Origin of the sequence: Sphingorhabdus sp., assembly GCF_046154385.1 — a bacterium.
GTDB lineage: Bacteria > Pseudomonadota > Alphaproteobacteria > Sphingomonadales > Sphingomonadaceae > Sphingorhabdus_B.
The window spans coordinates 1-45,650 of the sequence record NZ_JBJXFW010000053.1; the positions used below are offsets into that span (position 1 = coordinate 1).

Genomic DNA, 45,650 nt, shown 5'->3' on the forward strand with positions numbered 1-45,650 from the left:
GCTTTAGCAGACATTAGCGCCTCAAGGCAGTGAAACCCGCTTCTTGCAATAACTATGACAATGTCATACACTAATTCCATGTACAGCAGAACCACAAAACCCGTCACGGTAACCCTCGGTCCATTGACCGAAATGGCGCAATCGCGGGTGGCTTCGGGGCGTTTTGCTTCGGTGAGCGAGGTGGTCCGCGCCGGTTTGCGGGCGTTGGAGCGGGAAGAAGCCGCTCTCGATGCAATTTTGCAGGGGAAGGTAGAGGCGGCACTGGCGGACCCTGCCCCCTCGATACCGCAGTCGGATGTCTTTGCCGAACTCAAAGCAGTCCATGAAAAGCGCAAATCTGTGTGAAGAATTACAACATTACGTGGCGGCCACAGGCGCGCGGCGACTTGCTGGCATTGTATGAATGGATTGCGGATCAGGCTGATCCCGACACGGCCTATGAATATGTCTGCAAGATAGAGGCACATGCCGCGGCGCTTTCCGCCTATCCCGAACGCGGAACGGCTCGGGATGATCTCGCACCAGGGGTTCGCACTATCCCCTACCGCCGTCGTACCGTGATCGCCTATAGGGTCCTGGACGATATGGTCGAAATTCTTGCCATCGCCCATGCTGGACGCGACTTGGGACGAGTATTCGAGGAGGAACTATGACCACATATCGCCCCGAATTCGAAGCCGCGCTGCGCCTGTTTGCGCGGGTGAGTGAGGCTATGGATCGGCGGGGGTTGCCTCGTCCGGTGCTTGTTGGCGGGGCCGCCGCAGAGCTTTATTCGACCAGCGCGCTCACCACCGGTGATTTCGATTTCTGCTCGCCGTGCCAAGCGGAGCTGGAAGATGAAATGCAGCGATTTGGCTTCATCCGTCCCTCGGGCGCGGGATCGATGTTGAAGGGCTGGATTCACCCCGAGCTTCAACTCGGCTTTGAAACCGTTGCCGACGTACCGATGGATGGCAATGTGGATCGGGCGCATATTCGCCTGGTTAAACCGATTGGCGAAAGTGCACTGTTTCGCGTCATTTCGGTCGAGGATTTGATTGCCGACCGCATGGGCCAATATGCGTCCGGCACGGCGCGCGACCGGCTGTATCAGGCACAATTATTACTATCACTTCACCCCGACGCCGATATGGAGTATCTGGAGCAGAGAGTTCGCGAAGAAAGCGCAGGCGATTATGGCGTTGAAGACATTAAAAGCGGAACCTGAAACGGTCATCGACATGGCCGAACTTGGCGCGCGTGTGGCAAAGCGCAAGGCGCAGTTGGGGATCATCGACCCTGCCAACCCCGCACTCGTCAAAGGCCGCAACAGCGGCAAAAACCGTACAGAGAGCAAAAAAGCACTGCTCAAGGCAATCAAAGACACGGGCGGGAACTGGTAACTACCCACCTTTGAAATGTACGCAACCCCCTGCCACCCTCCCCGCATGACTGCGCGCGCATCTGCTCCGACGCTTCGCTTCCCCGCCTCCCCCGCTCTTAATCTAAAGCACCAAAGGATGCAGTTTCACGTTCGTTTTGAGTGTCTTTTGTTTCTGTATCATGGATAATGCTTGACTTGTCGGCAATGTTCCTGTATTGTTCTCATCGCCACCCGCCTTTGCGGAGTGCATGCTCTTTGAACCTGTTTATCCCCCCGCTTGGCCGACGGCGAAGAATTCCGGCGTCTGCGCGCGAAGCGGAAATGGCGCTTCGTCGGCTGCCTCCCGACAGGCGCTTAGCTGTCAACTTAGTGTCAACTTCCGCAACTCCTGCTGTCGTGAAATTCCGGGGACGCAATGCTAATTCGCACAATCGCCCCCTTCTCAACCCGTCCCCAATCGGCCACACCCTTCTTATGTCCGCCTATCGCCCCGAAGTGGCTTAACTCGCCCTTGAAATGAAGGGCTTCTGATGTCAGCGTCCGACTATGACCGTGCCTGCCTCCCCCGCCCCCTTCACCCGCTGCGCCGTTCAATTAAAGCAACAAAGTATCCATTTTCATGTTCGTTTTGCGTGCCTTCTGTATCTTTATCTCTGCGGCCCTCGCCAAGGTCATGGGACCCGTCTAAACGGGCGTATGTCACGCGGGCGTCATGTTTTTCTGTAACGCCGCCGATGGTTCATGAAGGAGAGTGCAATGCGTAAATCGTCTTCCCTGTTGCTGGCGACCTGCCTGATCGCCGCGCCTGCGCTGGCGCAGCTTGCGCCTCCTGCTCCTCCGCCCACTCCTGCCCCCGCCCCCGCCAAACCGCCGGTCACCACCAGCGAAGGCTATTTAAAGGCCGGTCAGGACGAACTGAAACGCTTGCAGGCGGACAAGCCCAACAACCGCAAGGCGCGCAATATCATCATCTTCATTGGCGACGGCATGGGCGTCAGCACGCTGACCGCTGGCCGCATTTTCGAAGGGCAGCAGCTTGGCCTCGACGGCGAATCCTTTGTCGCGCAGATGGACCGCCTGCCCCACACTGCTTTGGTCAAAACCTATTCCCACGATGCCCAAGTCGCCGACAGCGCGCCGACCGCCACGGCCATCGTCGCCGGGGTGAAGACCAAAAATGGCGTCATCGGCGTCGGGCCCGAAGCGATCGAGAATGACTGCGCCGCGACCGCGCCGTTCAAGGTGCCGTCGCTGTTCGAAATGGCCGAGGACAAGGGCTATGCCACCGGCATCGTGTCGACCGCGACCATCACCCACGCCACCCCCGCGTCAACCTACGCCCATGTGGCGCAGCGCGACTGGGAAGTGGATTCCAAGATGCCCGACGCGGCAAAGGCCGCAGGCTGCACCGACATCGCGCGGCAGATGGTCGAATGGCCGCATGGCAATGGCCTCGACGTCATGCTGGGCGGTGGGCGTCAGCATTTCCTGCCCGCGACCGCGACGGACCCTGAATATCCCAATGCAAAGGGCAAGCGCGCCGATGGCAAGGACCTGTCCGCCGACTGGAAGGCCGCCAACCCGAACGGCGCTTATGTGTGGAACAGCGAGAGCTTTGCTGCGGTGGACCCCAAAAAGACCGGCAAGCTGCTCGGACTGTTTGAACCGTCGCACATGCAGTTCGAAGCCGACCGGACCGCAGCGGGTGGCAAGGAGCCATCGCTTGCCGAGATGACGACCAAGGCGATTGCGATGCTGTCGAAAAACCGGAAAGGCTATGTCCTGATGGTTGAGGCCGGACGCATCGACCACGCGCATCATGGCGGCAATGCCCGCCGTGCGCTGCAGGATACGGTTGCGCTGAATGCGGCGCTGAAGGCGGCGATGGAGAGTGTCGATCTGTCCGATACGCTGATCGTCGTGACATCGGACCATAGCCATGTGTTCACCATCGCCGGCTATCCGCAGCGCGGCAACCCGATCCTGGGTGTCGTGTCCGATCCTGTCGGCACACCGACATTGGCCATGGACGGCAAGGCTTATACGACTTTGGGCTATGCCAATGGCCCGGGTGCCGTCTCCGCCGCCGAACGGCCTGATCCGGGCAAGGAAGATACCGAGGCGCTGAATTATCGCCAACAGGCGCTGGTCGGGCTGTCCTCCGAAACGCATGGCGGCGATGATGTCGTGGCGCGGGCGGCGGGGCCGAAGGCGCATCTGTTTAAAGGAACGATCGAACAGAACACGATATTCCAGATCCTGCGCGCGGCGTTGGGCTTGTAAGTTGGGGGCTTGTAAGTTGGGGGACTTGTAAGTCGGTGGTGTTGTCCCCAACTCATGTCATGGGTTTGGAGCCTGTGAAGGAAAGTTGAACGACAATGCGGAAACTATCGCTTCTGGCACTATCATGCCTCGCCCTTGCCGCCTGCGGTGAAGGGGGCGTGCTCGACGAAAGCGTCAAGACCACGGTGCGCGAACAATTGGTCGCCACCTGCACCGCCACGGCCGAAGGGCAGATACCCGAGGGGGTCACGGTGGACCTCAATCAGGTATGCGATTGCGCTGCCGACAAGGTGATGGACGGCAAGAGCGTCCAGGATCTGGTGACCAATCCGCCTACCAGCGCAGAGGATCTGCTTAAGGTTCGCGAATGCCTGAACGAAATGGGGCCGGTGAAGCTGGACCCTGTGGGCTAGGGCCGATGTCGGGGCAACGGGGCCAAGACAAGTTGCGCCCCGCTGCAGCCGCGCTATGGACGGAGCCGATGGGTAATTTAGCAGTAATCTTGCGGGATATGGCCACCCAATTGGCCGGAGTAAGCGCCACCCCGCGTCTCGACGCCGAATTGCTCGCCGCCCATGCGTTGGGGCTGGACCGATCTGAAATGCTGCTCCGGCTTGTCGACCTCGCTGCGCCGCCCGACCTTGCCGCCATGGTCGCCCGCCGGATGCACCATGAACCCGTGGCCTATATCACCGGAAGCCAAGCCTTTTGGGACCTTGACCTTGCCGTCACCCCCGACGTCCTGATCCCCCGCGCCGACAGCGAAAGTTTGATCGAGATGGCGGTGGAAAGCTTGGCCGGGCTGCAAAAGCCGACCCGCATATTGGATCTTGGAACCGGATCGGGTGCATTGCTGCTCGCCTGCCTGTCGGCCTTTCCCGATGCAGTCGGAATCGGAATGGATGCCAGCGCGGCGGCGCTTTCGGTCGCGGCATCCAACGGAAAGCGACTGGGTTTTGAAACACGGTCGCAATGGCTGCGCGTGAGCTGGCGCGATGCGCAATGGGCTGCGGAACTTGGGCGGTTTGACCTAATCTTGTGTAACCCGCCTTATATCGAAACCGATGCCGACCTGATGCCAATGGTCGCAGAGTATGAACCGCACTGCGCGCTGTTTGCCGGGGCAGACGGGCTGGATGATTATCGCATCCTCATGCCCTACATGCCGGCGTTATTGGCCGAAGGCGGCCTTGCGATCTTTGAAATCGGCCACACTCAGGCGCAATCTGTTAGCGATTTGGCAAGCAATGCGGGGTTATCCACCGAAATGCGCCGCGATCTGGCTGGCAAACCCCGCGCTTTACGCTTTTCGCTTGGAATCGGGGGTATGAACGGCTAGGACGCATAGTGCATCGCAGCAAAAACGCTCCGACCCGGGCCTTTCATGCGAAGCCGCCCCCAGCGCAGATGGAAATTTTCAAGATCGGGATGGATCTTGAACGAACCCGAAAGACTGGGTTCAAGGGGGCACCAAGCAACATTTTTTGTGAAGCAGAGGACAGGGCAAATCCTGATGAACACCAACAACCGGCAGCAGCAGAATAACAATAACCGGCGTCGCGGCCGAAACAACAATAACCGCCAGCAGAACAACAACCGCAGCGGTTTTGATTATCAAAACCAGATCGACAATCGCGCACGCGGCAACGCAGCGCAGATGCTGGAAAAATATAAGAAGCTGGCACAGGATGCCCAGTTTAACGGCGACCGCGTCAACGCCGAATATCATCTGCAATTTGCCGACCATTATTTCCGCGTCCTCGCCGATTTCCGCAGCCGTCAGGAAGCGCGGCAGGAACAACAAGGCGAACGCCGCCCCCGCGACGAATGGCGCGATCAGGACCGCGAAGGCAGCTATGACGAAATGGATTCCGGCGAGAATGCGGAGCGCGAAAGCGAGTCCGAGAACAATGCGGAAGAAGCCGAAGAACAGCCACGCCGCGAATCACGCGACAATCGCCCACGCCGGAATGACCGCCCAGAGCGGAACAATCGGGGGGATCGCGACGGCAACCGGGATAGCAATCGCAGCCCGCGGCGCCATCACAGCGAAGTGAATGACGACGAACCCGCCGGTCTTGATCTGGCAGTATTGCCACCTTCGATCGCCATCGCGTCTTCAGAAGAGACAGATGTAGAAATCGAAGCCGTCAAACCAGCCCGCAAGCCCCGTGCACGCCGTCCCAAATCGGCCAATGATGAAGAAACAGCAACAGCTGCGGAATAAGGCATTGCCTTTGTTAAGGCTCTGGTCATCGGGTAAAAATTAGATATTATCTCCATAACATTTTGGGGGAGGATACTATGCGCCATTTGCTGCTGATGGGATTCGGGGGCATAATCGCCGCTCCGGTGTTCGCCCAAAGCGTGCCTGTGTCCAATGTTGAAAAAACCGCGGAAACATCGGCACAGGGCGACGTTGCTGTTACCATATATCAGAACGGCCAAAGCCTTGTTCAGGATATTCGGCAGATGAGCCTTCCTTCGGGCCGTTCCAAACAGGAATTCCCCGACGTCTCTGCACAAATTCGCGCCGAAACCGTTACCCTGACAGGCCTCGGAATTGGGATCGTCGAACAGAATTTCGATTATGATCTGCTGACGCCGGCAAAATTGATGGAGAAAGCCGTCGGGCAGACAGTGACCCTGCTGCGAACGAATGTCGCGACTGGCGCAGAAACCCGCGTTCGCGCCAAAGTACTTGCGGCAAATGGCGGGGTAGTCCTGCAGATAGGCGACACAATCGAAGTGTTGCGCGATGACGGGCTTCCGGTGCGGGTCATCTTCGATAAGGTTCCACCAAATCTGCGCGCGCGCCCAACACTGTCCGTAACGCTGGAATCAAAGGGCGGTGTGACCCCTACAACATTGACTTATCTTACACCCGGTCTTGGCTGGACATCCGATTATGTGACATTGTTCGATGATGCAAAACAGACCATCGACGTACAGGGTTGGGTTACGCTTACCAACAATACAGGCACCGACTATACCAACGCCGACGTGCTGCTTGTGGCCGGCAACTCCAATCAAGGCGGCGTTCGGCGTGTTTATCAAACACCCTATAGCGGATCGACCGGCACAATTGACGAAGCCGGGACAGAATCAAACGACCGCGAACGGCTCGGCGATTATTATCTCTATCCGCTTGGCGAACGAACGACCATCGCGAATGCCCAGCAAAAGCAGGTCAGCTTTCTCGATGTCAAATCGGCTCCAGCGCGCAACACATATGAATTCAACAATGGCTGGTTGGCCACAAATGAAGCGGCGAGCGCCGCATCCGTCTTGAAATTCTCCACCTCAAAAGGCGGCGGGCTGGGCGACCAGCTGCCCTCGGGTACGATGCGGGTCTACATGCGCGACAAACGTGGAGACCCGCAATTCATCGGCGAAAGCCGCATCGAAGCTACACCGATGGGCAGCGCCATGTCGATCCGCACCGGCGAAGCATTTGACGTCAAAGTCAAAACCGTGGTGGAGGAACGCACGCGGATCAATGCCAACCGCTGGAAAACCCGTATGCGCTACGAAATCACCAATGCACGTGGTAACGCCATTACCGTTGACCTTGGCCAAAACGGGCTATGGGGCGATGTGCGGATCAGCGAGCAAAGCCAGGAAGGCAAGCGCGTATCCGCCGACCGCATCGAATGGAGTGTCCCGGTGGCGGCAAATGGCAAGGCGACCGTGACCGCCACATTCGACAGCCGCTACTAAGCCTGTGCGCGGGCTGGTTGCCCTTTTCGTCCTTGCGTCCGCAACCCCGATTGCGGCGCAACAGGTTGTGGTTTCAGAGGAACCCGAAGCCGTTTCGCTCACCGTTTATCGCGGCGAAAAATATGGGGGGCAGCCAATTGATCCCAACTGGCCCGCCGGTTACGCCCTTGTTACGGAAACTCGGACGCTCTCCATTCCGGCGGGCGAAAGTGTCGTGCGTTTTGAAGGCGTCGCGGAAGGAATGTTTCCCGAAAGCGCCATCGTCACGGGGCTTCCCAAAGGCGTCAAAGAAAAGAACCGGGACGCTCGGTTGCTGTCGCCGCTGGGCCTGGTGGACGCTTATCTAAAACGGCAAGTTACGATTATTCGCACCGACCGGGCGACAGGAAAAACGCGCGAATATACGGCGATGATTACATCCGCGCCAGGCGGGGCCGTAATATTGCAGACTGGCGACGGATATGAAGCCTTGCACTGCACGGGTCTGCCCGAACGGATGGCATTTTCACAAGTTCCTTCCAACCTTTCTGCTAAGCCGACTTTGTCGGTTGTTACGCAAAGCGACAAACCGGTATCCGTGAAAGTCACCCTCACCTACATGGCTGCGGGCTTTGATTGGGAAGCCAATTATATCGCGCAGATCCAGGACCGAGGAAAAGATGGCAAGGGCAAGGTTGATCTGTTCGCGTGGCTCACGCTCGCCAATGGCGGAAACCAGAGCTTTATCAACGCCAACACCATGGCCATTGCAGGAAAGCCAAACCGGGAAGGCAGCGGTGTTCCAGTAAAGCCGACAGGCGGTGGGCTGCAGTTGAAATGTTGGCCAAACCAGCGCACCCATGAAGTGCCATATAATCTCGGCTATATTCCGCCGCCGCCGCCGCCGCCCGTGCCAGTGGCTTATTTGGATGACGGGAGCGACAGCATTATCGTGACAGCACAGCGGATGCGGGGCGAGGCGCAGGCGTCTTTTTCTCCCGTTGCATTGGTGGTGGCAGAGCAAGAGGATTTGGGCGACCTCAAACTGTATCGAATACCGGAACCTGTTACGGTCAACGCCAAAGGTCAGAAACAGGTCGCTATGCTGGTCAAGCCGGGTGCGACCTTTGCGCATTATTATGCCGCTTCGGTCCAAAATTATGCCCTGCAAAGCACGCCAATGACGTTAATGTTGCGCGGCAAGAACACAGTTGAAAAAGGCCTGGGACTGCCGATGCCGCAAGGGCAAATGATGATTTTCGAAAGCAGCGAATTTGGTCCCCTGCTCGCTGGCGAATCATCGCTCGAGGATCGGACCCTGGGCGAAGATGTGGAGATTGCTGTCGGCAGCTCCTCAGAGGTCCGGATTCAAGTGAAACCGCAATCGGAGAAAGCCGATAATCAACGTTGGGAGGTCAAAATTACCAACGCACGCAGTTCGCCCGTCAACATCGAGGTCGAAGTGCCTTATGAGCTGCGCGGGAAATCCGCGGCGTTAACAAAGATTGACGGTGTGCCGACTTGGAAAGCTACAATCGCCGGAAATGACAGCGCTACTTTAGTGTACACTATCAAGCTCAGGCGCGACTAGACTTCGGGCAATGGCCGTGGCTTGTGCTGTTCGTCTAGGGCCACGAATGTAAATAGGCCTTCGGTCACTTTTACCTCTTGCTGCCCCCGTTCGCGGGTCGCGATCACCTCGATACGGATACCCATCGACGTCCGCCCACGCCGTTCAAGACTGGCATAAACGGAGATGATATCACGCAACAAAATCGGCGCGATAAATTCCATTTTTTCAATAGCAACCGTTGCACATGGTCCTTGCGACACGCGGCCTGCGATAATGCCGCCGGCCTGATCCATGACACCCAGCACCCATCCGCCAAAAATATGTCCATTGGCGTTGATGTCGCTTGGCCCCGGAATAACTCGCAATACCGGGTCCGAACGCTTGGGCAGGTTGCGGACATTGTCACTCAACGATCGGCTTCCTCTTCAAACAAATCTTCGATAGCTTCATCGTGGCCCGAACCACTGGAAAGAAAAACCAGTCCCATAAGTGCGGCCGTCAACATGATCGACGCAGTAATCGCGCCGGCCGTCGCGATGAAAAAATGGATCGAAACCATGCCGTTATTCCACCAGAAACTACCCAAAACCAAAATCGTCAGGAGCACGGTGACAAGAAACATCCAGCGCATCAATCGCCAATAGCGTTTCCACGCAAAGCTGGCATATTCGGGATCATCGAGGCGAGAGGGTCGAGTCATATTCTTGCGAAGCGCGCTTTATGCTATAAAGTCAAGATTGGGCAAGACGAGAGGAGAGCGGAGATGACAATTTCGGCGATTTTAAGTGGGCGAAGCGGCGATGTTTTTACGGCCAAACCGCACGAAAGCGTTGGTGACGTTGTTACCCGTCTGGCTGAAAACCGGATAGGCGCGTTGCCGGTAATCGACGGACAGACTGTCGTAGGCATTTTTTCGGAGCGCGATATCGTTTATGGCGTTGCCAAACATGGCGCGGCATTTCTTGCAAAAACCGTTGGCGAAACGATGACTGCACCGGCCATTACGGTGACCTCAGATTCAGCCATATTGTCGGCATTGTCGCTGATGACCAAACGCCGCATCCGGCACTTGCCAGTCGTCGACAATGACCGTCTATCCGGATTTGTATCCATCGGCGATCTTGTGAAGCACCGGATTGAAAAGATCGAATCCGAAGCAGCCGCGATGCGCGATTACATCAGCATGGCATAGATTACCGAAGGAATTTGGTTGTCGACTGTATCGCAGAAGGTTGTGAAGCTTCCTGTTGCGTTGTCACTGGATTAAACGATGTAACCGCGGCCGGTTTTGGCCCATATTTCATATTCCAGTCGACCAGATCGCGTTCATATTGGGCATACGCATCAAAGAAGCGGATGAAAATGCCATCCAGATCGTTCAGCCCGCCCATCGCATATTCAGGGAACGCAGCGACCGGAACCGTGTTTGCTTCAGTCACTTTACGCAGGGCCGCATCGCAATACTCGGACCGAATGGGCGGCAACGCAAAATAATTATAAAGATCGGTCAACTTGGTATCGCGGATACGTAACCCATTCTGACCGGGATATCGGGCGACATATTCACGATCGACGGTTTTGCTGCTTTTCGACAATTGCACTTTATGTGTGATGATGAATTTGTTGTATTGGGTGGCAATCTGGCCCCACACCGGGCCTTGGCAGTTCAATGCCGCAACATTTAGCGCAGACCGGAAATGCCATATTTGTTCGTCACGGCTGAGCCCCCTGTTGGGAGTAATGCGAACTCCATCCAAACCCAAAGCAGGAACCCGCATGGTCGTGGCGGCGTTACCCGGCGGGCGAGGCATGATCGGTGGCGGGGGTGGCGGAGGCGGAACGATGACTGGAGGAGGAGGCGCGACCACGACTTGTTTTGGAACGGGCGCACAAGCGGAAATGATTGCCACTGTGAATATTATAGCCGCAACATTTTTATAACCGCGACACATATCAAAATCTCCGACCAACTTCAGTTTTCACAACAGGATTTTGCCCCCAAAAGAAAAGCCCTGTTCGGCAAGCCGCGTAAAAAAATGGCCCGGCAGTTTCCTGCTGGGCCATTTATATATTTTCAACCTTAACCGAAGGTGACTTTTATTCGCGGTTGCCCAAAAAGCTGAGCAGAAACTGGAACATGTTGATAAAGTCCAGATACAGGTTAAGCGCACCCATGATCGCGGCTTTGCCAACCATGTCGGAACCACGCACCTGCAAATAAATGCTCTTGATCGTCTGCGTGTCGTAGGCAGTAAGTCCGGCAAAAATCAAAACGCCCGCTGCGCTAATCACCCAATGCATTGTGTCGGATGCCAGCCAGATATTTGCAATCGATGCAACAAGCAGACCGACAACACCCATGATCAGGAAAGTTCCCCAACCGCTAAGATCCTTCTTGGTGGTGTAACCCCACAGGCTTAGTCCCGCAAAAGCAGCAGCTGTTGCGAAGAACGTCTGGGCAATGGATTCGCCGGTAAACATCATGAAAATGCGCGACAAGGACAAGCCCATCAAAACAGCGAACGCCCAGAACATTGCCTGCAAGGCCGGTGTGGACAAACGGTTTTGACCAAAGCTCATCACCAGAACGATCGCCATCGGTGACAAAATGATAACCCAGCTCAAAAGGCTAGGGTTTAGCATCAAATTTTGCGCCAAGGCGGTCTGTGCGAAAAGCATTGCAACAATGCCTGTCAGCAAGACGCCTGAGGACATGTAATTGTAAACCTTTAGCATGTGTGCGCGAAGACCGGCGTCGACAGCGACATCACCGGCGCCCGTGCCAACACCTGCAAGACTTGACTGGGTCCCGGTTACCCGTGGATCGGACCACTGTGCCATGACAAAATTCTCCTCAAACCGCGGCACCATAGCCGCATGGACATGATATTGGATGAATTTGCTCCAATTTCAAGCAAAACACGACATAGAATTTTTCGATTTCATCCTGATACCAGCATCACCGGCTATTGGAATACGCGATGGCAATTCCGGTTGCGCCAAAACTTCGATCTGCTAGCCATGAGAATATGGAGCGAAAACAGCCCAAAAAGGAGAGTGATGTGAGTGATTTGGCGGGAAGCGCAAAACCGGACGCTGAAGCCGAACAGGCGCCCTTCCCACCCGCAGAGGCCAGCGGCTACAGCTGGTATGTTCTGGGTGTTTTGGTGGTTGTTTACATTCTCAATTTCATTGACCGCCAAATTCTCAGCATCCTCGCCGTCGATATAAAGGCGGACCTTGGGCTGACCGATGCAGATATGGGCTTTTTGGGCGGCGCGGCGTTTGCGGTATTTTATGCTCTTTTTGGTATTCCTTTGGGACGACTGGCGGACAATTGGAGCCGTGTAAAATTGCTTTCCGTTGGTCTGGCCTTATGGTCCTTGATGACCGCCTTGTCAGGCTTTGCCCGCAATCAGGTCGAACTCACAGTTGCCCGCATGGGCGTCGGCGTTGGCGAAGCGACGGCAAGTCCCACCGCTTATTCCCTGATTTCCGACTATTTTCCCAAACGTCAGCGGGCCACCGCCCTGGCTATCTACTCCTCCGGACTGTATATTGGCGGCGGTGTCTCCCTGTTCATCGGGGCATTGATCGTTAAAACATGGAACCAATTCTACCCCGATGGCGGTCCTTTGGGTCTCGTCGGTTGGCAGGCCGCGTTTTTGGCCGTTGGCATTCCCGGAGTCATTGTGGCCTTGTGGGTAGCAAGCTTGCGTGAACCCAAGCGCGGGGCCATGGATGGCTTGGAAACCAAAAGCTCGCCCGCCCCATTCCGGGCTTTTGCCAGCGACCTTTCGATGATTGTCCCGCCTTTTACAATCTTGGGTGCTTGGCAACGCGGGCCGTCGGCATTTGCGATCAACATAGCTTCCGGCGTTGCAATTGCCGCCTTTGCATATTCGATGATTCAATTGACCGGAAATTTCCCGCAATGGTCAGCGGTTGGGTTCGGATATTATGCGGTGTTTTCGTGGGCTTCGGCGTTGCGGGCCAAAGATCCTGCAACGTTTCGCTTAATATGGGGAACACCTGCGTTTATTTGTACAACATTGGGGTATGGACTGGTTGCATTGGCCGCATATGCGCTTGCCTTTTGGTCGGCGCCTTATGCCGAAATCGTTTTGAAATTACCCAAGCAGGAACTGGCGTTGGTACTTGGTGCCAACGGCGCCTTGAGCGGATTTCTAGGCGTGATTGTTGGCGGAGCGATCGCCGACAAATTGCGAGCGAAATTTCCGGCAGGCCGTATATTGGTGATCATACTTGGCGTCGTCGGTCCGATTATCCCGATTTGGGTTGGCTACACGACCGAAAGCACCACATTATTTTACGTCATGAATTTCTTGGCAGGCATGTTGGGTGCGACTGCATTGGGTGCCGCAGCAGCAACAACGCAAGACCTTGTCCTGCCCCGGATGCGTGGTACTGCAACTGCCGCGTTTTTCCTTGGCACGACGCTTGTCGGTCTGTCCTTCGGTCCATATATGGTGGGTCAGATATCGGACCTGACCGGAACAATGGTCGATGGCAAATTGGTCGGTAATCTGCGGATCGGTATCTTGTCGCTCATTGCGGTCACACCAATTGCCTTGACCTTGCTTATCTTCGCTTTCCGTCTCATCCCCAAAGCAGAGGCGAGCATCGTCGAACGGGCCCGCGACGCCGGAGAATTGATTTAATCGACTGATTAAATTCTGCTTGACGCTTGCGTCAACGCGCCGCATTGGGAAGATATTATCCTAAGGAGAGAGTCTGATGTCGCTCGATACTATTCCGCGCACCGCCTATAATGAAGACCATGAGGCGTTCCGCCAATCGGTCCGGCAGTTTCTTCTGAAAGAAGTCGCACCAAACGCGAAACAATGGCAAGAAGACGGAATAGTTCCCAAATCGATCTGGCCAAAGGCCGGTGAAGTCGGGATGCTCTGCCCCACTGTTCCGGCGGAGTATGGCGGTCTGGGCCTCGACTTTGGCTATAATGCGATTGTCGATGAAGAATCTGCTTATTACGGCGGTGCCGCCACGGGTTTTTCCCTCCAATCCGACATCGTCGTGAATTACCTCGTCAGCTACGGCAGCGAAGAACAGAAGAAACACTGGCTGCCCAAAATGATATCTGGCGAAGTCGTCACAGCTATCGCCATGACCGAGCCCGGCACCGGATCCGACCTTCAAGGCATGAAGGCCACCGCGCGGAAAGATGGCAATCATTATGTCATCAACGGCAGCAAAACCTATATCACCAATGGACAAAATGCCGACCTTATCCTGGTTTGTGTAAAGACCGACACTGAAGTGCAGCCTGCGTGGAAGGGTATGTCGATTGTGTTGGTTGAGGCCGATCGTGAGGGCTTCAAACGGGGCCGCAATCTCGACAAAATTGGTATGGACGAAGCCGACACATCCGAACTCTTCTTTGAAGATGTACGCGTGCCCATGACCAATTGCCTGGGCGAAGAAGGCAAGGGTTTCATCTATCTGATGAGCGAGTTGCCGCAAGAACGACTCTCGATTGCGGTTTCCGCAATGGCAAGTACGCAAAAGGCGTTTGACGAAACCGTTGCCTTCGCGCGCGAACGGATCGTATTCGGCAAACCCTTACTTGATTTTCAGAACACGCGGTTCGTTTTGGCTGACATCAAGTCAAAGCTGCAAGTGGGATGGGCGCATCTCGATTGGGCGCTCAATCGCCATTACAAAAAAGAGTTGACCGCCGAAGAGGGCGCCGCGGCAAAGCTATGGCATACCGAGTTGCAATGGGAAGTCGTCGATGCATGCCTCCAACTGCACGGCGGCGCTGGATATATGAATGAATATCCCATCGCCCGTATGTGGCGCGGCGCGCGTGTTACGCGGATATTCGGCGGCACGAATGAAATCATGAAAGAACTGATTGGCCGGGGGCTTTAACACCCCCGCATTTTGCGCTGAACTGGATTTCGCGCATTGAATAACTTGAAAGAATTATGAATGCCCAAACCCCAGATATGGCAGCTTGATCCGGCCAGCTATCCGTTCAGCCACCGTACCGAGACGCGCTTTGCTGACATGGATGTGCTGGGGCACATCAACAATGTTTCGATGGCCGGTCTTTTCGAGCATGGCCGTGGCATGTTCAACCATGCCATCGAAGTGCAACGCAGGGCACCTGGGCAGCGCTGGCTGATCGTCAGCGTATCGCTCGACTATATTGCCGAGGCGCATTTCCCCGACCATGTTGACGTTGCCAGCGGTATATTGAGGATCGGAAGCAGCAGTTGGGATATCGCATCGGCCGCTTTTCAAAATGGGGCGTGCAAGGCAACCTGCATCACCACAATCGTTTTAACCGATGCCAATGGCCCCACCGCAATCAATGCCGATTTGCGCGCAGAATTCGAACGGTTGATGGTGCGGAACTAGGGCCGGGACCTGGAGGCGGGTCCTTGCTCAATCCGAAAAATTCGCCGCACGTTTCTGCATCTGCGACATCACGGCCTCGATCTGGTTGGGGGTGCGGATAACGCGGTTCTGGCGAACGCTTTCGGCCATCAAAATCGCATCTTCATCCAAGTCGGCATATTCGTTGAACAGGGCCTTTGCCTCGCGCATGGCTTCGGGATTGCGGTTGGCGATTTCCTGCGCGATGCCCATCGCCCGCGCATGCGGATTGTCATCCACATAAGTTGCAAATCCAAGCTCCAACGCATCTGCCCCGCAAAATTCGCGATTGGTGTAGGTTAGCTCCCGCAGGACATCCTCGCGCACCATCCCGCGCCACAGAGCATAGCCGCCCATGTCGGGGATGAGGCCCCATTTCATTTCCATCACCGCCATCCTTGCATCGGGGGCGACGACACGGATATCAGCGCCACTGGCAATTTGCAGGCCGCCGCCAAAGCACACGCCATGCACCGCCGCGATGATCGGCACGGGCAGCTTGCGCCACTGCATCGCGACTTGCTGGAACATATTGGCATTACCGTGCGTGCGATCGGTTAAACTCTTCATGCCGCCGCTCGCGCTGGCGCCGCCGCCTGCCATGCTTGCCATATCGAGGCCGGCACAAAAGCTGCGGCCCTCGCCAGATAGCACGACCGCACGAACGCCCTGCATCGCCGCAAGTTCTTTACCGGCGGCAATGATCCCTTCAAACATGGCGGGGTCGAGGGCATTCATCTTATCTGCCCGTGTCAGTCGCACATCGGCAATATGGCTTTTCACGGTTATACTGACGCGATCGTTCATTCGGGTTTTTCCTTCAGTGCAAATTCCACCAGCGGCAATTGGTCATTGCCAAAATACATCCGGGTCTTGTCTACAAATATCGTCGGTGAACCATAGCCACCGCGCGCGATTACTTCTTCCGTGTTGGAACGCAGCAATGCCTTCACCGCGTCCGTTTGCGCTGCTGCCTGCATGGCTTCGCCATCCAGCCCGACGGCATTGGCCACAGCGACGAGCGTTTCGGGATCATCCAAATTCTCTTGCCGGCCAAAATAGCTTTCAAACGCAGCCTGTGTGAATTTCGTCAAGGCCGGCATATCGTCCGCCAAAGTGCAAGCCATCCGCATTGCAACAACGCTTTTTGCCGGGTGATACTGGCTCGGGAAATTCATCTCGACACCGGCCAGTTTTGACCAGTCCCTCATCACTTTCCAAGCATGGTTCAATTTGCGATTATCAGTCGCTTCACGCGACGCATATACAGATTGATTTACCGCATTGAAAACACCGCCAACCAATATCGGCCTCAATATAGCTGATGTATCAGTTCGATCCAGGATTGGGTGTAAATTGGTAAATGCAAGATAGGTCCAGGGACTGGAAAGATCGTAAAAAAACTCGATCCGGGCGCGCTCCATTGTCGTCTCCTTCATGATCCGATCCATAGCATTTGATGGTTTTTAATGAAGCGATTAAATCCAATTTTTTCTACTATTTTCGGATGTTCGCGCGCTTATCCGCGAATTTACACATTTGGCCGCAAGTAACGCCACAGATTTCACGTGTTTAATTGACTTTAACCATATCGCGTCACAGGGGACGGGGTATAAAAATCCGTCCAGTTTGGATAAGGACAAGGGTCGTTGATGTTTGAAGGCAAAGAAATCGGCTTTGCCGGTGCCGGAGCAAGTGGCGGCGTCGCATTAGTGGACGCGATGGTTATGCCTTTGCGCCATAATGCAATCAAAACTTGGGTCGATACTGTTTCGGAATTGGATCTCGTTCCCGATCTTGGTGAAGACATTGGTTCGATGCGCTGGTTTCGCGGCCTCGCCACATTAACAGCGCTAAGCGTTTTTGCTTTGGCGCTGCTCCCGGATTTCGGGCCGGTTTATGGGGTGCAACCGCCCATTCCTAACGAAGCCGAATTTGAAGAAGCGCGTGCGCAAATGATTATGCCTATCGCCTATGGCAGCGACAGCGGTAAAAGAATGGCGTCAACAGATGCCGTGGTTGCGCTGGTCGGAAGCCCCGAACGGCCTCGCATCGAATTGACCGCAACATTGGGTCGGGGGGACAGCTTTAGCCGGGTGCTGCAACGGGCTGGCGTCGGTGGTGGTGAAGCTTCGGATGTCGCATCCATGGTGTCATCTGTCACATCATTGACAGCGATCGAGCCAGGAACTCCCATCGAAATCATATTGGGTAAAAGGACATCAAAAAACCAAGCTCGCCCCGTCGAATCCATCGCTTTTCGGGCGCGTTTTGATCTCAATCTTGCAGTTAACAGAAATGGCGATGCTCTCCAACTTAGCCGCAAACCGATTGCGGTCGATGAAACCCCCTTACGTATTCGCGGTATGGTTGGTGAAAGCCTCTATCGGTCTGCACGCGCGGCAGGTGCCCCGGCGAGCGCAATTCAAGATTATCTGAAGGTTATATCTGGCCGGACATCATTGTCATCCATCCGGTCCAATGACGAATTCGATATTATCGTCGACTACAAACGCGCTGAAACGGGCGAGGTCAAAGTTGGTGGATTGCTCTATGCGGGGGTCGATCGCGACGGGAAATCGGCGATACAAATGTTGAAATGGTCGGTCGGTGAAAACAGCCAGTGGTTCGAGGCGTCAGGTATCGGCGAATCCAAAGGCGCTTTAAGCAGGCCGGTCAATGGCGCGGTAAGCTCCGGTTTCGGAATGCGCCGCCATCCCATTCTTGGGTATGCGCGCATGCACAATGGCCTCGATTTCAAGGCAGGGTATGGCACGCCTATCTATTCAGTGACAGACGGAACTGTTGCATATGCCGGGCGCAAGGGTGGCTATGGCAATTTCGTGCAGATAAATCATGGCGGCGGTCTCGCTTCCGGCTACGGTCATATGAGCCGCTTTGCGGTATCGTCAGGCACACGGGTTCGGCGCGGTCAAATTATCGGTTATGTCGGTTCAACAGGCCTGTCGACTGGCCCACATCTTCATTATGAATTATACCGCGGCGGTCGGGCGGTAAATCCGATGTCGGTAAAATTCACCCAACGCGCGCAACTGTCGGGAAGTGATCTGGCCCGTTTCAAAGGCCGTCTTAGCAGCTTGAAATCGGTAAAAGCGGGTGCCGCGTTGACTCCATTGAAACCTAGTGGGCGTGTAACAGAAGAGCCAAAGCGCGAAATCGATCGCCTGACCCAGAATTTGGATCGTCGCGCCACTCGCGGATAAGCCGTTGAGCATCATGCAATGCTTCGCTAGACAACTAGCATGAGTGATTTTGCAAGCTTCCCCAACACCCGCATGCGTCGCAGCCGCGCCTCCGCATGGAGCCGTAAGATGGTTTCCGAAACGATGCTGAGCCCGGCTGATCTTATATGGCCGTTATTCATTACAGAAGGGGAAACGTTCGAAGATCCCATTCCAGCGTTACCTGGCGTGTCACGGTGGACCGTGGACCTGATCGTTTCAAAAGCAGCAGAGGCGATTGAACTTGGCATTCCATGCATCGCACTTTTCCCCAATACGCAGGCAGACCGGCGAAGCGACGATGGTGCAGAAGCTCTCAATCCAGACAATCTGATGTGTCGCGCAATTCGGGCAATCAAAACCGCGCACGGGGATGCCATAGGCGTACTGACTGATGTCGCGTTAGACCCTTATACTGCCCATGGGCAGGATGGATTGATTGACCGCAATGGCCATGTCCTGAATGATGAAACAGTGGCAGTTTTGGTCGATCAAGCGGTAAATCAGGCCGAGGCCGGTGCCGACATCATTGCGCCGAGCGACATGATGGACGGCCGGATCGGTGCGATACGTAAAGCACTGGAAATGAACGGACACCCCAATGTCCAGATCATGTCCTATGCCGCCAAATATGCCAGCGCCTTTTATGGGCCGTTTCGCGATGCCGTTGGGTCCCGCGGTTTGTTGAAAGGTGACAAAAAGGGTTATCAGATGGACCCGGCGAACAGCGATGAAGCCTTACGCGAAGTCGCAATGGATATCGCAGAAGGTGCCGACAGCGTTATGGTCAAGCCCGGCCTGCCCTATCTGGACATTATCCGCCGCGTGAAAGACCGCTTTGATATTCCGGTATTCGCCTATCAAGTGTCAGGTGAGTACGCCATGATCGAAGCAGCTGCAGCAGCAGGAGCCGGAGATCGTGATGCATTGGTATTGGAAACACTGACCGCTTTCAAACGTGCAGGCTGTTCCGGAATTCTGTCTTACCACGCGGCGCATGCCGCACATTTGCTCAGGTCCAAATCATGATGAAGGCTGCGGGGAGTAGCCGGGCATTTTTCCTCATCACAATTTTAACCGGCAGCTTTCTCCTTTTCCTTGTGCAACCGATGATCGCCCGCATGGCCTTACCAAAGCTCGGTGGCGCGCCCGCTGTCTGGAACAGCGCCATGCTGGTCTATCAAGCCCTGCTGTTGGCAGGCTATGCCTATGCGCACCGATTGACCCAGGAACCTCCGCGACGCCAAGCGGTTTTGCACATAGCTGTATTCACCATCGCGTTGCTTTGGCTTCCCATTGGTCTAGAAAATTTGCAGCCACCTGCAGATGGCTCGCCAATTTTCTGGGTGCCCTGGTTGCTTGTCGCATCCATTGGCCCGCTCTTTTTCGCGGTTGCCGCGCAAGCCCCCTTGATGCAGCGTTGGTACGCACTTTCGGGAAATCAGGGTGAACCTTACGCCCTGTATGCAGCATCAAATATCGGCAGCTTTGGCGGCTTGATCGCCTATCCGTTGCTTGTCGAACCGTTCACGACATTGAACAGTCAAAAATGGATATGGAGCGGGATTTACATCGCGCTCCTTGCGCTGGTTGTGACGTGCGCAATCCAAGTCTGGCGCACCCATGGCGCCGCCGAACATCGACCGCACGCCCATGGTTCTCAAACAAGGATTAACTGGCGACGCCGGCTATATTGGATTGCATTGGCAGCAGTTCCATCCGGGCTGATGCTGTCAACAACGTCGCATCTGACGACCGACCTCATGGCGATGCCCCTCCTGTGGGTGATCCCGCTTGGCATATATCTATTAAGTTTCAGCGTCGCGTTTGCCGACAATCAAAAGCCGGCATATTGGATAAGTCGCCTTGCCCCTATCATACTCATTCTGTCAGGTGCCTTTGTCTTTGTCGTTTGGGGAAAGGCGGCCATCGGCGGTTTGGTGGCGAGCCTCAGCCTTCTATTTTTCGTCGCGGTTACGCTCCACAACGAAATGTACCGCACCCGTCCGGCCGCTGAAGATCTGACCAGCTTTTACCTTATGATGTCGGTTGGCGGTGTGATTGGCGGATTTTTCTGCGCCATCGTGGCACCATTGCTGTTTGACTGGACATGGGAACATCCCATTCTGATTTTACTGGCCGCAGCATTATTACCGGCTGTCCCTTTGCTTCGGGTTGATGAAAGCGACATACGGGTGCCGGTCATTATGATCGCCATTGGTTTGCTCGCACTTGCGCTCGGAATTTTTGGCGGCGTGGCAGAGCCTGCTGACGCAAGTTTTCTCAAGATTATATTGGCAGCGACCATCATTCTATTTGGGTTGGCGGTCTCCGGTTTCCGTGTCGCCTTTTTGTTTGCGATGGCGGGTTTGCTTACGATCAATGGCGGCTGGTATAGCATGCAGCAAAGTCTGGATGGCGTTCGGATGCGAAGCTATTTCGGGACTTACACGGTCAATGCCACTGAAAGCGGACGGGTGCGGTGGTTGAACCACGGGACAACGATGCATGGAATGCAGCTGCTCGATGATCCAACACGGCCGATTAGCTATTATCCCGAAACGTCTGGCGTCGGTATAGCACTGCAAAAAGCGCCAGTGCTTTTTGGACCGGATGCGAACATAGGCATTGTCGGTCTAGGGACAGGAACGCTGGGATGCTATCGCAAGCCCGGGCAAAGTTGGACATTTTTCGAAATTGACCCTTTGGTTATTGAAATTGCCCGCGACCGCAAAATATTTTCGTTCCTCGAAAAATGTGCACCGGATGTAAAAATTACACTGGGTGACGCCCGACTTACACTGGCGGACGTTCCAAACGGCCAGTTCGACATACTTGCTCTGGATGCGTTTTCCTCCGACTCCATTCCTTTGCATCTGCTCACCAAAGAAGCATTTGCGACATATCGCCGGACGTTGAAGCCGGACGGCTTATTGTTGGTCCATATTTCCAATCGCTACATCAATCTCAATCCGGTCATCGCGGCAGAGGCAAAGGCGAATGGTTGGTATGCCGCGCTGCGCCATGACAGCCCCACTGAAGATATGATAAACAGGGGCAATCGCGCATCGCAGTGGATCGCGCTGAGCCCGGATATTAAAAAATTGGCCCGGCTGACGGGTCCCGTCGATACCGTTAAGAGCCGGTACTATGATTCAGACCAGTGGCTGCATCTCGATCCTCCCGGCAATACAAGCCCTTGGACCGACGATTATGCTTCAGTCCTTCCGCATCTCTCGCTTTGGAAAACATTATGACCGCCACCCGCAACGATGTCAGCATCATTACATTAAACGGCAAGACTCCGCAGATTCATGACAGCGCCTTTATCGCGCCGGGATGCCGTATTATTGGTGATGTTACCATTGGCCCGGAATCCAGCATCTGGTACAATTGTGTTGTGCGTGCCGAAGTGAACCGCATCGTGATTGGTGCACGCAGCAACATTCAGGATGGCAGCATCATCCATTGTGACGGACCTGTTCTCGGCGTCCCTGACGGATTTCCCACCCTTATCGGCGACGACGTGCTGATCGGCCATAATGTCCTGTTGCACGGCTGCATATTGGAAGACCGGGCATTTGTCGGCTTATCGGCAACAGTCATGAACGGCGCAGTTATCGAAGGCGACGCCATGCTGGCCGCCGGTGCGATGTTGACCCAAGGCAAACGGATTGAAAGCCGCCAGCTTTGGGCCGGATCGCCCGCACGTTTCGTCCGCGAACTCGACGATGCGGCCGTCATGAGCATGCGGATGGGCGTGGCGCATTATGTGCAAAACGCCAAGGCCCATGCCGCCGCGTTAGCGAACGGTTAGGATCAGGACCTATATTTTAACCCGGATCGTAAACCGCGCATTGACGGGTGCGCCTGTCGAAATATTGTTATTGTTATGGGCATCCGAGAAATATTCGGTGTCGAACAGATTTTCGACGTTTAGCTGCACCTGCACATTATCACTCACGTCATAATATAAGGCTGCATCAACTCGGGTAAAGGACGGCAGTCGTGTCGTTGGCGGGCTAGTCGGGTTTGTGGGAAGCGGGCTCGTCCGAATTGCCGCGAACTGGCTGGATTGATGGATGATGCCAATGCCAGCGGCAAAACGGTCGCTAAAGTCGTAGCGGTTCCACAAACTTGCCTGATGCTTGGGGACTTGTCCAAGCCGGACAAAGTCATTCCCCTTCAAAGTTGCATCCTGATAGCTGTATCCGCCGTGGACTTGCCATTGGGATGTAATTTGACCAGCCGCAGAAAACTCCACCCCTTTGGTCCGTGTTTCACCCACATTGATTGTGACAAGGGGATTTATTGGGTCCGGCGTGGTCGCATTGCTCCGATCAAGCTGAAACAAAGCCAAGGTCACATTCAAATTTGGCCTAATGTCCCATTTCGCTCCGATTTCATAATTTGTGAATTTCTCGGGCGCCAGATTCTGCTGGGTGACTGACAATGTCAAAAACTGGTCGCCGGACCTTGGCAGGAATGATTGGCTATAGCTGCTGTAAAGGGAAATATTCTCACGCGGTTTGATGATCAACCCGACACGCGGGCTGATTTTGTCATCCTTGCGGGCGAAGGGACGATCCACCAGCGGGAAAAGGTCAACGCCTTCTATGTCAAAACTGTCATAGCGCAACCCGGCCACGACATCGACATTCTCACCGATGCTGATCTGGTCCTGAACATAGGCCGAGAAGAATTCCACATCGGAAACAGTGTTGCGGTTCGGCACGTTGAAAGTGACTGTCGGAAAAACGGGGTTCGCCAGACTAAATGTCGACGAAGACAAAGTGCCATTGACGCGGCTGTTGGTCGACTGTTGGTCGCCATATTCAATACCGAACAGCAATTTGTGCGCCAACGGGCCGGTCGAGATATCCCAAACGAGATTGCTTTGCGCGATGAAATTTTCCCGCTTGGTCGGGTCGCTATAGGCGGACAAAGCGACAGTTCCATTTTGCGCGGTTGCAGCGCCGTTCGCAAACACATTTTCGTAAGTCTTGTCATAGTCGCCATACAATATAGTTCCGCTAAAACTAAGATTGTCGGCAATTTGCCCATCAAGCCTCAGCTTGGCAATCTGCGCCTCTAACCAGGTTCGGTTGACCCCGGGAACGCCAAAAAATTGATCCCGAAAACCACTGATCGGTCTGTTGGGCTGACCTGCCGCGGTCGCAATAGAAGGTATGCCACGATCGGTTACCCGGTCATCATCAACATATTCATAGGAAAGGCCAAGCTTCCAATCCTCGCCAAGTTTGAACGCAATGTAGGGGTTCCATGCATAGCGCCAGCCGTCAACGAAATCGCGATGGTTCTTTTGCTCTTCATAAACCGCATTCAACCGCACCGCGATCGCGTCATTCAAAGGCGCATTCAAGTCTGCCGATATATCATAGGCCCCAAAGCTGTTGATGCTGGCGTGTCCTGCATAAAATGTTTCGGTTTGTGGTGATTTTTGAACACGGTTGATAATCCCGCCGCCGCCGCCGCGGCCGAAGATCAACGCATAGGGGCCTTTGAGAACTTCGACCCGTTCAATGTTATAGAGACCGCGATAATATTGCACATCGTCGCGCACGCCATCGAGGAAAAAGTCGGCCGTCGTGTTTTGGCCGCGCAAGGTGATCTGATCGCGATTGCCCTCGCCCTGCCCGACAGTTACGCCCGGGACATAATGAAGGACATCAGCGAGCGAATAATGCGCCTGATCCTCCAGTTGTTCGCGGGTAATAACGTTAATAGTCTGGGGGATATCCAGCAAAGGCGTGTCGGTTTTTGTCGCTGTGACCGAATTGGACGCGACATAACCCTCGCTGGCACCGGTTACGATTATCGTGCGGCTGTCGTCGTCAAACGCGGCGGCGTCGGCCAGAACGGGATTGGCTGACAAAATTGCGACGGCAATGGCGATGTTGGATGATATTGAATAACGCACTGGAACCCCTTGAACTATTATAATGCGAATGAATCGCAAGATATGCTCATGTCGTTATTGCGAATTGTTATCATATGCAAATATTATTCGCTCAATCATGTCGATGTTTTTTGCAACTGACCTGCACAGGCAGTATGCGGGGTGCTTGGAAACGAATTTAGGGCAATTCACATGTTAGCGAATATTTGGCATAATCCCAATTGCGGAACTTCGCGCAAAACATTGGAGATTTTGCAATCGGTACCGGGCATTCAATTGACCGTGCACCACTATCTCGACGAACCGTTCGAACGCAGCAAGCTGGTTCAACTTTTCAACGACGCAGGACTGACGCCGCGCGAAGCATTGCGGACAAGAGGATCGCCCGCTGAAGAATTGGGGCTTCTCGAAGGGGCTTCGGAAGATTCGATTTTGGACGCGATGGTCGAGCACCCCATTTTGGTAGAACGTCCATTTGTCGAAACCGAAAAGGGCGTTCGCCTGTGTCGACCTCAGGAAATTGCGTTTGAAATTATCTAGGCAACGTTGCGCCGCGGACCTTTGAACAGTTCGAGGCTATCGGCAAAAACCATCGGTCGCCCGAAATAATAGCCCTGAATTTTTTTGCATCCCAATTGCTGGATCATTACCAATTCGGCTTCGGTTTCAACACCTTCGGCGGTCGTCGCGATATTCAAGCTGTCAGCGAGGGCGACGACTGCGCGGATAATCGCGAGGCTTTCTGCTTTGTTCTTCGCGGCGCCCTGCACAAAGCTACGGTCCACCTTGATCGTATCGAACCGGACATTGCGCAAATATCCCAAAGAGGAATAACCGGTGCCGAAATCATCCAATGACAGCTTGATACCCAATCCACGAAGCCGGTCCAACACTTGCACCGCAAGCGTACCGTCGCGCAGGAATATGCTTTCGGTCACTTCCAGCTCCAGCCGCCACGCGGGCATCCCGCTATCATGTAATGCTGAAATAACCGTTTCAACAAAGTTCGTGCTCGTTAGCTGATCGACCGAAATATTCACCGCGACCCGCGTCGTTTCAGGCCAACTCATCGCGTCTTTACACGCACGGCGAAGCACGAAATCGCCGATAGGGACAATCAACCGCGCATCTTCGGCTACAGGAACAAATTTCGCGGGCGACACATTCCCGAATTTCGGGTTGTTCCAGCGTAGAAGCGCTTCAAAACCAACCAGGATATTGTCACCATCAGCGTTGACGACTGGCTGATATTCGACATGCAACTGTTCACGTTCGAGCGCGTTTCGCAACTCGAACTCCATCAACCGCCGCTCTTCGGCATTGGCGTGCAGTTTATGCTGGTAATTATGGTGCATGTTGCCGCCCTGATCTTTGGACCGGTAGAGCGCCAAATCTGCGCTTCGCATCAACAGTTCTACCGTGCGTCCGTCCATCGGACCTAATGCGCTGCCGATACTGGCGCCGATATACAAAGTATTCTGATCGACCTCATAGGGCCGCGAAAGGCTCTCAATGATGCGCCGGGCCAAGGCAGACACATATTTGCTGTCGGTCGCGTCCTTTATGACCACTGCAAATTCGTCTCCGCCCAGGCGACCGCATAGCTCATTGTCCGACATGATCAGTTGCAGCCGTCGCGCAACTTGTGCCAGCAGGCGGTCGCCCACGGGGTGACCCAGCGTATCATTGACCGCTTTGAAGCGATCCAGATCAATCATCATAAAGCCACAGCGGCGACGCCATTTGTCAGCATCGACCAATGCTTCAGCCAATGTTTCGGTCAATTGGAGCCGGTTGGGCAGACCCGTCAGGGTATCAAAGCGCGCCAGATGCGAAATCTTGTCGGCCGATTCACGTTGTTCCGTGACGTCCGACCCGACACCCCTGAAGCCCAGAAACCCGCCGTCTTCTGCATGCCGCGGCGATGCGGATAATTCCCACCATCGGGTAATCCCTTTGATGGTCACAGGGACGATCAAGTTACTAAAGGACTCCCGCCGTTTTAACCGGTCCGCAAGACTGTGCAAAGCTTCGGGATATTGACCCTTTTCCCAGGCATCGCCGGCAATCAGTTTCAGAAGCGGCTGTCCTTCAATGATCTTTGCATCTTCCCCCAGTGCATATGCAAAGCGCGGCGACACATGGGTGGCGCATCGCGATGTATCTGTCTGCCAAAGCCAATCCGCGCCGCTATCTTCAAACTCACGCAGCAAAAGACTCACTGTTTCGGACTTTTCCTGAACAATGCTGTTCGCAACTTCGAACAATATTTGCGCTCTGGCAGACCGCAAACACGCCATAATCAACAACGCGCCGATGCCACAAGAAGACACGGTCAGATAATAACCGCCATGATAGACGAAGCCCAAGCCAGCACAAATACTTGTAATACCTATAAAGATTGTCGCAGCCATTGGCGCAGTCGGGAGCAGCAACGACGCATAGACCATCATCCCCAGTACGATGGACCAAAGCCCCAATATCTCCATGATCGAGCCGCTGGTCCCAAGGAAGCCGAAGGCCGAGCCCCACATGATGGCCGTTACCGCTGAATGGGCATTCAATTTCTTGACATCATCCCGGTTCAGCTGCGGTCGATCCCATACCCACTTGGTTCCGAACTGGTGAAATGAGTAAAGATGAAAGCCGCTGAATATCGCTGCCCATGTGGCTGTGGCCCACACCGGTGCGACACCTTTATACAGGAAAATCGCCATGATGGCGCAAACCAGATTCAGGGCAACACGCAAGGTGGTGCGTTGGCGCATCGTGCGCGCTTGGATGCCCCGCATGATATCGCCATCCATGCCCACAGGTTCGGCAAGGCCTAATAAAGCCTTGAACGAAAGCTCGCTTGGCAACTCCAGGGACGCGTCTTTTTTTATCACCTATTTTGTTTAGCGCCGGAACCTTACTCAAAGGTAATTATGCAGCAGGAATTATGTCGGACCGAAACAATTTTATTGTTTACAATCAACGTATCACAAACTTTACCGTAAATTAACCAAATGGTTATCGGCACCAATCATCGGTCATCGTGCGTGCTTAGGCCGCAATCGCATAAGGTTGGATTTCGCCCGACAGATATAGATTGCGCGCCTTTGCACGGCTCATCTTGCCGGAACTTGTACGTGGCAATGTCCGTGGGGGAACCAATTCGACCACACAATTCATGCCGGTTACAGAACGCACTTTATCGCGAATTTGCTCGCGAAGCCTTGCGCGTTCTTCTTCATCGGTCGTCCGGCATTGCACCAAAACAGCGGGTGTTTCTTCCCCTCCGGGTGTCGTGACAGAAAATGCCGCAATATCGCCTGCCTTGAACCCGGGAAGCTGCTCGACAGCCCATTCGATGTCCTGAGGCCAATGGTTTTTACCATTGATGATAATCATGTCTTTGGCGCGGCCTACGATATAAATATATTCGTTTGACATATACCCCATGTCACCGGTGTCCAGCCAGCCATCAACCAAACACGCATCGGTTGATTCCTTGTCGCGAAAATATTCCTTCATCAAAGATGGTCCGCTGCACCATATTTTACCGATCAACCTGTCGGCCAAAACGGTGCCGTCTTCGCCCCGGATTTGGATTGTCATATCTTTCACCGCTTTGCCGCAGTTAACGATAGCCCGATATCGAACAGGCCGGTCTGATGCGCCGGGATGGCCGGTGAGTTCGGTTTCTTCAACAAGCTCAACCTGGATGCCCTCACCCGGCGGCATGATCGACACCGCCAAGGTGGTTTCGGCCAAGCCATAGCTTGGTAAAAAGGACGAAGCCTTGAATCCGGCATCACCGAACGCGTCAACAAAAGCCTGCATGACATCGGGACGGATCATGTCCGCACCATTTCCTGCAAGACGCCATTTGGAAAGGTCAAAACGGTCGTTAACATGGGTTTGGCTGGAAATCCGTCGTGCACAAATATCATAACCGAACGTCGGCGAATAACTGATAACTGTTCCATCGGCCGCGCTAATGACATCAAGCCACGCCAACGGACGGCGGGCAAAATCTTCGGTCTTCATATAATCGGTTGAAACCTGATTGGCGACAGGCGAAAGGAAGCAGCCGACCAGACCCATATCATGGTACCACGGCAACCATGACACGCAGCGATCAATTTCGGTCACTTCCATGCCATGTGAGTGCGCCGATAGATTGTTCAATAACGCCTTGTGTGTTACGGCAACACCATGCGGGAACCGGGTCGAACCGCTGCTATATTGCAAATAGCAAATTTCGTCCGGTAACGCGTGCGGCAAATCAGTTTTGAGCGCAATGCGATCCGCGAAACTTTGCCAATCAAGGCCTTCTACGCCGCACGAACTTGCTGCTTCGCCGGCCATCTCGGACAATTCGGCCGGAAACAACAAGATTTTGGGATCGCAGCTTTTCAACTGCACGGACAGTTGATCAACATAGCTTTCCTTGCCGCCAAAAGACGTTGGCAGCGGCAATGGAACGGGCCAGGCACCGGCATAAATACATCCGAAAAAGAGAGCAGCGAAATCGGTACCGGTTTCGGCGACCAAGGCAATGCGATCACCTTTTTCGATTCCGTGACCTATCAGGCGATAGGCCATTTGAAGCGCATCCTGCCGCATTTCGCTATAAGGATAAGGCCGTGCCAAAGCGCCGCGCATGTCGTGGAAATTTAATCCACGCTTTCCTGTCGCCGCATAGTCCAGCGCTTCGCCCAAGGTTGCAAAATCCGAAAAACGGCGTTGCAAGCTGTCTTGCGTCGGCGTGCTCGAAAGATCGCTCATAGTATTTCCCACTAATTTTCGGACCGATGTCCACATTACAATTTTATTAAGAACATGGTTTAGTCACTGATACCAGTTCAAAATTCGACCCGACTGTGGCAAGAATAGGGCGCCATGAGCCGACACCCTGCCAAAACTCCGCCGCCATCTTTGAATAAGGAGCGTTTGCGCGGCTTGGCGCTGCATTATGTGGGCAAATATGCGACAACCCGAACAAAATTGGCAAATTATCTTAGTCGAAAGTTAAACGAACATGGCTGGGACGATGTCTGCGGCCCCGATGTCGATGCATTGATCGAAAGACTGTGTGAACTGGGATATATTAACGATGCAGTATTTGCCGAAGCACGCAGCCGCGCTTTGGTACGCCGCGGTTTCGGAAACAGACGGCTGGATGACGATCTTAGGTCAGCGGGTATAAGCGAACAGGATGCCAAGCTGGCACGTGAAAATGCAGAGTCATCGAGGTTTGAATCCGCCGAGAATTTTGCGCGCCGCAAACGCATAGGACCATTCGCCAACGAAACCGCAACACCGGAAAAAAAGCAGAAGCAACTGCGGGCATTTTTACGTGCCGGACACGCATTTGAATTGGCCCGGCGGTTCGTCGAGGCGGGGCCAGACGATAACATTGAGGCAAGTTAGCTAAGTTCAGGACCTGCCAAATAGGCTTCATTGTTACAGTTTAGTGAAAGATTAGCGTGATGTTCCAGCCCGGCATTATTGGATAATAATGATGGTTTATCACTATCATACATCGAATTATGAAATTTTGGCCGAAAATTGTCGAAATTAACTGTAAAATCGTTTAACAATGTTTCGTGGGCATCGAACAGGGACATCCAGTCACTCGTCTTAGCGCCGTTCAAATCGAAACGTTGCGCTTTGTTTACGCACATAAAAACTCCAAGGAAATCGCCAGGATCATGGGCGTATCTTCGCATACTGTCGATGAACGCATCCGGACTGCTATACGCAAGCTCGGCGTAGATTCCCGGACCAAAGCCGCGATACTGGTTGCGGAAACGCTTGATCCAAACACCTATCAACCATTGAGTTATCAACCATCCGTTATTGGTTTTGAAAGAGATTTTGATCACCCCTTGTCTCCTCAGCAGGAAGATTGGCAGGCGACACCAATGTGGTTGCGTCCGCCCTTCCCCACCAAAAGGAGGCCACATAATACCGACTCATTTGGAGAGCGTTTACTGTGGCCGGTGCTGATAGCCATGGGAACTATAATGGCTTTTGCTGCTCTCTACGCCGTAATGCTCGGACTGGGGGCAATGTTATCCTGACCGAGCTTTCTCTCAAAACGGACGAATGCCAAATTGGCTTCGTTCGAAAGGCTAAGGATACAGACCCATGTTGAAACAAAGAGTAGTAGCCGCAGAAAAAATCGCTGCCGAACTTCACGAAGCTGAAGACGCAATCGATCAGGCCATCATCAAACTCGCCAAATTGGCAGGGACCCTTCCCGTCGCACGGTTCGAAACCAACATGTCGGCTATCGTCGGCCAGGACGCAGTTACAAAAGTAACGCAAGCCATCGCAACCGCTGGCCAGGTTCGCCAGATGGTAACCGAAGCCCATCACGCCCTGAGTGAAACACAGCGCCAGGTTGGTTTGGGTGCACGCATGTTTGGTGCAGGCACTGAAAAGCCCAAGGGCCAATCAGTCACGAGCGATCGGGACGCGGCGAACGAAACCGTTCTTCGTCCGCGAGCAGTCGCATAAAACAGTGGAACCGCATGTCGCCACTTACTATGTAATTTTGGTCGCGACGGTATTTGCTGCACATTGGCGAGGCAAGTCATGTGAAAAAGCAGGTGCATGGATAGCTCTTTCCGGGTCATTGTTCACAAGTACAGTGGCCTGGGGGGGCATTTGGGAAGCGTTTGCGGTTCCGGTTTTCATCATTGATCTTATGGTTTTGGCGGGGTTTTGGTCCCTTGCGTTATTCAGTAGCCGTTTTTGGCCCTATTGGGCGACGGGATGGCAGTTGGTCGGGTTGCTGGTCCATATCCAGCGGCTGATGTTTGATGATATATTGGCAAAGCCATATGGGCTGCTTTCAATGTACATCGCTTATCCGATACTGCTGGTTATTTTGCTGTCGTCTCTGCATTCAAAAACCGGTGCGATTACACAAAGGGTTCCAAGCCACCGTTAAAAAGGGGGCCATATGGGAATTAATCAAATAATAGATGAGCTTTCGGCTATTAAATCTAATATTGTAGAAATTTCCGAAAAAGTCGAAAATGAGATTAGAAACGAAATTTTCGAAAGTAACGATGATAAATATCTAAATAATTTTGTTCAAAGATATCTGGAAAACAGGAATCTTCGTAACAAAATGATCAACAAGGATCTCTTTTCTGACCCTTGCTGGGATATTTTAGTTGATGTATTTTCCGCCAGATTAAATGAAAAGAACATTTCTGTTAGCGCGGTCGCAACTGCCGGGAATATGCCTCATACAACAGGGCTTCGTTATATCGATACGCTGGAAAAAATTGGTTATATTTATCGTGAACGTGACGATTGGGATGGTCGCAGGATATTTGTCAAAATATCAGATCAGACATTTCTGATGATGAAAGAATATTTTTTAAGAGTACTCCAGAAATCCAAAGACTACCGTTTTCCGGTAATGTAACGATCTTTCAAGACCCATTGACTGGAGCAATCGTTGTGATTGCTCCAGGACCAACATCGACCGATCAAAGTTGTTGCGTCGGAAACTCTTCCGATAACGTTAGCCGTAAACCCGGTCAGCGGTCGCGACGGCTTCCGAAGCGCGCAATGCGGAAATGATCCGCATCAAATGTGGCAAGTCATGCACTTCAAGATCAACTTCAAATGTATGAAATTCGACGTCGCGAGCGGACATTCGAAGATTGATGATATTTGCTTTGTGATATCCAAAAATACCCGCAATTTCGCCCAATGTGCCCGGACGATTGTGAATGACCACGCGCAGCCGAGCCGATGCTCCGTCACTGCCCTGCCCCCAACTTAAATCGACCCAGTCGGCATCAACGCCGGATGCCAAGCGGTCGCAGTCAATAGTATGCACTTCGACCGGCTGTCCTGACAGTCGCAATCCAACGATGCGGTCGCCGGGAATAGGGTGGCAGCATTCACCCAGATGATAGCCAACACCCGGCGTCAATCCCTTGATCGATATCGCCCGTTCCTGATTGGGGAAATCGGTTTGTGTGCCGTCGGCGTCGAACCCCGGGACAAGCATTTCCATCAAACTACGGTCATTGATTTTGCCGGCCCCGATCCGGTGCATCAATTCTTCTTCACCCTCCAGCTTCATCCGCTCGATAGCTGCGTTCAAAGCTTTCTTGCCAATTTTGCCAGGCAATCTCTCGGCTATTTCTTCATATAGCTTGCGCCCGATAGCGACCAGCTCATCCCGTTCGCGATGGCGGACATGTCGTCGGATGGCGGCACGCGCCTTGCCCGTCGTAACAAAATTCAGCCATGTCGACTGTGGTTCCTGCGCCTTTGATTTCAGGATTTCTACCATGTCGCCATTGTTGAGCTGGGTGCGTAACGGAACGTGACGGCCATTAACTTTTGCGCCTACAGTATTGTCCCCCAGATCGGTGTGCACGGCATATGCAAAATCAACCGCGGTCGACCCTTTGGGCAATTGGTGCAATGCACCTTTGGGCGTAAAGGCAAAAATCCGGTCCTGATACATTGCCATGCGCGTGTTTTCGAGAATATCTTCCGCGTCCTGGCTGGTTTCGAGAATTTCGATCAGATCGCGCAACCACCCCGCCTGACCGTCTGGCTTGTCGGCCTGTTTGTAGGCCCAGTGCGCGGCGAACCCATATTCGGAGGCACGGTGCATTTCCCGGCTCCTGATCTGGACTTCGACGCGCATATTTTTGGCGAACATGATTGTGGTGTGGATTGATTTATAGCCGTTGCGTTTTGGTGTTGAAATGAAATCCTTGAACCGGCCGGGCACCATTTGCCACCGTCGATGTAACACTCCCAAAGCCCGGTAACAGTCATCTTCGCTTTCCGCGATCACCCTGAACGCATTGATGTCCGTCAATTGTTCGAACGCAACATGGCGTTCCTGCATTTTTTTCCAGATCGAATAGGGGTGCTTTTCGCGGCCTGAAATACCGATTTTCAGTCCGGCCTGTTCCATTTCCCACGCTATAGTCTGGTTGATCTGGTCAATTTCAACATCTGCCTTTTCCCTGATCTGTTTCAAGCGGCCGGTAATGGTTTCAAAGGCTTCGGGTTCGAGTTGCTGAAACGCGAGCAACTGCATTTCCCGCATATATTCATACATGCCAATGCGCTCAGCAAGCGGTGCATAGATATCCATCGTTTCCCTTGCGATACGACGGCGCTTTTCAGGGCTTTTGATGAAGTGCAGTGTTCGCATATTGTGCAAACGGTCGGCCAGTTTGACCAGCAGCACACGGATATCGTCGGAAATAGCGAGCAGGAATTTACGCAAATTCTCGGCCGCGCGCTCGTCTTCGGTCTGCGCTTCGATTTTCGACAGCTTTGTCACCCCGTCGACCAAACGGGCTACTTCAGGACCGAATTTGGCCTGGATGTCTTCAATCGTGGTCAGCGTGTCCTCCACCGTGTCGTGGAGCAACGCTGTTATGATGGTATCCTCATCCATTTTCAGGTCGGTCATCAAACCGGCCACCTCGACAGGATGGCTGAAATACGGATCGCCGCTGGCCCGCTTCTGCGCGCCATGCATCTGTACCGTAAACACATAGGCCCGGTTAAGCCGATCCTCATCGACATCGGGCGCATATGCACGGACCCGTTCCACCAGTTCATATTGCCGCATCATAAGATGACACGTTGGGATATTGCATTGAGCATGCAACAAAAAAATGCACCGGCCACGCTCCGATGGCGATATTTCTCCATCAAAGCGCTCCGGCGCTAGGGTTTTCGGCTCTCTGTTCGCCGGCCAAAGGGCGGCAAGGGGGGTAGAAGGAGAGAGGAGCCGAAAGAATTCAGTAATTCATCAATTCTTTGCGATGACTTCTTTTTGGTTGCCATTGCACGCTGCGATTTCTTCAGCGGTAAACACGCGGTCGCCAGCGCTAAACGCAGAAACCTGGCCGAATTCACGGGCGATGCTGATGCACATATTTTTTGGTGCAGTCGAAGCCATTGGCGCACGGCAAGCAGTGCCTTCGCACTTTACAAACACACTGCGGAGCAATTCTTGCTTCGACGCTGCTGGCTGGGCCAATTCAGCCTTGTAATAAGGACCATTAGGGGCTGCATGGGCCTGAGGTGCAACAAACAAAAGCGTTGCACTGATAACAGATGCAGCAGCAAGCGCGCCGATACGCGAAGAAACATGGGAGAGAGTCATAATTATTTCCTTTTAGCTTTGCTAAATTTGCAGAGCGCCAACCGGAACTTTATGTTCTTATGCTTGCGTCCTGCGCCTCTGGAAAACCAGTTGCGAATCACTACCTAATATATTAGGTTTCTAGTTGCAACTTAAAACTGATTATCTGTTGCATTTTTTTAGAAGGCGGCACAGGCTGTTCGCAAGAGGATGGATTATGGGTGAATTAAGAGAGTCGCTGCAGGATATTGTGGAATGTGGGCTGCCCACTGCGCTTGAAGCGATGGGCGAGAAATGGTCTTTCATGATCCTGCGCGCCGCATTCAATGGCATCCGCCATTTCGAGGAATTTCTGTCGGAAATCAGCATTGCCCGCAATATACTTGCAAACCGGCTGACGCGTCTAACCGAAAGCGGCATTCTTCACCGAACACCCTGCCCCGATGATCGCCGTAAAGTCGAATATCGCCTGACGGACAAAGGACTCGACCTTTTACCGACTATGATCGCCCTGCGCCAATGGGGCGAAAAATGGGGTACCGGTGTGCCATCCAACCCGGTGCTGGTTGATGAGCAGGACCGGCAACCCATTTTACCCGTTACGATCCGCAGCCATGACGACCGCGTATTGGGGCATATGGATTTGTGTTGGATGAATTCCGCCGATATCAAACCCATAAACGCAGACGACCATAATGCGGACAATGACCGGGTCAGAAGGTTAAGCGCCATTTAGCGCCGCTTTTCAGCCCTTCGCCTTCACCCGCCAGACAATATTGCCGACATCGTCGCTCACCAGCAAAGAACCGTCCTTCGCAACCGTCAGCATCGTTGGCCGACCCTGCGCATTGCCGTCCTTATCCAAGAAACCGGTCAACACACGCACTGGCTTGCCGACAGGCTCTCCCTTCGGGAAGGGCACGAAGATCACGTCATAGCCCGAGGCAGGCTTGCGGTTCCACGATCCGTGACGGGCAACAAAAGCACCGTCGGTCAGGGACGCGCCGAGCTTTGCATTGTAGCCAAAGGCGAGACCCAGAGGCGCGGTGTGGGCCCCCAGAGCATAGTCCGGACGGCGTTCATATTCGCGCTTTTCAGGTTTGGGCGGCGACACGCGGGCGTCGGTAAAGCCGCCCCAATAATGTTGCGGCCATCCATAATCGGCGCCAAATTCAACGAGGGCCAGATAATCCGGAACCAGATCAGATCCGAGCATGTCGCGTTCGTTGACGACCGTCCACAAACGTCCCGACTTGTCCCAGTCAAGCCCAACCGGATTACGCAGGCCCGATGCGTAAGGCATCTTCTTGCCTGATGCCAGATCGAGTTCCAGAACCATGGCGCGGCCCCGTTCGAATTCCATGCCGCGTTCGGCAATATTGCTGTTCGACCCGACCGAGATGTAGAGTTTCTTGCCATCAGGCGACGCGGCAAGGTTGCGGGTCCAATGGTTGTTGGGGGCCATGGCGTTTAGCTTGGTGACCTCGCGCCCTTTACCGGTGATACTCGTCGCACCTTCTTTATACGTAAAAGCGAGAACTGCATCGGTGTTGGCAACATAAAGCGTGTCGCCGACCAGAGCCATGCCGAAAGGTGCGTTAAGACCCGTGATATAAGGCATTTTAAGCTCGGCTTTGCCGTCGCCATCGGCGTCGCGTAGCAGACTGATCCGGTTCGCCGATGGAACGCCCGCACCCGCCTTGCCCATAAGCCAGCGCGCAACCATGCCTTCGACGCCGCCACCTTCGCGCGGAGGAGAGTTTGATTCAGCCACCAGCACATCGCCGTTCGGCAACACATAAAGATTGCGTGGATGGTCGAGCCCCTCGGCAAATCGTTCGACGACAAGGCCAGGTGCGGCACTAGGCGCTTCACCGGCTTTCCAGCGGTCGACATTGGCAACATTGATGGTCGGGAATGTCTCCGGCCGGGGCTGGGTCAGTTCGGGCTTGGGGCCTTCCAGCGCCGCAAGCGGAAGCTTTGCCTCGTCCGGGCGGGTCATAAACCACGCGCCGATCAGGCCGAGGACGATGAAAATCAGAACTATGTTACGTACATGTTTCCACATAATTTGAATCCTCTCAGGTCCGTTTACGGTCAAAAAGCCAAACCGCCAAAGCGATAGCCACTCCGACACCAAAGCCAATCATCATACCTGCAGAAGGTTGATTCAGCGCGACGCCACCAATGGCACCCAAAAGCAGGCCAAGGGCAATGAAAATGCCGCCGGCAAGGCGGGGTTGGCTATTGTTCGTTTCAGACATGCCGCCCCTTTGCCACCAATGCCGCCTGACAGGCAAGCGGGAACATCGTGCTTAATTTCCGCTAACCAATTGCTTTGACGGAACGGCGACGCCCCCACGCTATCAGAGTGCTTGCAGACAGGCCATTTCACCCGGGCCTGTCTGCCACCCGAAACCAACTCGAAAGTTCGACCTGCCTATGTTTTTGCCGCTTTATGTCGAACCGCGCGATGTTGTCGAAGCAGAGGCGCTGATCGACCAATTTGGTAAAACCGCCGGACTGGAGGCGGCAGACCGGGCCGAGGCGAGCCGCAATGTTGGCAACCACCTGCATTATTGCCGCTGGCGCCAGATTGAACGGCTCATCATCATGCTCAGCATCGAAACGACATTGGGCACTATCCACTAAACGGCGTTTCTGGCCGGACTTTTAGCCGGTTTAGAGTCATTTTCTGGCCAGTCTCTCGGCGTAAACGCCAAAGACTCATCTTAAATAGTTGACGTTAAAAGCACCCGTCACCCTGAACTTGTTTCAGGGTCCATCGTGCAGCCGCATCCATGGTTTAAGTTAAAACCTACTCGGGCGTAACCATTTGGCTTGCCCAGACACCATAGAGAAGAACGAACAAATGGACCCTGAAACAAGTTCAGGGTGACGGTGAGGGTTTACCGGAGAATTTGCTTCCCTAAACCTCGTCCTCCAAAGACAGCAGCGACGCATTTCCGCCGGCACTTGTCGTGTCCGTGCTGGTCGTGCGTTCGGCGCAGAAACGGTAGAGATAATGCGGACCGCCCGCTTTGGGCCCGGTGCCCGATAGCCCTTCCCCGCCAAAGGGCTGGCTGCCCACAACTGCGCCAATCATCGAACGGTTGATATAGAGGTTGCCGACCCGCGCCATCTGTTCGACCGCCTCGCTGCTACGCGCGATACGGCTGTGCAGGCCCATGGTCAGGCCAAAGCCCTTGGCATTTACGCGCTGCACCGTTGCGTCGAGCGTTCCCGCTTTCCAGGTCGCGACATGGACCAGCGGGCCGAACCATTCATTTTGCAACTGGTCGAGGTCATCCAGCCGGATAACCGTTGGCGGAACAAACAGGCCCTTGGCCGGGACGGCAACACTTTGGAAAATGCGGTCTTTCACGCTTTGGCGATAGGCCATCAGCTTGTCATAGGATGCCTGGTCAATGACAGGGCCAATGTCGGTCGCAGGATCGGACGGATCACCGACATTCAGGCAATCCATCGCACCGCGCAGCATTTCGAGCGTATGATCCGCAATATCTTCCTGCAACAACAGCAAGCGAAGAGCGGAGCAGCGCTGTCCTGCGGATTGGAAACCCGAAATGATAACATCACGCACGACCTGTTCGGACAGAGCGGTGGAATCGACGATCATCGCATTCAAACCGCCGGTTTCGGCGATCAGCGGTACCAGCGGGCGGGCGTCGTCGAGCAAGAGATTGCGGGCGATGGCCTTGGCGGTAGGGACTGATCCTGTGAACACCACGCCGCAAATGCGGGTGTCAGACGTCAGCTGCGCGCCGACATCACCTGCGCCGGTCACCAATTGCAGCGCGTCTGCCGGAACACCGGCCTGATGCGCGAGCGAAACGGCAAAGGCGGCGATGGCGGGCGTTTGCGGCGCGGGCTTTGCAACCACCGCATTGCCGGCCACCAAAGCGGCGGCGACTTGTCCCAAAAAGATAGCGAGCGGGAAGTTCCACGGGGCGATGGCAACCCAGACACCGCGCCCTTCATGGCGCAAGATATTGCGTTCGCCCGTCGGCCCGGGCAGTTCCACCGGCACCAGATCGGCAATGGCGCGCGCGGAATAATAGCGGCAGAAATCGATGGCCTCGCGCACTTCGGATAGCGCATCGGGGATGGTTTTCTTCGCCTCCTGCACCGCAAGCGCCATCAACTTGCCCCGGTTTTCCTCCAGCAGATCGGCCAGACGGTCCAGACATTCGGCACGGGTGTAGAGCGATGTCGACGACCATGCCGGATATGCGGCCAAGGCGCGGCTGACGGCCTCTTGCAGGCCGTGACCTGCGGCTATGGCAAGCTTGGCGGGGATGGCGATTTCGGCTGCGGTTGAGGCCAAAATGGCGGCATCGTCCAGATCGACGCCTCGGCTGTTCACGCGCTCCGGTTGGAACAGGTCTGCGGGCAAGGCGATGGCGGGGTGGCGCGTGCCGCCGACCGCCATGACCTTTTCAACCGGATCGGCGAGCAGTTCCTCTTCGCTGACCGATTGGTCGGCCAACTGATGGACAAAGCTGCTGTTTGCGCCATTTTCCAGCAAGCGGCGGACGAGATAGGCGAGCAGGTCACGGTGGCCGCCAACGGGGGCATAGGTCCGGCAATGATAGCCCTCCTCCTGCACCAATCGCTCGAACAGCCCCTCGCCCATGCCGTGCAGCCGCTGGAATTCAAAATCACGCCGGTTGCCCGCCCAATGCAGTATGGTCGCGATGGTCAGCGCGTTGTGGCTCGCCAGCGCGGGGCGGATGTGCGCGGCGTCAAACATATCGCGGGCGCAGGCAAGGTAGGACACGTCGGTCGCAGGCTTGCGTGTGAAGAGCGGGAAATCGCTGAGCCCGCGTTCCTGCGCATGCTTGATCTCGCTGTCCCAATAGGCGCCCTTCACAAGCCGCACCTGCATGATCCGGCGCGTTTCCGCGCCTAGCGCATTGGCCCACGATATGGTCGGCCGCGCGCGCTTGGAATAGGCCTGCACCGCCATGCCCAGCCCGTTCCAGCCGTTCAGCGCAGGATCGCGCGCAACGCGTTCGATGATATTAAGGCTCATCTCCAGCCGCGCCGCCTCTTCGGCGTCAATGGTCAACTGAACGCCGAGCGAGGCTGCCTTGGACGCGAGTTCGCGCACCATAAAGGCAAGTTCGGGCACACAGGTCGCCGCCTGCGCCGTTTCATAGCGGGGGTGCAGCGCCGACAGCTTCACCGAAACGCTGTGCCCGCGCGCCGCATTCTGCCCGACCGAGGCGATGGCGTTGGCATAGGCTTCGAAATAGCGCTCGGCATCGGCGCGGGTCCGCGCGGCTTCGCCCAGCATGTCGAAGCTGGCGGTAAAGCCGCGGTTTTCCTTGGCATCCATGCGCTTCATGGCTTCGTCGATGGTCCGGCCCATGACAAAGACCTGCCCCATCAACCGCATCGCGGCGCCCACGGCCTGCCGCACAAAGGGCTCGCCCGCACGCGCGATCAGGCGCTTCAGGCTGCTGTTGCTGTCGCCTAGCACCGCCTTGCCCAGCACCAACCCCCAGGTCGCGCTGTTGACGAGCAGGCTTGACGATTGGCCCTTATGCCCGCGCCAGTCGGCATCAGTCAGCTTGTCGGCGATCAGCAGGTCGGCAGTCTCCGGATCAGGCACCCGCAAAAACGCCTCGGCCAGCGACAATAGAGCCGTCCCCTCTTCCGTCCCCAGCCGATATTCCTGCAGGAACTGGTTCACCCAACCGTCCGACTGCGCCGCACGCAAATCCTGCAACAGGTCGCGCGCGATCGCCACAATCGCATCGCGATCCCCGCCCTCCATTTGGGAAGCGGCCACCAGCGGTGCCAGCACCTCAGGCTCCGGCATACGGTAAAACGGACGGATGGCTGTGCGTGCGGAGTCGAGCGATGAGGTCATACCGCCGCTTTGCCGGATATTATGATGCCAGACAAGTTTCAGTTGTAACGAAAAAAGGCCAGCACCGTCTCCGATGCTGGCCTCCCCCTCGAAGGGTATGGTTTCCGCTCTGCGGCAGAGAAGGTTCAGGGATGCCGCAGAGCGAAATGGCTGAATTAGCGATAGCGACGGCGGCAATTGCTGTCGGATTTGTCGATTGCGCGCCCCGCCAGTGCGCCGACGGCTGCTCCGATGATGCTGCCTTCGGTCTTGTTTCCGCGACGGGCGACTTCGTTGCCGAGCAAACCTCCGGCTACGGCACCTATAATCGTGCCACCTGTACCCTTGTCGCAACGTGCATTGCTGCGGTAATAGCGATCACCACGACGATTATTCCGGCGTTCATAGCGATCATAGCGATCATAACGGTCATCATTGCTGTAATAATCATCGTCATATCCGCGATCTGCCTGTGCGGGAACTGCGGCAAAACCTGTGATGGCAGTTGCGGCAAGAACCAGGGTTCCAATGCTTTTACGAAATTTCATCATGGCTATTCTCCAGTTTGCTGTTTGCCCACCCGTTTCGGGGACAGGGGGCAATTTGTTTTCCCAACAATGCTGCTATGGAGCAGTCTGTTTTACCGTAATCTGAATGTGTTTGTTATCATTCGTTCATGTTTACGCCTTTTAAGATTAACAAGACTGAGGTTGCATGGTTCTGAAATTGCCGCGTCTGATCCTGCTCCTGTTGCTTGCGATACTCGCTGTCGGTGGTATCCGCATCATCCAGCCCAACCACAGCCAGTTTATCGGTATTAAGCCGCTACAACTGGATCCCGCCCATCATGGCCAACGTCGTCTGGGCGAGCTTATTTTCTTATCCGCATGGGAATTGGAAAGCCCGAATGAGGATTTCGGCGGCATATCAGGACTGGCCGCATTGCCCGATGATCGCTTCATTGGAATAAGCGATGCAGGCACGTTGATCGGCTTTGGCCTGACCAATGATGATCGAATCGACAGGCCTTTCATCGCGCCATTGCCCGGGTCCAATCAACCCGGCAGCAGCTATCTCGACAGGGATAGCGAAGGCATAACATTCGACGCACAGAGTGGCCAATTCTGGATCAGCTACGAAGCCAAACACGCCATCCGGCGCTTTTCCCGCTCCTTTGCCCGACTCGACGGCGAAGTCCGTCCAAAAGAAATGAAGCTTTGGCCCCGAAACAAGGGCGCAGAAACAATGATCCGCATGAAAGATGGCCGTTTCGTCATCATTTCGGAAAGCCTTGAAGACGACGATACGCATCAGGCACTTTTGTTTTCCGGCGACCCCGTCGAACCCGGCTCGATAAAAACTGAATTCCGTTATCGCCCACCTACCGGCTACCGGGCGACAGACGGTATCCAATTGCCCGACGGCAGGATCATGCTGCTGCACCGCTCGGTTGGCGTACCAAGTGGATTTTCCGCAAAGCTGGGCATCGCATCGCCGCCGGATCTGACCCAAAATGTCAACTGGAACAGCCAAATAATTGCGACCTTATCGGCACCCTTGCTGGTCGACAATATGGAAGGCATTGCAGTAAAGCAGGCGGGCAAAGACACGCTTATCTGGCTTATTTCAGACAGTAATTTCAATATCTTGCAACGTACGATCCTCATGAAGTTCCGGCTATCGGAACGCGGAGGCAACAAAAAACCGGAGGCGTTACCCGCCCCCGGTTTTGAATCTCTGAACTAGGCGCTGGTTTAGCGCCAGAATTTACGCAGCGACTTTTTGTTTCTTGGCGATTTCTTTCTTCACCTTGCGCGCATTGGTCGAAAGTTTTTCATCCGAAGTTTTCAGCAACCAGTTATCAAGACCGCCAACATGTTCCACCGAACGCAGCCCATGGGTCGACACCTTGAACTTGTAACCTTGTTCCAACGCGTCGGACAACAAGGTCACATTCTGCAGATTCGGCAGAAACGTGCGCTTTGTCTTGTTGTTGGCGTGGCTCACATTGTTGCCGACCAAACGGCCCTTACCGGTGAGTTCGCAGATGCGCGCCATGATGTATATCCTGTATAAAATGAGTGTATGCGGAATCACTGACCCGCGAAAGTCGCTGCCCCTAACCTTCCAAGCGAAAAAGGTCAAGTCGCAGATATAGCCAAATGCGCCATTGTCGGGTAGCGCAAGGCCATGTCCCTGCCCAAAGCCCGCGAAATGATGGAAGAAGCGCTCGTCCTCGCGCGTTTGGCTGCCGCATCCGGCGAAGTACCCGTGGGCGCCATCGTGGTCAAGGACGGCCAAATCATCGGGCGCGGCGCAAACCGTCCATTGGAAAGCCACGATCCCACCGCCCACGCCGAAATCATTGCCCTGCGTGAGGCAGCAGCAGTGCTGGGCAACGACCGGCTGACCGGATGCGAGCTGTGGGTCACGCTTGAACCCTGCGCCATGTGCGCCGGCGCCATCGCCCACGCCCGCATCGCCCGCCTCTATTATGGTGCCGACGACCCCAAAGGCGGAGCCGTCACCCACGGCCCCCGCCTGTTCGACCAGCCCACCGTGCATCACCGGCCAGAGATTTATGCCGGAATAGCCGCCGACGAAGCAGCAGCGTTGCTAAAAGCGTTTTTTGCGGAGCGGCGGTAGGAACGCTTCACTTCCCGTCACAAGCTTAAGTCACTGAGTTTAGGGAGTGGCGGCAATTGTAGATAATTGAGCGCGTGCGGCATTTCGAAGCTCGATCCACAAGCTAGCTGGCTTCAGGCGCAACGGGCTTACCTTATCGTTCATTGCGTTATTCATTTCAGCCATACCAGATCTGCAAACCCACCAAGGCTGCGTATCAAGCGGCAACTTTTCTTCCTCCGCCAATGCAACCTCTACAATCGCACGAGAAGGTCTTCCCGTTGCGACAAGAAATCGCAGATCACGAAGCACAAGCATATCCCATGCCCGGATGCTTTCCAAGCTGGCGGAGTCAGTGCAACGGCTGGCATCATAAGTCATTCTTGCTCGCGCGACCAGATAAGTCGTCAGACTCCGAGCAGAATCTCGAGCCGCTAGCCGCCGTGAAAGTTCATAAAGATAAGGCGTGGGCAAATTTGTCGAGTTTTTCTCTAACCACTCTAATGTGGTCAGATCATCGTAAGGCGCATTATAAACGGCTTGAAAAGCAAGGTCGAACCCAAAATTCGGAGGAATATCGGGATTGTCAAACGTGCCATAACGAACCGCTTTAACTTTTGCCGGATCGGGAGACGGAATAAGCTGAAAATTGTTTATCCTGTCCTGCCCTCGACCCAACGCTGCAAGTTGAGCTGCCGAGCGGACATTAACGGATGCTGCAGCATCAAGCCAAGCCAGTCCTCGCGCTTCGTCTTTCGGCGCAACTTTGCCAGCCAAATAGATCTTGCCCAGACTGATTGCTGCACTAGGAAAGCCGTTTGCCGCCGCCTTCTCGTAAAGTTTTATTGCGCGAGGCACATCGCGCGGCGCTCCTTTACCTTGGATCATTAAGCTAGCAAGAAGATCCGCCGCCGCCGGATTACCGCGGTCAGCCGCGATTCCGAGATGCTGAACTGCCAATGCATAATTAGGCTGAACGCTCTCGGCCATTCCAAGAATGGACCCTAGCATATAATGAACGGCAGGGTTGTCAGATACAGCCGCTGAGCGCTCCAGCAATCTAACTGCGTCGTTGCTCTTTGCAGGTAAGGAAAACAACGTTGTTGCAGCGATTGCCAATGAAGGAGCGGCCTCGCCATTCGCCACACGTGCAGCACAATCTGGGTTTGAAGGCAACGTATCGACCGTATAATCGCGACAGGTCGGATCAAATTGCAAGGCGGTACCGTCACCCTTAAATTGAGCCGTTGGGTCGTCGGGACTGACCGTAATTGTCGAATTAGGAGTGGCGGCAACCAAAAGGAAAGCGAACAATATCATAAGCCTACATAGCACGAGCTTATAATATTGTAAAGTTAAACGGTGTAGAATGGTCTTTATATTAACGCGGCTTTTGCATAGACAACAGAAACATATCGCACCCCTCCCTAAAGAACGCGCAACGCCTTCTTCCTTTTTGCCTTATTCCTTCTAGCGACAAAAAACGCCAAACGGACTCCCCGCAAAATAGGACACCCCCTAATCGGAGGGTCCGCGATGTTTGGCCGCGAATGCGAACAACAGGCTGGCGATCCACCACAATTTGGCGAGCAAAACCGTAAACACCCCGCCCCTAAAATCACTACCCATTATTCCGGCAAGGAAGCCGATCGAGCATTGAACCGTTCCGGCGGAGAGCATCGCAAGAGGGAGGATGTTGCGGTGAAGGCCGGAGAGCCAGGCGCCGACAATCGCGATCAACAGGACAAGGCCGAACAGCAGGTTTACGCTATTGCCTTCGTGGCCGATCATGCCAATGGCGAGGCTTGACCAAAAGACCAGAGAACCGGCGAGAATCGCAAAAAATCCGCCTGCGCGGGAAAACAGGTTAGAGGTGATGAGGACGTTCAATTCCGCCAAAGCGCCGGTGATGCCGATTATGGCTGTGGCAATGATGAAATCGGCTCCGTCCCACTGCACTTCCCGGGAAAACTGCATCGCCACCAGCGGTATCAGGAGCAACCCAGCCGCGCTGCCCCAGCCCAAAATCCGCCAGATAGGAATATGTTGCGATCCAGCTTCCCCAAAGCCAATGTTGTTCATCAAATTTTTGCCCCATTTGCTGAAAATTTTTGCACCGTTTGGTGATTGTCCGCGCAGCATTGGCAGACTAGGGGGTGAACGGCATGATGGGGCCATGAGCAATTGGTGAAAAATGGACGGGGCAAGCCTATATTTTGATGATTTCCGGCTGGATCCGGAAAACAGACTGCTAGTGCGTGACGGGGCGCAGGTGGAGTTGAGCGGACGTTATCTCGACGCGTTGGCCTTGCTGGTCGGCGCGCCGGGGAAGCTGGTGTCCAAAGAGCGCTTTCTGGAAGATGTCTGGCACGGTGTGCCGGTGACCGATGAAGCGCTGACCCAATGTATCAAGGCGCTGCGGCGGACGTTGGGGGACGATGCCGCCCGTCCGCGATTTATCGAGACTGTTCCCAAATACGGATATCGCTTCATTGCCGACGTG

General features: G+C 54.5%; 47 protein-coding genes. 29 read left to right on the forward strand and 18 right to left on the reverse strand.

Annotated elements, in window-relative coordinates:
* The first annotated feature begins 78 nt into the window (after positions 1 to 78).
* The 10 genes from ACKVOS_RS11925 (at position 79) to ACKVOS_RS11970 (ending at position 8,936) form a co-directional block, all read left to right on the forward strand.
* On the forward strand, positions 79 to 345 hold the full coding sequence (locus ACKVOS_RS11925; RefSeq protein ID WP_409212223.1) for a type II toxin-antitoxin system ParD family antitoxin: 267 nt from the start codon (positions 79 to 81) through the stop codon (positions 343 to 345).
* Positions 342 to 653: a type II toxin-antitoxin system RelE/ParE family toxin gene (locus ACKVOS_RS11930; protein ID WP_409212224.1), complete on the forward strand. Its 312-nt coding sequence runs from the start codon at positions 342 to 344 to the stop codon at positions 651 to 653. Before ACKVOS_RS11925 ends, ACKVOS_RS11930 begins: the two co-directional genes overlap by 4 nt.
* Positions 650 to 1,207, forward strand: coding sequence for a hypothetical protein (locus tag ACKVOS_RS11935; RefSeq protein WP_409212225.1), 558 nt, complete (start codon positions 650 to 652; stop codon positions 1,205 to 1,207). The genes ACKVOS_RS11930 and ACKVOS_RS11935 overlap by 4 nt, the downstream gene beginning before the upstream one ends.
* Positions 1,176 to 1,382: a hypothetical protein gene (locus tag ACKVOS_RS11940; RefSeq protein ID WP_409212226.1), complete on the forward strand. Its 207-nt coding sequence runs from the start codon at positions 1,176 to 1,178 to the stop codon at positions 1,380 to 1,382. Before ACKVOS_RS11935 ends, ACKVOS_RS11940 begins: the two co-directional genes overlap by 32 nt.
* A gap of 737 nt (positions 1,383 to 2,119) precedes the next feature.
* Positions 2,120 to 3,646 carry an alkaline phosphatase gene (locus ACKVOS_RS11945; protein ID WP_409212227.1) on the forward strand — a complete coding sequence of 509 codons (1,527 nt, stop codon included), beginning with the start codon at positions 2,120 to 2,122 and terminating at the stop codon, positions 3,644 to 3,646.
* Between the two features lie 95 nt (positions 3,647 to 3,741).
* Positions 3,742 to 4,059, forward strand: a complete 318-nt coding sequence (locus ACKVOS_RS11950; RefSeq protein ID WP_409212228.1) for a hypothetical protein — start codon at positions 3,742 to 3,744, stop codon at positions 4,057 to 4,059.
* Between the two features lie 68 nt (positions 4,060 to 4,127).
* Entirely contained in the window at positions 4,128 to 4,985 is an 858-nt protein-coding gene (prmC, locus tag ACKVOS_RS11955; protein WP_409212229.1) for a peptide chain release factor N(5)-glutamine methyltransferase, read from the forward strand.
* 174 nt (positions 4,986 to 5,159) lie between these two features.
* Positions 5,160 to 5,873, forward strand: coding sequence for a DUF4167 domain-containing protein (locus tag ACKVOS_RS11960; protein WP_409212230.1), 714 nt, complete (start codon positions 5,160 to 5,162; stop codon positions 5,871 to 5,873).
* A 77-nt stretch (positions 5,874 to 5,950) separates the two neighbouring features.
* A complete protein-coding gene (locus ACKVOS_RS11965) occupies positions 5,951 to 7,366 on the forward strand; it encodes a DUF4139 domain-containing protein (protein WP_409212231.1) in 1,416 nt (471 codons plus the stop codon).
* A 4-nt stretch (positions 7,367 to 7,370) separates the two neighbouring features.
* Positions 7,371 to 8,936 carry a DUF4139 domain-containing protein gene (locus ACKVOS_RS11970; RefSeq protein ID WP_409212232.1) on the forward strand — a complete coding sequence of 522 codons (1,566 nt, stop codon included), beginning with the start codon at positions 7,371 to 7,373 and terminating at the stop codon, positions 8,934 to 8,936.
* On the opposite strand, the gene ACKVOS_RS11975 is transcribed toward ACKVOS_RS11970, so the two are convergent.
* Both ACKVOS_RS11975 and ACKVOS_RS11980 read right to left on the reverse strand, forming a co-directional pair.
* The gene (locus tag ACKVOS_RS11975; RefSeq protein WP_409212233.1) at positions 8,933 to 9,328 is read right to left on the reverse strand and encodes an acyl-CoA thioesterase; all 396 of its coding nucleotides are present in this window, start codon (positions 9,326 to 9,328) and stop codon (positions 8,933 to 8,935) included. The two genes, ACKVOS_RS11970 and ACKVOS_RS11975, sit on opposite strands and share 4 nt — an antisense overlap.
* Positions 9,325 to 9,618, reverse strand: a complete 294-nt coding sequence (locus ACKVOS_RS11980; protein WP_409212234.1) for a hypothetical protein — start codon at positions 9,616 to 9,618, stop codon at positions 9,325 to 9,327. Before ACKVOS_RS11980 ends, ACKVOS_RS11975 begins: the two co-directional genes overlap by 4 nt.
* A gap of 63 nt (positions 9,619 to 9,681) precedes the next feature.
* Between ACKVOS_RS11980 and ACKVOS_RS11985 the strand changes: the two genes are divergently transcribed.
* Positions 9,682 to 10,110 carry a CBS domain-containing protein gene (locus ACKVOS_RS11985; protein WP_409212235.1) on the forward strand — a complete coding sequence of 143 codons (429 nt, stop codon included), beginning with the start codon at positions 9,682 to 9,684 and terminating at the stop codon, positions 10,108 to 10,110.
* Position 10,111: 1 nt separating this feature from the next.
* Here ACKVOS_RS11985 and ACKVOS_RS11990 read toward each other — a convergent pair whose 3' ends face one another.
* Both ACKVOS_RS11990 and ACKVOS_RS11995 read right to left on the reverse strand, forming a co-directional pair.
* Positions 10,112 to 10,828, reverse strand: a complete 717-nt coding sequence (locus tag ACKVOS_RS11990; RefSeq protein ID WP_409212236.1) for a hypothetical protein — start codon at positions 10,826 to 10,828, stop codon at positions 10,112 to 10,114.
* Positions 10,829 to 11,015: 187 nt separating this feature from the next.
* Positions 11,016 to 11,759 carry a Bax inhibitor-1 family protein gene (locus ACKVOS_RS11995; RefSeq protein WP_409212237.1) on the reverse strand — a complete coding sequence of 248 codons (744 nt, stop codon included), beginning with the start codon at positions 11,757 to 11,759 and terminating at the stop codon, positions 11,016 to 11,018.
* Positions 11,760 to 11,989: 230 nt separating this feature from the next.
* Between ACKVOS_RS11995 and ACKVOS_RS12000 the strand changes: the two genes are divergently transcribed.
* From ACKVOS_RS12000 to ACKVOS_RS12010, 3 genes are all read left to right on the forward strand, one after another.
* Positions 11,990 to 13,600 carry a spinster family MFS transporter gene (locus ACKVOS_RS12000; RefSeq protein WP_409212267.1) on the forward strand — a complete coding sequence of 537 codons (1,611 nt, stop codon included), beginning with the start codon at positions 11,990 to 11,992 and terminating at the stop codon, positions 13,598 to 13,600.
* Between the two features lie 76 nt (positions 13,601 to 13,676).
* Positions 13,677 to 14,831, forward strand: a complete 1,155-nt coding sequence (locus tag ACKVOS_RS12005; RefSeq protein WP_409212238.1) for an acyl-CoA dehydrogenase family protein — start codon at positions 13,677 to 13,679, stop codon at positions 14,829 to 14,831.
* 60 nt (positions 14,832 to 14,891) lie between these two features.
* Complete coding sequence (locus ACKVOS_RS12010; protein ID WP_409212239.1) at positions 14,892 to 15,323, forward strand: acyl-CoA thioesterase; 432 nt, start codon at positions 14,892 to 14,894, stop codon at positions 15,321 to 15,323.
* Positions 15,324 to 15,350: 27 nt separating this feature from the next.
* On the opposite strand, the gene ACKVOS_RS12015 is transcribed toward ACKVOS_RS12010, so the two are convergent.
* Entirely contained in the window at positions 15,351 to 16,148 is a 798-nt protein-coding gene (locus ACKVOS_RS12015) for a crotonase/enoyl-CoA hydratase family protein (RefSeq protein ID WP_409212240.1), read from the reverse strand.
* Entirely contained in the window at positions 16,145 to 16,780 is a 636-nt protein-coding gene (locus ACKVOS_RS12020; protein WP_409212241.1) for a 2-hydroxychromene-2-carboxylate isomerase, read from the reverse strand. Before ACKVOS_RS12020 ends, ACKVOS_RS12015 begins: the two co-directional genes overlap by 4 nt.
* Before the next feature lie 213 nt (positions 16,781 to 16,993).
* Between ACKVOS_RS12020 and ACKVOS_RS12025 the strand changes: the two genes are divergently transcribed.
* Genes ACKVOS_RS12025 through ACKVOS_RS12040 form a run of 4 tightly spaced genes read left to right on the forward strand, consistent with a single transcriptional unit; the run spans position 16,994 to position 22,400 of the window.
* A complete protein-coding gene (locus ACKVOS_RS12025; protein WP_409212242.1) occupies positions 16,994 to 18,565 on the forward strand; it encodes a M23 family metallopeptidase in 1,572 nt (523 codons plus the stop codon).
* A gap of 39 nt (positions 18,566 to 18,604) precedes the next feature.
* Positions 18,605 to 19,612 (forward strand): porphobilinogen synthase, encoded by a 1,008-nt coding sequence (hemB, locus tag ACKVOS_RS12030; protein WP_409212243.1) that lies wholly within the window; start codon positions 18,605 to 18,607, stop codon positions 19,610 to 19,612.
* Positions 19,609 to 21,840 carry a fused MFS/spermidine synthase gene (locus ACKVOS_RS12035; RefSeq protein ID WP_409212244.1) on the forward strand — a complete coding sequence of 744 codons (2,232 nt, stop codon included), beginning with the start codon at positions 19,609 to 19,611 and terminating at the stop codon, positions 21,838 to 21,840. The genes hemB and ACKVOS_RS12035 overlap by 4 nt, the downstream gene beginning before the upstream one ends.
* Positions 21,837 to 22,400, forward strand: a complete 564-nt coding sequence (locus ACKVOS_RS12040) for a gamma carbonic anhydrase family protein (protein WP_409212245.1) — start codon at positions 21,837 to 21,839, stop codon at positions 22,398 to 22,400. Before ACKVOS_RS12035 ends, ACKVOS_RS12040 begins: the two co-directional genes overlap by 4 nt.
* A 9-nt stretch (positions 22,401 to 22,409) precedes the next feature.
* Here the strand turns inward: ACKVOS_RS12040 and ACKVOS_RS12045 are convergent, their stop codons facing one another.
* The gene (locus ACKVOS_RS12045) at positions 22,410 to 24,524 is read right to left on the reverse strand and encodes a TonB-dependent receptor (protein ID WP_409212246.1); all 2,115 of its coding nucleotides are present in this window, start codon (positions 24,522 to 24,524) and stop codon (positions 22,410 to 22,412) included.
* Positions 24,525 to 24,695: 171 nt separating this feature from the next.
* Between ACKVOS_RS12045 and arsC the strand changes: the two genes are divergently transcribed.
* Complete coding sequence (gene arsC / locus ACKVOS_RS12050; protein WP_409212247.1) at positions 24,696 to 25,043, forward strand: arsenate reductase (glutaredoxin); 348 nt, start codon at positions 24,696 to 24,698, stop codon at positions 25,041 to 25,043.
* Here the strand turns inward: arsC and ACKVOS_RS12055 are convergent.
* Both ACKVOS_RS12055 and ACKVOS_RS12060 read right to left on the reverse strand, forming a co-directional pair.
* A complete protein-coding gene (locus ACKVOS_RS12055; RefSeq protein ID WP_409212248.1) occupies positions 25,040 to 27,391 on the reverse strand; it encodes a putative bifunctional diguanylate cyclase/phosphodiesterase in 2,352 nt (783 codons plus the stop codon). The two genes, arsC and ACKVOS_RS12055, sit on opposite strands and share 4 nt — an antisense overlap.
* 157 nt (positions 27,392 to 27,548) lie before the next feature.
* Complete coding sequence (locus ACKVOS_RS12060; RefSeq protein WP_409212249.1) at positions 27,549 to 29,276, reverse strand: fatty acyl-AMP ligase; 1,728 nt, start codon at positions 29,274 to 29,276, stop codon at positions 27,549 to 27,551.
* A gap of 114 nt (positions 29,277 to 29,390) precedes the next feature.
* Here ACKVOS_RS12060 and ACKVOS_RS12065 point away from each other — a divergent pair, with 114 nt between their 5' ends.
* The 5 genes from ACKVOS_RS12065 to ACKVOS_RS12085 all read left to right on the forward strand — a co-directional run bounded on the left by ACKVOS_RS12065 (position 29,391) and on the right by ACKVOS_RS12085 (position 31,935).
* Positions 29,391 to 29,921: a regulatory protein RecX gene (locus ACKVOS_RS12065; protein ID WP_409212250.1), complete on the forward strand. Its 531-nt coding sequence runs from the start codon at positions 29,391 to 29,393 to the stop codon at positions 29,919 to 29,921.
* Between the two features lie 176 nt (positions 29,922 to 30,097).
* Positions 30,098 to 30,574, forward strand: a complete 477-nt coding sequence (locus tag ACKVOS_RS12070) for a helix-turn-helix transcriptional regulator (RefSeq protein ID WP_409212251.1) — start codon at positions 30,098 to 30,100, stop codon at positions 30,572 to 30,574.
* A gap of 67 nt (positions 30,575 to 30,641) precedes the next feature.
* On the forward strand, positions 30,642 to 31,013 hold the full coding sequence (locus tag ACKVOS_RS12075; RefSeq protein WP_409212252.1) for a hypothetical protein: 372 nt from the start codon (positions 30,642 to 30,644) through the stop codon (positions 31,011 to 31,013).
* 4 nt (positions 31,014 to 31,017) lie between these two features.
* On the forward strand, positions 31,018 to 31,449 hold the full coding sequence (locus tag ACKVOS_RS12080) for a hypothetical protein (RefSeq protein ID WP_409212253.1): 432 nt from the start codon (positions 31,018 to 31,020) through the stop codon (positions 31,447 to 31,449).
* A gap of 12 nt (positions 31,450 to 31,461) precedes the next feature.
* Positions 31,462 to 31,935, forward strand: coding sequence for a hypothetical protein (locus tag ACKVOS_RS12085; protein ID WP_409212254.1), 474 nt, complete (start codon positions 31,462 to 31,464; stop codon positions 31,933 to 31,935).
* 99 nt (positions 31,936 to 32,034) lie between these two features.
* On the opposite strand, the gene ACKVOS_RS12090 is transcribed toward ACKVOS_RS12085, so the two are convergent.
* On the reverse strand, positions 32,035 to 34,128 hold the full coding sequence (locus ACKVOS_RS12090; RefSeq protein ID WP_409212255.1) for a RelA/SpoT family protein: 2,094 nt from the start codon (positions 34,126 to 34,128) through the stop codon (positions 32,035 to 32,037).
* A 180-nt stretch (positions 34,129 to 34,308) separates the two neighbouring features.
* Positions 34,309 to 34,665 (reverse strand): CC_3452 family protein, encoded by a 357-nt coding sequence (locus ACKVOS_RS12095; RefSeq protein WP_409212256.1) that lies wholly within the window; start codon positions 34,663 to 34,665, stop codon positions 34,309 to 34,311.
* Positions 34,666 to 34,861: 196 nt separating this feature from the next.
* Here ACKVOS_RS12095 and ACKVOS_RS12100 point away from each other — a divergent pair, with 196 nt between their 5' ends.
* The gene (locus ACKVOS_RS12100; RefSeq protein ID WP_409212257.1) at positions 34,862 to 35,380 is read left to right on the forward strand and encodes a winged helix-turn-helix transcriptional regulator; all 519 of its coding nucleotides are present in this window, start codon (positions 34,862 to 34,864) and stop codon (positions 35,378 to 35,380) included.
* A gap of 9 nt (positions 35,381 to 35,389) precedes the next feature.
* Here the strand turns inward: ACKVOS_RS12100 and ACKVOS_RS12105 are convergent, their stop codons facing one another.
* Entirely contained in the window at positions 35,390 to 36,712 is a 1,323-nt protein-coding gene (locus ACKVOS_RS12105) for a PQQ-dependent sugar dehydrogenase (protein ID WP_409212258.1), read from the reverse strand.
* A gap of 13 nt (positions 36,713 to 36,725) precedes the next feature.
* A complete protein-coding gene (locus ACKVOS_RS12110; protein WP_409212259.1) occupies positions 36,726 to 36,908 on the reverse strand; it encodes a hypothetical protein in 183 nt (60 codons plus the stop codon).
* Between the two features lie 178 nt (positions 36,909 to 37,086).
* On the opposite strand from ACKVOS_RS12110, the gene ACKVOS_RS12115 reads away from it, so the two are divergent.
* On the forward strand, positions 37,087 to 37,296 hold the full coding sequence (locus ACKVOS_RS12115) for a hypothetical protein (RefSeq protein WP_143776010.1): 210 nt from the start codon (positions 37,087 to 37,089) through the stop codon (positions 37,294 to 37,296).
* 277 nt (positions 37,297 to 37,573) lie between these two features.
* On the opposite strand, the gene ACKVOS_RS12120 is transcribed toward ACKVOS_RS12115, so the two are convergent.
* On the reverse strand, positions 37,574 to 40,543 hold the full coding sequence (locus tag ACKVOS_RS12120; protein WP_409212260.1) for an L-glutamate gamma-semialdehyde dehydrogenase: 2,970 nt from the start codon (positions 40,541 to 40,543) through the stop codon (positions 37,574 to 37,576).
* Positions 40,544 to 40,698: 155 nt separating this feature from the next.
* Entirely contained in the window at positions 40,699 to 41,070 is a 372-nt protein-coding gene (locus ACKVOS_RS12125) for a glycine zipper 2TM domain-containing protein (RefSeq protein ID WP_409212268.1), read from the reverse strand.
* Positions 41,071 to 41,236: 166 nt separating this feature from the next.
* Here ACKVOS_RS12125 and ACKVOS_RS12130 point away from each other — a divergent pair, with 166 nt between their 5' ends.
* A complete protein-coding gene (locus ACKVOS_RS12130) occupies positions 41,237 to 42,268 on the forward strand; it encodes an esterase-like activity of phytase family protein (RefSeq protein WP_409212261.1) in 1,032 nt (343 codons plus the stop codon).
* A 21-nt stretch (positions 42,269 to 42,289) separates the two neighbouring features.
* Here the strand turns inward: ACKVOS_RS12130 and rpmB are convergent, their stop codons facing one another.
* A complete protein-coding gene (gene rpmB, locus ACKVOS_RS12135; RefSeq protein ID WP_409212262.1) occupies positions 42,290 to 42,580 on the reverse strand; it encodes a 50S ribosomal protein L28 in 291 nt (96 codons plus the stop codon).
* A gap of 132 nt (positions 42,581 to 42,712) precedes the next feature.
* On the opposite strand from rpmB, the gene tadA reads away from it, so the two are divergent.
* Positions 42,713 to 43,168 carry a tRNA adenosine(34) deaminase TadA gene (gene tadA, locus ACKVOS_RS12140; protein WP_409212263.1) on the forward strand — a complete coding sequence of 152 codons (456 nt, stop codon included), beginning with the start codon at positions 42,713 to 42,715 and terminating at the stop codon, positions 43,166 to 43,168.
* Positions 43,169 to 43,207: 39 nt separating this feature from the next.
* Here tadA and ACKVOS_RS12145 read toward each other — a convergent pair whose 3' ends face one another.
* Together ACKVOS_RS12145 and ACKVOS_RS12150 are read right to left on the reverse strand one after the other, a co-directional pair.
* Positions 43,208 to 44,467, reverse strand: a complete 1,260-nt coding sequence (locus ACKVOS_RS12145) for a tetratricopeptide repeat protein (protein ID WP_409212264.1) — start codon at positions 44,465 to 44,467, stop codon at positions 43,208 to 43,210.
* Positions 44,468 to 44,665: 198 nt separating this feature from the next.
* Entirely contained in the window at positions 44,666 to 45,229 is a 564-nt protein-coding gene (locus ACKVOS_RS12150; protein ID WP_409212265.1) for a hypothetical protein, read from the reverse strand.
* 112 nt (positions 45,230 to 45,341) lie between these two features.
* Between ACKVOS_RS12150 and ACKVOS_RS12155 the strand changes: the two genes are divergently transcribed.
* The coding region (locus ACKVOS_RS12155; RefSeq protein ID WP_409212266.1) for a transcriptional regulator at positions 45,342 to 45,650 on the forward strand (309 nt) is incomplete at its 3' end.

Coding starts and splice junctions, on each gene's coding strand:
- ACKVOS_RS11925 (WP_409212223.1), top strand. CDS start 79: ATGTACAGCAGAACCACAAAACCCGTCACGGTAACCCTCGGTCCATTG.
- ACKVOS_RS11935 (WP_409212225.1), top strand. CDS start 650: ATGACCACATATCGCCCCGAATTCGAAGCCGCGCTGCGCCTGTTTGCG.
- ACKVOS_RS11940 (WP_409212226.1), top strand. CDS start 1,176: ATGGCGTTGAAGACATTAAAAGCGGAACCTGAAACGGTCATCGACATG.
- ACKVOS_RS11945 (WP_409212227.1), top strand. CDS start 2,120: ATGCGTAAATCGTCTTCCCTGTTGCTGGCGACCTGCCTGATCGCCGCG.
- ACKVOS_RS11950 (WP_409212228.1), top strand. CDS start 3,742: ATGCGGAAACTATCGCTTCTGGCACTATCATGCCTCGCCCTTGCCGCC.
- prmC (WP_409212229.1), top strand. CDS start 4,128: ATGGGTAATTTAGCAGTAATCTTGCGGGATATGGCCACCCAATTGGCC.
- ACKVOS_RS11960 (WP_409212230.1), top strand. CDS start 5,160: ATGAACACCAACAACCGGCAGCAGCAGAATAACAATAACCGGCGTCGC.
- ACKVOS_RS11965 (WP_409212231.1), top strand. CDS start 5,951: ATGCGCCATTTGCTGCTGATGGGATTCGGGGGCATAATCGCCGCTCCG.
- ACKVOS_RS11980 (WP_409212234.1), bottom strand. CDS start 9,618: ATGACTCGACCCTCTCGCCTCGATGATCCCGAATATGCCAGCTTTGCG.
- ACKVOS_RS11985 (WP_409212235.1), top strand. CDS start 9,682: ATGACAATTTCGGCGATTTTAAGTGGGCGAAGCGGCGATGTTTTTACG.
- ACKVOS_RS11995 (WP_409212237.1), bottom strand. CDS start 11,759: ATGGCACAGTGGTCCGATCCACGGGTAACCGGGACCCAGTCAAGTCTT.
- ACKVOS_RS12005 (WP_409212238.1), top strand. CDS start 13,677: ATGTCGCTCGATACTATTCCGCGCACCGCCTATAATGAAGACCATGAG.
- ACKVOS_RS12010 (WP_409212239.1), top strand. CDS start 14,892: ATGCCCAAACCCCAGATATGGCAGCTTGATCCGGCCAGCTATCCGTTC.
- ACKVOS_RS12015 (WP_409212240.1), bottom strand. CDS start 16,148: ATGAACGATCGCGTCAGTATAACCGTGAAAAGCCATATTGCCGATGTG.
- ACKVOS_RS12020 (WP_409212241.1), bottom strand. CDS start 16,780: ATGAAGGAGACGACAATGGAGCGCGCCCGGATCGAGTTTTTTTACGAT.
- ACKVOS_RS12025 (WP_409212242.1), top strand. CDS start 16,994: ATGTTTGAAGGCAAAGAAATCGGCTTTGCCGGTGCCGGAGCAAGTGGC.
- hemB (WP_409212243.1), top strand. CDS start 18,605: ATGAGTGATTTTGCAAGCTTCCCCAACACCCGCATGCGTCGCAGCCGC.
- ACKVOS_RS12035 (WP_409212244.1), top strand. CDS start 19,609: ATGATGAAGGCTGCGGGGAGTAGCCGGGCATTTTTCCTCATCACAATT.
- ACKVOS_RS12040 (WP_409212245.1), top strand. CDS start 21,837: ATGACCGCCACCCGCAACGATGTCAGCATCATTACATTAAACGGCAAG.
- arsC (WP_409212247.1), top strand. CDS start 24,696: ATGTTAGCGAATATTTGGCATAATCCCAATTGCGGAACTTCGCGCAAA.
- ACKVOS_RS12060 (WP_409212249.1), bottom strand. CDS start 29,276: ATGAGCGATCTTTCGAGCACGCCGACGCAAGACAGCTTGCAACGCCGT.
- ACKVOS_RS12065 (WP_409212250.1), top strand. CDS start 29,391: ATGAGCCGACACCCTGCCAAAACTCCGCCGCCATCTTTGAATAAGGAG.
- ACKVOS_RS12075 (WP_409212252.1), top strand. CDS start 30,642: ATGTTGAAACAAAGAGTAGTAGCCGCAGAAAAAATCGCTGCCGAACTT.
- ACKVOS_RS12085 (WP_409212254.1), top strand. CDS start 31,462: ATGGGAATTAATCAAATAATAGATGAGCTTTCGGCTATTAAATCTAAT.
- ACKVOS_RS12090 (WP_409212255.1), bottom strand. CDS start 34,128: ATGATGCGGCAATATGAACTGGTGGAACGGGTCCGTGCATATGCGCCC.
- ACKVOS_RS12095 (WP_409212256.1), bottom strand. CDS start 34,665: ATGACTCTCTCCCATGTTTCTTCGCGTATCGGCGCGCTTGCTGCTGCA.
- ACKVOS_RS12100 (WP_409212257.1), top strand. CDS start 34,862: ATGGGTGAATTAAGAGAGTCGCTGCAGGATATTGTGGAATGTGGGCTG.
- ACKVOS_RS12105 (WP_409212258.1), bottom strand. CDS start 36,712: ATGTGGAAACATGTACGTAACATAGTTCTGATTTTCATCGTCCTCGGC.
- ACKVOS_RS12110 (WP_409212259.1), bottom strand. CDS start 36,908: ATGTCTGAAACGAACAATAGCCAACCCCGCCTTGCCGGCGGCATTTTC.
- ACKVOS_RS12115 (WP_143776010.1), top strand. CDS start 37,087: ATGTTTTTGCCGCTTTATGTCGAACCGCGCGATGTTGTCGAAGCAGAG.
- ACKVOS_RS12120 (WP_409212260.1), bottom strand. CDS start 40,543: ATGACCTCATCGCTCGACTCCGCACGCACAGCCATCCGTCCGTTTTAC.
- ACKVOS_RS12125 (WP_409212268.1), bottom strand. CDS start 41,070: ATGAAATTTCGTAAAAGCATTGGAACCCTGGTTCTTGCCGCAACTGCC.
- ACKVOS_RS12130 (WP_409212261.1), top strand. CDS start 41,237: ATGGTTCTGAAATTGCCGCGTCTGATCCTGCTCCTGTTGCTTGCGATA.
- rpmB (WP_409212262.1), bottom strand. CDS start 42,580: ATGGCGCGCATCTGCGAACTCACCGGTAAGGGCCGTTTGGTCGGCAAC.
- tadA (WP_409212263.1), top strand. CDS start 42,713: ATGTCCCTGCCCAAAGCCCGCGAAATGATGGAAGAAGCGCTCGTCCTC.
- ACKVOS_RS12145 (WP_409212264.1), bottom strand. CDS start 44,467: ATGATATTGTTCGCTTTCCTTTTGGTTGCCGCCACTCCTAATTCGACA.
- ACKVOS_RS12150 (WP_409212265.1), bottom strand. CDS start 45,229: ATGAACAACATTGGCTTTGGGGAAGCTGGATCGCAACATATTCCTATC.